This is a genomic window from Mesorhizobium sp. M1423 (genome assembly GCF_040317575.1).
GTDB lineage: Bacteria > Pseudomonadota > Alphaproteobacteria > Rhizobiales > Rhizobiaceae > Mesorhizobium.
Genome location: NZ_JAMYKU010000002.1, coordinates 336975 through 392881 on the forward strand (window position 1 = coordinate 336975; position 55907 = coordinate 392881).

At 63.3% G+C, this 55907-nt stretch carries 58 protein-coding genes; 17 read left to right on the forward strand and 41 right to left on the reverse strand.

The window, feature by feature from the left end:
- Positions 1-97: 97 nt before the first annotated feature.
- From NKG95_RS04440 to NKG95_RS04490, 11 genes are all read left to right on the forward strand, one after another.
- Entirely contained in the window at positions 98-838 is a 741-nt protein-coding gene (locus NKG95_RS04440; protein ID WP_023675804.1) for an ATP-binding cassette domain-containing protein, read from the forward strand.
- 34 nt (positions 839-872) lie between these two features.
- Positions 873-1871 (forward strand): ABC transporter permease, encoded by a 999-nt coding sequence (locus NKG95_RS04445; protein WP_023721258.1) that lies wholly within the window; start codon positions 873-875, stop codon positions 1869-1871.
- Between the two features lie 269 nt (positions 1872-2140).
- Positions 2141-2968, forward strand: a complete 828-nt coding sequence (locus NKG95_RS04450; protein ID WP_353040040.1) for an AraC family transcriptional regulator — start codon at positions 2141-2143, stop codon at positions 2966-2968.
- A gap of 107 nt (positions 2969-3075) precedes the next feature.
- Positions 3076-3528, forward strand: coding sequence for an SRPBCC family protein (locus tag NKG95_RS04455; protein ID WP_352481579.1), 453 nt, complete (start codon positions 3076-3078; stop codon positions 3526-3528).
- Between the two features lie 21 nt (positions 3529-3549).
- On the forward strand, positions 3550-4344 hold the full coding sequence (locus NKG95_RS04460; RefSeq protein WP_353040041.1) for an FAD binding domain-containing protein: 795 nt from the start codon (positions 3550-3552) through the stop codon (positions 4342-4344).
- A 32-nt stretch (positions 4345-4376) separates the two neighbouring features.
- Positions 4377-4859: a (2Fe-2S)-binding protein gene (locus tag NKG95_RS04465; protein WP_352481581.1), complete on the forward strand. Its 483-nt coding sequence runs from the start codon at positions 4377-4379 to the stop codon at positions 4857-4859.
- 13 nt (positions 4860-4872) lie between these two features.
- Positions 4873-6240, forward strand: coding sequence for a xanthine dehydrogenase family protein molybdopterin-binding subunit (locus NKG95_RS04470; protein ID WP_023721263.1), 1368 nt, complete (start codon positions 4873-4875; stop codon positions 6238-6240).
- Between the two features lies 1 nt (position 6241).
- Positions 6242-7246 (forward strand): xanthine dehydrogenase family protein molybdopterin-binding subunit, encoded by a 1005-nt coding sequence (locus tag NKG95_RS04475; RefSeq protein ID WP_023721264.1) that lies wholly within the window; start codon positions 6242-6244, stop codon positions 7244-7246.
- A 9-nt stretch (positions 7247-7255) separates the two neighbouring features.
- Complete coding sequence (locus tag NKG95_RS04480) at positions 7256-8137, forward strand: AAA family ATPase (protein WP_353040042.1); 882 nt, start codon at positions 7256-7258, stop codon at positions 8135-8137.
- Positions 8134-9267, forward strand: a complete 1134-nt coding sequence (locus NKG95_RS04485; protein ID WP_352495770.1) for a vWA domain-containing protein — start codon at positions 8134-8136, stop codon at positions 9265-9267. Before NKG95_RS04480 ends, NKG95_RS04485 begins: the two co-directional genes overlap by 4 nt.
- Positions 9267-10154: an amidohydrolase family protein gene (locus NKG95_RS04490; protein WP_353040079.1), complete on the forward strand. Its 888-nt coding sequence runs from the start codon at positions 9267-9269 to the stop codon at positions 10152-10154. Before NKG95_RS04485 ends, NKG95_RS04490 begins: the two co-directional genes overlap by 1 nt.
- Before the next feature lie 209 nt (positions 10155-10363).
- On the opposite strand, the gene NKG95_RS04495 is transcribed toward NKG95_RS04490, so the two are convergent.
- From NKG95_RS04495 to NKG95_RS04595, 21 genes are all read right to left on the reverse strand, one after another.
- Positions 10364-10771, reverse strand: coding sequence for a carboxymuconolactone decarboxylase family protein (locus NKG95_RS04495; RefSeq protein WP_352481584.1), 408 nt, complete (start codon positions 10769-10771; stop codon positions 10364-10366).
- A gap of 240 nt (positions 10772-11011) precedes the next feature.
- Positions 11012-12508 carry a sugar ABC transporter ATP-binding protein gene (locus tag NKG95_RS04500; protein ID WP_353040043.1) on the reverse strand — a complete coding sequence of 499 codons (1497 nt, stop codon included), beginning with the start codon at positions 12506-12508 and terminating at the stop codon, positions 11012-11014.
- Positions 12508-13566: a hypothetical protein gene (locus tag NKG95_RS04505; protein WP_353040044.1), complete on the reverse strand. Its 1059-nt coding sequence runs from the start codon at positions 13564-13566 to the stop codon at positions 12508-12510. Before NKG95_RS04505 ends, NKG95_RS04500 begins: the two co-directional genes overlap by 1 nt.
- On the reverse strand, positions 13563-15686 hold the full coding sequence (locus NKG95_RS04510) for an ABC transporter permease (RefSeq protein ID WP_353040045.1): 2124 nt from the start codon (positions 15684-15686) through the stop codon (positions 13563-13565). Before NKG95_RS04510 ends, NKG95_RS04505 begins: the two co-directional genes overlap by 4 nt.
- Positions 15687-15769: 83 nt before the next feature.
- Positions 15770-16795, reverse strand: a complete 1026-nt coding sequence (locus tag NKG95_RS04515) for a sugar ABC transporter substrate-binding protein (protein ID WP_353021110.1) — start codon at positions 16793-16795, stop codon at positions 15770-15772.
- A 59-nt stretch (positions 16796-16854) separates the two neighbouring features.
- Positions 16855-17841 carry an ABC transporter permease gene (locus NKG95_RS04520; protein WP_352589799.1) on the reverse strand — a complete coding sequence of 329 codons (987 nt, stop codon included), beginning with the start codon at positions 17839-17841 and terminating at the stop codon, positions 16855-16857.
- Positions 17842-18120: 279 nt separating this feature from the next.
- Positions 18121-19563: a DHA2 family efflux MFS transporter permease subunit gene (locus NKG95_RS04525; RefSeq protein WP_353040046.1), complete on the reverse strand. Its 1443-nt coding sequence runs from the start codon at positions 19561-19563 to the stop codon at positions 18121-18123.
- 227 nt (positions 19564-19790) lie between these two features.
- The gene (locus tag NKG95_RS04530) at positions 19791-20591 is read right to left on the reverse strand and encodes a 3-methyl-2-oxobutanoate hydroxymethyltransferase (protein WP_023675787.1); all 801 of its coding nucleotides are present in this window, start codon (positions 20589-20591) and stop codon (positions 19791-19793) included.
- Between the two features lie 37 nt (positions 20592-20628).
- Positions 20629-20943, reverse strand: coding sequence for a MocE family 2Fe-2S type ferredoxin (locus NKG95_RS04535; protein ID WP_353040047.1), 315 nt, complete (start codon positions 20941-20943; stop codon positions 20629-20631).
- Positions 20944-20985: 42 nt separating this feature from the next.
- Positions 20986-22074 (reverse strand): fatty acid desaturase family protein, encoded by a 1089-nt coding sequence (locus NKG95_RS04540; protein ID WP_353040048.1) that lies wholly within the window; start codon positions 22072-22074, stop codon positions 20986-20988.
- A gap of 91 nt (positions 22075-22165) precedes the next feature.
- Entirely contained in the window at positions 22166-23347 is a 1182-nt protein-coding gene (locus tag NKG95_RS04545) for an aldose 1-epimerase family protein (RefSeq protein ID WP_353040049.1), read from the reverse strand.
- Between the two features lie 34 nt (positions 23348-23381).
- The gene (locus NKG95_RS04550; RefSeq protein WP_353040080.1) at positions 23382-24164 is read right to left on the reverse strand and encodes an ATP-binding cassette domain-containing protein; all 783 of its coding nucleotides are present in this window, start codon (positions 24162-24164) and stop codon (positions 23382-23384) included.
- Positions 24161-25165: an ABC transporter permease gene (locus NKG95_RS04555; RefSeq protein WP_353040050.1), complete on the reverse strand. Its 1005-nt coding sequence runs from the start codon at positions 25163-25165 to the stop codon at positions 24161-24163. Before NKG95_RS04555 ends, NKG95_RS04550 begins: the two co-directional genes overlap by 4 nt.
- 61 nt (positions 25166-25226) lie before the next feature.
- A complete protein-coding gene (locus tag NKG95_RS04560) occupies positions 25227-26168 on the reverse strand; it encodes a sugar ABC transporter substrate-binding protein (RefSeq protein WP_353040051.1) in 942 nt (313 codons plus the stop codon).
- Between the two features lie 37 nt (positions 26169-26205).
- Positions 26206-27120 (reverse strand): sugar phosphate isomerase/epimerase family protein, encoded by a 915-nt coding sequence (locus NKG95_RS04565; protein ID WP_353040052.1) that lies wholly within the window; start codon positions 27118-27120, stop codon positions 26206-26208.
- 26 nt (positions 27121-27146) lie between these two features.
- Positions 27147-28250, reverse strand: coding sequence for a Gfo/Idh/MocA family protein (locus NKG95_RS04570; RefSeq protein WP_353040053.1), 1104 nt, complete (start codon positions 28248-28250; stop codon positions 27147-27149).
- A gap of 35 nt (positions 28251-28285) precedes the next feature.
- A complete protein-coding gene (locus NKG95_RS04575) occupies positions 28286-29359 on the reverse strand; it encodes an ABC transporter ATP-binding protein (RefSeq protein WP_353040054.1) in 1074 nt (357 codons plus the stop codon).
- 1 nt (position 29360) lies between these two features.
- Positions 29361-30452 carry an ABC transporter ATP-binding protein gene (locus NKG95_RS04580; protein ID WP_353040055.1) on the reverse strand — a complete coding sequence of 364 codons (1092 nt, stop codon included), beginning with the start codon at positions 30450-30452 and terminating at the stop codon, positions 29361-29363.
- On the reverse strand, positions 30449-31408 hold the full coding sequence (locus NKG95_RS04585; RefSeq protein WP_023721284.1) for a carbohydrate ABC transporter permease: 960 nt from the start codon (positions 31406-31408) through the stop codon (positions 30449-30451). The genes NKG95_RS04580 and NKG95_RS04585 overlap by 4 nt, the downstream gene beginning before the upstream one ends.
- Positions 31405-32265, reverse strand: coding sequence for a carbohydrate ABC transporter permease (locus NKG95_RS04590; protein ID WP_023721285.1), 861 nt, complete (start codon positions 32263-32265; stop codon positions 31405-31407). Before NKG95_RS04590 ends, NKG95_RS04585 begins: the two co-directional genes overlap by 4 nt.
- A 76-nt stretch (positions 32266-32341) precedes the next feature.
- Entirely contained in the window at positions 32342-33955 is a 1614-nt protein-coding gene (locus NKG95_RS04595) for an extracellular solute-binding protein (protein WP_353040056.1), read from the reverse strand.
- Between the two features lie 373 nt (positions 33956-34328).
- Here NKG95_RS04595 and NKG95_RS04600 point away from each other — a divergent pair, with 373 nt between their 5' ends.
- Positions 34329-35360, forward strand: coding sequence for a LacI family DNA-binding transcriptional regulator (locus NKG95_RS04600; protein ID WP_353040057.1), 1032 nt, complete (start codon positions 34329-34331; stop codon positions 35358-35360).
- A 63-nt stretch (positions 35361-35423) separates the two neighbouring features.
- On the opposite strand, the gene NKG95_RS04605 is transcribed toward NKG95_RS04600, so the two are convergent.
- The gene (locus NKG95_RS04605; RefSeq protein WP_353040058.1) at positions 35424-36308 is read right to left on the reverse strand and encodes a heme/hemin ABC transporter substrate-binding protein; all 885 of its coding nucleotides are present in this window, start codon (positions 36306-36308) and stop codon (positions 35424-35426) included.
- Positions 36309-36559: 251 nt separating this feature from the next.
- Between NKG95_RS04605 and NKG95_RS04610 the strand changes: the two genes are divergently transcribed.
- Together NKG95_RS04610 and NKG95_RS04615 are read left to right on the forward strand one after the other, a co-directional pair.
- Complete coding sequence (locus NKG95_RS04610; RefSeq protein WP_353040059.1) at positions 36560-38695, forward strand: TonB-dependent hemoglobin/transferrin/lactoferrin family receptor; 2136 nt, start codon at positions 36560-36562, stop codon at positions 38693-38695.
- A 2-nt stretch (positions 38696-38697) separates the two neighbouring features.
- On the forward strand, positions 38698-39780 hold the full coding sequence (locus tag NKG95_RS04615; RefSeq protein WP_353040060.1) for an SIP domain-containing protein: 1083 nt from the start codon (positions 38698-38700) through the stop codon (positions 39778-39780).
- Here the strand turns inward: NKG95_RS04615 and NKG95_RS04620 are convergent.
- The 10 genes from NKG95_RS04620 to NKG95_RS04665 all read right to left on the reverse strand — a co-directional run bounded on the left by NKG95_RS04620 (position 39777) and on the right by NKG95_RS04665 (position 48594).
- Positions 39777-40199 carry an aconitase X swivel domain-containing protein gene (locus NKG95_RS04620; RefSeq protein WP_023721289.1) on the reverse strand — a complete coding sequence of 141 codons (423 nt, stop codon included), beginning with the start codon at positions 40197-40199 and terminating at the stop codon, positions 39777-39779. The genes NKG95_RS04615 and NKG95_RS04620 overlap by 4 nt on opposite strands.
- Positions 40196-41443: an aconitase X gene (locus tag NKG95_RS04625; protein WP_353040061.1), complete on the reverse strand. Its 1248-nt coding sequence runs from the start codon at positions 41441-41443 to the stop codon at positions 40196-40198. Before NKG95_RS04625 ends, NKG95_RS04620 begins: the two co-directional genes overlap by 4 nt.
- An 80-nt stretch (positions 41444-41523) precedes the next feature.
- Complete coding sequence (locus tag NKG95_RS04630) at positions 41524-42591, reverse strand: ABC transporter ATP-binding protein (RefSeq protein ID WP_352481610.1); 1068 nt, start codon at positions 42589-42591, stop codon at positions 41524-41526.
- Positions 42591-43379: an ABC transporter permease gene (locus tag NKG95_RS04635; protein WP_353040062.1), complete on the reverse strand. Its 789-nt coding sequence runs from the start codon at positions 43377-43379 to the stop codon at positions 42591-42593. Before NKG95_RS04635 ends, NKG95_RS04630 begins: the two co-directional genes overlap by 1 nt.
- Positions 43379-44248: an ABC transporter permease gene (locus NKG95_RS04640; protein ID WP_353040063.1), complete on the reverse strand. Its 870-nt coding sequence runs from the start codon at positions 44246-44248 to the stop codon at positions 43379-43381. Before NKG95_RS04640 ends, NKG95_RS04635 begins: the two co-directional genes overlap by 1 nt.
- Before the next feature lie 66 nt (positions 44249-44314).
- Entirely contained in the window at positions 44315-45376 is a 1062-nt protein-coding gene (locus tag NKG95_RS04645) for an ABC transporter substrate-binding protein (RefSeq protein ID WP_353040064.1), read from the reverse strand.
- Between the two features lie 37 nt (positions 45377-45413).
- Positions 45414-46406, reverse strand: coding sequence for a PfkB family carbohydrate kinase (locus NKG95_RS04650; RefSeq protein ID WP_353040065.1), 993 nt, complete (start codon positions 46404-46406; stop codon positions 45414-45416).
- Complete coding sequence (locus NKG95_RS04655) at positions 46403-47443, reverse strand: ADP-ribosylglycohydrolase family protein (RefSeq protein WP_023721296.1); 1041 nt, start codon at positions 47441-47443, stop codon at positions 46403-46405. Before NKG95_RS04655 ends, NKG95_RS04650 begins: the two co-directional genes overlap by 4 nt.
- A gap of 3 nt (positions 47444-47446) precedes the next feature.
- Positions 47447-48172 (reverse strand): GntR family transcriptional regulator, encoded by a 726-nt coding sequence (locus NKG95_RS04660; RefSeq protein WP_023721297.1) that lies wholly within the window; start codon positions 48170-48172, stop codon positions 47447-47449.
- A gap of 167 nt (positions 48173-48339) precedes the next feature.
- Positions 48340-48594 (reverse strand): hypothetical protein, encoded by a 255-nt coding sequence (locus tag NKG95_RS04665; RefSeq protein WP_023721298.1) that lies wholly within the window; start codon positions 48592-48594, stop codon positions 48340-48342.
- Between the two features lie 273 nt (positions 48595-48867).
- Here NKG95_RS04665 and NKG95_RS04670 point away from each other — a divergent pair, with 273 nt between their 5' ends.
- Positions 48868-49200 (forward strand): hypothetical protein, encoded by a 333-nt coding sequence (locus tag NKG95_RS04670; protein WP_023721299.1) that lies wholly within the window; start codon positions 48868-48870, stop codon positions 49198-49200.
- Positions 49201-49343: 143 nt separating this feature from the next.
- Here the strand turns inward: NKG95_RS04670 and NKG95_RS04675 are convergent, their stop codons facing one another.
- The 6 genes from NKG95_RS04675 to NKG95_RS04700 form a co-directional block, all read right to left on the reverse strand.
- Positions 49344-50036, reverse strand: coding sequence for a hypothetical protein (locus NKG95_RS04675; protein ID WP_353040066.1), 693 nt, complete (start codon positions 50034-50036; stop codon positions 49344-49346).
- A 251-nt stretch (positions 50037-50287) separates the two neighbouring features.
- Entirely contained in the window at positions 50288-50671 is a 384-nt protein-coding gene (locus tag NKG95_RS04680; RefSeq protein WP_353040067.1) for a hypothetical protein, read from the reverse strand.
- A gap of 246 nt (positions 50672-50917) precedes the next feature.
- On the reverse strand, positions 50918-51148 hold the full coding sequence (locus NKG95_RS04685; protein ID WP_352546988.1) for a DUF2934 domain-containing protein: 231 nt from the start codon (positions 51146-51148) through the stop codon (positions 50918-50920).
- Positions 51149-51231: 83 nt separating this feature from the next.
- Positions 51232-51489 carry a hypothetical protein gene (locus NKG95_RS04690; RefSeq protein ID WP_353040068.1) on the reverse strand — a complete coding sequence of 86 codons (258 nt, stop codon included), beginning with the start codon at positions 51487-51489 and terminating at the stop codon, positions 51232-51234.
- A gap of 77 nt (positions 51490-51566) precedes the next feature.
- On the reverse strand, positions 51567-51872 hold the full coding sequence (locus tag NKG95_RS04695; protein ID WP_353040069.1) for a DUF1236 domain-containing protein: 306 nt from the start codon (positions 51870-51872) through the stop codon (positions 51567-51569).
- Positions 51873-52249: 377 nt separating this feature from the next.
- Positions 52250-52546, reverse strand: a complete 297-nt coding sequence (locus tag NKG95_RS04700; RefSeq protein WP_353040070.1) for a hypothetical protein — start codon at positions 52544-52546, stop codon at positions 52250-52252.
- Positions 52547-52716: 170 nt separating this feature from the next.
- Between NKG95_RS04700 and NKG95_RS04705 the strand changes: the two genes are divergently transcribed.
- On the forward strand, positions 52717-52992 hold the full coding sequence (locus tag NKG95_RS04705) for a hypothetical protein (RefSeq protein ID WP_353040071.1): 276 nt from the start codon (positions 52717-52719) through the stop codon (positions 52990-52992).
- A 62-nt stretch (positions 52993-53054) separates the two neighbouring features.
- Here NKG95_RS04705 and NKG95_RS04710 read toward each other — a convergent pair whose 3' ends face one another.
- From NKG95_RS04710 to NKG95_RS04720, 3 genes are all read right to left on the reverse strand, one after another.
- A complete protein-coding gene (locus tag NKG95_RS04710; RefSeq protein WP_353040072.1) occupies positions 53055-53354 on the reverse strand; it encodes a hypothetical protein in 300 nt (99 codons plus the stop codon).
- A gap of 255 nt (positions 53355-53609) precedes the next feature.
- Positions 53610-54008 carry a hypothetical protein gene (locus tag NKG95_RS04715; RefSeq protein ID WP_023718144.1) on the reverse strand — a complete coding sequence of 133 codons (399 nt, stop codon included), beginning with the start codon at positions 54006-54008 and terminating at the stop codon, positions 53610-53612.
- Between the two features lie 3 nt (positions 54009-54011).
- Positions 54012-54419 (reverse strand): hypothetical protein, encoded by a 408-nt coding sequence (locus tag NKG95_RS04720; protein WP_353040073.1) that lies wholly within the window; start codon positions 54417-54419, stop codon positions 54012-54014.
- Between the two features lie 539 nt (positions 54420-54958).
- Here NKG95_RS04720 and NKG95_RS04725 point away from each other — a divergent pair.
- Positions 54959-55777, forward strand: coding sequence for a class I SAM-dependent methyltransferase (locus tag NKG95_RS04725; protein ID WP_353040074.1), 819 nt, complete (start codon positions 54959-54961; stop codon positions 55775-55777).
- Positions 55778-55907: the final 130 nt, after the last annotated feature.

The window sequence follows — 55907 nt, forward strand, 5'->3', positions numbered from 1 at the left end:
GTAAATGGGCAAAATCGCTGCTTCCGGGAGGAACTGGGGAGAGCGAAAGGCCGCGGCAGAACCGCAGGCCGCAAAGCACGGGGAGGCAAGAAGGCTGGTGGCGGTTCTCGAACTCACCAACATCTCGAAGCATTTTGGCGCCATCCAGGCGGTCAACGACGTTTCGTTGTCGATCGAGGCCGGACAGGTTGTCGGCCTGATGGGCGACAACGGCGCCGGCAAGTCGACGCTGGTCAAGATGATCGCCGGCAATTTCCCACCGAGCCATGGCACGATGCAGATGGACGGCAAGGAGCTGATCCTGCACAAGCCGGTCGAGGCGCGCCAGCACGGCATCGAAATCGTCCATCAGGACCTGGCACTGTGCAACAATCTGACGGCCGCCGCCAACGTCTATCTCGGCCGTGAATTGCGCCGCGGCCTCGGGCCGCTTCGCATCCTCGACTATGCCGCAATGTACAAGCGTGCCGGCCAGATCTTCGCCGAGCTGAAATCCGAAACCCGCCCGCGCGACCTGGTCAAACAGATGTCGGGCGGCCAGCGGCAAGCGGTGGCGATCGCCCGCACCATGCTTTCGCAGGCCAAGATCGTGCTGATGGACGAGCCGACGGCGGCGATCTCGGTCCGCCAGGTCGCCGAGGTATTGAACCTGATCCGCCATTTGCGCGACCAGGGCATCGCCGTCGTGCTGATCAGCCACCGCATGCCCGACGTCTTTGACGTCGCCGACCGCGTCATCGTCATGCGTCGCGGCCGCAAGGTCGCCGACAAGACGATCGCATCGAGTTCGCCGGAAGAAGTCACCGGGCTCATCACCGGCGCTATCGAACAGGTATGATTGACGCCTCAACCATGAGTAAAAAAGGTCGATAATGGCAGTCACCCTTGATCAGACGATCGCGCACAAGCAGCACACCTTGCTGAGCAAGGTGTTTGCCAGCCAGACCTTCTGGGTGGTGATCGCGGTCATCCTCGCCTGCCTGTTCCTGTCCGTGGCCACGGATTCCTTCGCCACGACCAAGAACCTCTACAACATCACCCGCAACATCACCTTCGTCGCCATCGTGGCGCTCGGCATGACCTTCGTCATCATCACCGGCGGTATCGACCTGTCGGTCGGCTCGGTGCTTTGCCTGTGCTCGATGGTGCTGGCCGTGACCATGCATGCCGGCTACGGCATCGAGACCGGCATTGCCGCAGCGATCGCGACGGCGCTGATCATCGGCGCCTTCAACGGGGTTCTGATCGCTTATCTCGGCTTTCCGCCCTTCGTGGTGACGCTTGGCATGCTCTCGATCGCACGCAGCCTTGCCATGGTCGCCTCCAACAACACCGTCGTCTTCCAGTTCGGGCCGGACCACGACAAGCTGCTGGCGCTTGGCGGCGGCGCCTGGGTGTTCGGCATCGCCAATCCGGTGCTCTATATGATCGTACTGGCGATGATCACCGGCTTCGTGCTGCGCTGGACGAAATTCGGCCGGCACATCTTCGCCATCGGCGGCAACGAGCATGCGGCGACGCTGACCGGCGTTCCGGTGCGCCAGATCAAGGTTGTCGTCTACATGATCTCGGCACTGGCGGCGGGCCTTGCCGGCATCATCCAGACCGGCTGGCTGGGCGCGGTCACCACAAATCTCGGCAACGGCATGGAGCTTCAGGTGATCGCCGCCACCGTCATCGGTGGCGCCAACCTGGCCGGCGGCATGGGCACAGCCTTCGGCGCAGTCGTTGGCGCGGCGCTGATCGAGGTCATCCGCAACAGCCTCGGCCTGCTCGGCATCAATGCCTTCTGGCAAGGCGTGTTCATCGGCGGCGCCATCCTGCTCGCCGTGCTGTTCGACCGCATCCGCAATTTCAGGCGTAACGACTGAACTTTTCCGCCGTCGGGGCAAAGTTGCTTCGCTGGCAAAAGTCCTTGCTCAGCCTCGAAGGGAGTGCCGGTTGCCGTCGACCGCACCGGTCTTGCCATACCGGCCTGGAAACGCTCGCCTTCTTCCTATCGCCGAGTCTGAAAATCCGCCGCTGCGGCGCATGGCCGGCGCCCGGGCGTGCACATCCGTCTTGACGCAAGCCCGAACTGAGCCGCACAATCGCTCGCAGCAGGCGAAGGGAGGCCAGTCGCCTGCGGGAGGATATACCCATGACGGAAGCGATCAGGCTCTACTGGGGCCGGTTCGGACATGTTTCTGTCCTGAACGTCGCCAGCGACTTCGTCACCCATGCCCATGTCGAGGCGCATATCATCATCTGGCTGGAAGGCACGGCCGGCGAGATGACCATCGGCCGCGAGACGGTGCGGCTTGGACCGGGCACCGCCGCCGGCATCAATTCCTTCCAGCCGCACAGCCACGCTCTGTCCCGCGACGGCACGCCCGGCCTGTTCCTCGCCTTTTACATCGATCCGGACTGGGCTCGAAGGCGCCGCGAGCTGCCTTCCTCGGCGCCGCTGTTCTCCGCCCCGGCAATCACGCTCGAGCCTTGGCTGCACAAGGCAGCGGCCAACCTTCTCGACCATCTCAGCGACAATGAGAGCATCGACGACATCGCCAATTACGAGATCGAGCGCTTCATCGACAGCGTGCTCGATGCCGCCCACGCCTGCGCACCGCAGACGGTGCGCGCCCGCGTCAACACCATGCAGGATTTTCGCGTCCGCAAGGCGATCCAGCTGATGAAAGCCAATGTCTGCGAGCGCATCTGCTTCGACGACGTGGCGCGCAGCGTCGGCCTGTCGCGGCCGCATTTCTTCGCCCTGTTCAAGGAACAGACCAATCTGACGCCCAACGTCTATTGGAACACGCTGCGCATGGAGGAAGCGGTGCGGCAATTGCAGTGGTCGCAGGAGCCGCTGATCTCGGTCGCCTGCAATCTCGGCTTCACCACCCAGGGCAATTTCTCGCGCTTCTTCCGCGACCATGTCGGCGTTCCGCCGACGCTTTACCGCGAGGCGGCGCGGGCGATCAGCTGAGCGCCCGTTTTTCAGACTAATTGATAGGCGTTCAAGACGCATTGATAAGCGCCGCCGAGTCTGCCGCCCTACCCTCCCAAGCAGCTGATTTGCAAGGGAACGATCATATGGCGAAAGTCACCATCTCCAGCGTCATCGACGCGCCGGTCGAAAAGGTCTGGGCACGCATACGCGACTTCAACGGTCTGCCGACCTGGCATCCGCGCATGGTCGAAAGCCACATTGAGGACGGCAAGGACGCCGGCACGATCGGCTGCGTACGCAATTTCCAGCTCGCCAGCGGCGCCCGCCTCCGCGAAAAGCTGCTCGATTTCTCCGACGAGAATTTCCTCGTCAGCTACTCCATCCTGGAGACGCCGCAACCGCTTACCAACCACAAGGCGACGCTGCAGTTGCGGCGGGTGACCGACGGCGACCGCACCTATGCCGAATGGACCGCCAGCTTCGACGCCCCTCCCGAAGAAGCCGACAAGTTGGCCGAAGGCATGGGCGCCAACGTCTTCCAGGGCGGCTTCAACGCCCTGAAGGCCCATTTCGCCGGCAAGGTTGAACTGAATTGAGCTGACAAACAGGAGCGTTCCATGGCGCTTGCACTGCAGACTTTCCCGACGGTGAAGGACGCTGGCGCGGCGCTGAAGGCCGCCGGCACCCGCTATCTCGGTGGCGGCACACTGGTCGTGCGCGCCGCCAACGAAGGCGACGTGTCGATTTCCGGTTTCATCCGGTCGACCGAACCGGCGCTGTCGATCATCCGCATTTCCGGCGGCGAGGTCCGCATCGGCGCTTCGGTGACCATGGCGGCGATCGCCCGTCACCCGGATCTCGCTCCACTGGCCCACGCCGCGCGCGCCGTCGGCGGACCGGCGATCCGCAACATGGCTACGGTCGGCGGCAATCTCTTCGCGCCAACGCCTTACGGCGATTTCACCGTTGCACTGCTGGCGTTGGACGCAACCGTCACCACCGACTACGGCGAGCTGCCGATCGAAACCTTTCTGGCAAAGCGCGAGAGCAATCACGCCATCGTCACTGCGGTCGGCTTCACGCTTCCGAAGGAAGGCGGTTTTCGCTTCCTGAAAGTGTCGCGGGTCAAGCCAAAGGGCGTCTCGGTGCTGAGCATCGCCACCATGCTGGAACACACGCCGGACGGCACTGTCACGTCAGCGCGGATCGCGCTCGGCTGCATGGCCGACCGGCCGATCCGTGCCAGGACGGCGGAGAAAGCCTTGATTGGCCGCAAACTCACCGCAGACGGCATCGCACCGGCACTGGCCGTTGCCCACGACGGCACTTCGCCGCCAACCGATCCGATCGCCAGTGCCTGGTATCGCAACGAAGTCCTGCCGGTCCATCTCGGCCGGCTGCTGCTCGCCTGAAAGCCCTGGCTGCGGCGCAAGGAGTAATAAAGATGGCGAAGGTCCCGGTTCAGTTCACGCTCAATGGTGCCGAAAAGGCCGAGTTCATCGACAGCGGCACGACGCTGCTTCACGCGCTGCGCGACAAGATCGGCGACACCTCGCCAAAAGGCGGCTGCCATCAAGGCACTTGCGGCGCCTGCACGGTCATCATCGATGGCGAGCTCAGGCTGTCCTGCCTGACGTTGGCCGAGACCTGCAACGGTGCGGCCGTCACCACGACGTCGGGGCTTTCGGAAGGCGGCGTGCTGCATCCGCTGCAACGCGCTTTCCTCGATGCTTTTGCCACGCAATGCGGTTTCTGCACGCCGGGCATGATCATGGCAGCCAAGGTACTGCTCGATCACACGCCGAACCCCAGCCGCGAGGACGTGGTCGAGGCGCTGTCGGGCAATATCTGCCGCTGCACCGGTTACGAGCCGATCATCCAGGCGGTGCTGACCGCCGCGCGCTCCAATTCGCAGAACGCGGTTTGAGGGAGTTAAGAAAATGGAACTCCGCAAGAGCTATTTCGCCGACCAGCGCAAGGACGATCTGCACGAGATCGGCCAGCCGCGGCCGCGTTCGGATTCACCCGGCCATGTCACTGGCAAGACCACCTATTTCGCCGACCGCAATTTTCCCGGCATGCTGCACCTGAAGATGGTGCGCAGCCCGCACCATCACGCCCGCATACGCAGCATCGATACGTCCGAGGCGGAAAAGCATCCGGGTGTCGTCAAGGTGCTGACCGCCAAGGATGTGCCGCACAATGTCTACACCATCCTGATCCTGATCCAGATCGGGCCGGAGGACGAGACGGTGCTGGCTGACGGCAAGGTGCGCTGGAAGGGCGAGGCGGTGGTGGCGGTGCTGGCCGAGACCGAGCGCGCCGCGCAGGAAGCCGCCGCCAAGGTCAAGGTCGACTACGAGGTGCTGCCGGCCGTCTTCGACATGGAGGAAGCGCTGAAGCCCGACGCGCCGATCGTCAACGAGTATCACGGCCGGAACTATTACCTCTACGACAGCGGCGAATGCCGCAAGGTGCGCTTTGGCGATGTCGAGGCAGGCTTTGCCACAGCCGACCACGTGCTCGAACAGACCTATCAGTCCTCGCCGATCGAGCATGCGCCGACCGAGACGACCGGCTGCATCGTCGCACCGGAGGGCAACGACCGCTTCACCTGCTACACCAACACGCAGGCGATGTTCTTCACGCTCGACAACGCCTCGATCATCCTGCAGATGCCCGGCAACAAGCTGCATTTCGTCGGCGGCACCGTCGGCGGCGGTTTTGGCGGCAAGGTCGACGTCATCGTCGAGCCGATCGCCATCCTCGGCGCCAAACTAACCGGACGACCGGTTTGTTTTGTCTATAGCCGCGAGGAGGAGATGCAGATTTCCTCGCCGCGCGCCGCCGAGAAGGTCGTCATCAAGGACGGCGTCATGAACGACGGCCGCATCGTGGCGCGGAAAGTGACCGGCTACACCGATGCCGGCGCCTATTCGCGCCATTCGCCCTACGGCGCGCAGAAGGGCGCCGGGCATTATCCTGGCCCGTATACGATCCCGAATGTCTGGATCGACACCTACTGCGTCTACACCAACCGTACCCCGTCCTCGGCGATGCGCGGTTTCGGCGTCACCATCGGCGACTTCGCGCTGGAGGTGCAGATGGACAAGCTCGCCCGGCTGATCGGCATGGACCCTCTCGAATTCCGCTTCATCAACGCCTACCGCGACGGCGACATGAAGGCACACCGGCAGCCGACGGAGGGGGCGGCGCTGATCGAGTGCATGCAGGAAGCCTCGCGCGCCGCCAACTGGCCAGTGGCGGAGAAGTTCATGACGATGTCGTCTTACGCGAAGGGAGCTTGAGATGGCGATCAGGCGCGGACGCGGCGTCGCCGCGATCAATTATCCGACCGGCATGAATCTCGGCGGCGACCCGACGCAGGCGCTGGTGCATTCGACGCCGACCGGCAATTTCATGGTCACGCTCTCCAGCGTCGACCTGGGCCAGGGCATGAAGCAGATCATGGCACAGATCTGCGCCGAGACGATCGGCGTACCGACCGACCGCGTCGTCGTCGACACCGCCGACACCGACACCGGCCCGCACTGCATGGGCACCTTCGCCTCGCGCGGCACGCATCGGGCCGGCAATGCGGTCATCCAGGCCGCCAGGGAAGCCCGCCAGGTGATGCTGGAAGTGGCGGCCGAGGAACTTGAGGTAAACGCCTCGGACCTCGAGACCGATGGCGAGGGCAACATCCTGGTCAAGGGCGCGCCGCAAAGATCGATCTCGATCTTCGATGTCGCGCTGTCGGCGCATTTCAAGCGCGGCCGTTCGATTTCCGGCCGCGGCATGTTTTTGATCCCCCGCTCCTATCCGGAGAAAGAGACCGGAGCGATGAAGCCGTCTACCTGCTACGCCCATGCCTGCACGGTGGCGGAGGTCGAGGTCGACGACGAGACCGGCGAGGTCACCGTGCTGACGGTAAAGAACGTGTTTGAGATCGGCCGCGCGCTGAACCCGAAAATGGTCGAGCAGCAACTCGTTGGCGGCTCGTGGATGGGCATCAGCCATGCGCTCTACGAAACGACCGAGCCCTATTATCCCAACCGCGACCATGGCGGCACCGACTTCAACCAATATCTGATGCCGGGTCCTGGCGATCTCGCGCAAACCGAGATCATCGTGCTGGAACGGCCCTCGGCGGACGGGCCGTATGGCGCCAAGGGGCCGGGCGAAATGTGCGCCAACCCGCAGATCCCGGCGGTTGCCAATGCCGTCTTCGACGCTGTCGGTGTGCGCATCGATACGCTGCCGATCACGCCGGAGCGCATCCTGCGGGCGCTGAAGGCGCAAGCCCCGAACTGAGTGCTGAAAATGCCCAAGAGAAGCGCTGAGACAGTCGCGACCTCGCCTGAGGCGGTGGCGTCGCGCCTCGCCGCCTCGCGCTATCTCGCCGATGAAAGCCTGGCCACCGCCATCTTCCTGGCGATCAGGCTGGGAAAGCCGCTGCTGCTCGAAGGCGCACCCGGCGTCGGCAAGACGGAAGCTGCGAAGGCGATTGCAGAGGTGCTCGGGCGCGACCTGGTGCGGCTGCAATGCTACGAGGGCATCGACGCCGCACATGCGCTCTACGAATGGAATTACCAGCGCCAGTTGCTCGCCATCCGCCATGCCGGTGAGCACGAGGTCGACATCTACGACGACCGCTTTCTCATCGCGCGGCCGCTGCTGCAGGTGCTGAAAGCGCCGGAAAAGCGCGTGCTGCTGGTCGACGAAATCGACCGTTCCGACCATGAATTCGAAGCGCTGCTGCTGGAGTTCCTGTCCGATTTCCAGATCAGCATTCCCGAGCGCGGCACCATTCGCGCGACGGCGCAGCCGATCGTCATCCTGACCTCGAACCGCACCCGTGAGCTTGCCGAAGCGCTGCGGCGGCGCTGCGTCTACCACTGGATCACCTATCCCGACGCCGGGCGCGAAGCCGAGATCATCATGCTGCGCACCGCCGATGTCGCCGAGGCCACGGCGCGCGCCGTGGCTGCCGCCGTGCGCGACATCCGCGCGCGTCCGCTGGCCAAGCCGCCCGGCATCGCCGAGGCGGTCGAATGGGCCAATGCCGCGACCATCCTCGAAAAGGGCGGCAGCCCATGGCCGGAAGCGTTCCGCCGTGCCATCGGCGTGCTGATCAAGGACGAGGAGGATCTATCCTGCATCGCGCCCGAGCTCGGCAAGATTGTCGAGGAGGCGCTGGCGTGAGCCCCGCGGCTCTGCCTCGAGGGGCGACGCCCTTCCTCGGCTTCGGCCGGCTGCTGCGCCGCTATGGCTTTTCAGTGGCGCCCGAGCAGGTCTCCGGCTTCATGCAAGCGGTGACGCTGCTTGGGCCGCGCTCGATGGCCGACATCCGCGAAGCGGCGCTCGCCACGCTGGCGCCGCCGCCCGACCGCCGCGACGAATTCGAGGCGCATTTTCGGAGCCATTTCTATGGCAGCACCGCGGCAGTGGTCGGAGGCGAGGCCGACGAGGAAACCCGCATCAAGGATGACGGCGAAACCAGCGAACAAGAAATCGAGGTGGTCCGCCAGGAGCAAGGCGGCGAACTGTCTTCGGCCAGCGAACAGTTGAGCGTCCGCGAATTCAGCCGCGATAGCGACGGGCTTGCCGCCTTCCGCCGCAAGCTCGCCACCGCTTTGCCCGCCCGCCGCTCCTTCCGCACGGTGCGCACGCATGCGCGCGGCAAGCTCGACCTGCGCCGCTCGCTGCGCGAAATCGTCAGTGCCGACGGCGATATCCCCTCGCCGCTGCTGCGCCGGCGGCAGACAGTGCCACGCAAGCTACTCATCCTGATCGACGTGTCGGGCTCGATGAAGCTCTACACCTCAGACTATCTCAAGCTGGCGCATGCGGCCGTGCAAGGCGCCGACCGGGCGGAGGTCTTCACTTTCGGCACACGACTGACCCGTATCACCTCGGCGCTGCGCATTCGCGACCGCGACCAGGCGCTGGCCCGCGCCGCTGCCCAGGTCGACGACTGGGACGGCGGCACCCGCATGGGACCGACACTGCTTGCCTTCCTCTCGGTGCCGCGTTTTTCGGCCTTTGCGCGCGGGGCGGCGATCGTCATCCTGTCGGATGCGCTGGAGCGCGGCGATCATGCCGAGCTGGAGACGGCGATGCGCCGGCTGAGCGCCCGCGCCTTTCGGCTTTCGCTGGCGACGCCGTTGGCCGGCGATCCACGCTTTCGGCCGGCGACGGCAGCGCTTCGCGCCATCCTGCCAGTGCTCGACGACCTGGTCGACGGTTCGTCGATCGCCGGCCTCACCGATTTCATCCTGTCGCTCGCCCGCCCAGCCCCGGCGGCCGCGGCAATCTGGAGGAGGGTTTCGTGATGCAGAAGGCGATCGACGCGCATTTCCACATCTGGCGCCAAAAGGACCAGCCCTGGCTGGTCGGGCCGATGGTGCCGCGCATCTTCGGACCGTATGAGCCGATCCGCCGCGACTATCCTATCGGGGAATTCCTCGCCGACCAGCAAGGCTCGGGCGTCGAGAAGGCGGTCTATGTCCAGACCAACTGGGCCAAGGAGGATTTCGAGAATGAGGTCGCCTTCCTGCAGAAAACCGCGGAAGAAACCGGCTGGCCGCACGCCATCGTCGGCTATGCCGACATGACCGTGGACGACGTGCGTTCCCAGATCGACCGGCTGATCAAATACCCCCTGCTGCGCGGCGTGCGCATGCAGCTGCACTGGCACGAAATGCCGGCCTTCCGCTTCGCTGGCTCGGCCGATCAGGTCATCGACCCGAAGGTGCGGGCCAATGTGGCGCGTCTGAAGGACTACGGCTTGTCCTTCGACCTGCAGCTTTTCCCCGCCCAGATGAAGGACGGGCTGACGCTTGTCGGCGAGAACCCCGAGACCAATTTCATCCTCACCCACGCCGGCATGCTGACCGACATGGAGCCAGAGACCACCGAGGCCTGGAAAGCCGGCCTGCGCACGCTGTCAGCGGCCCCCAACCTCTATGCAAAACTGTCCGGCCTCGGCACCTTCGTCCACCGCAACGACCCGGCGCTGATCAGCTATATCGTCGACGCCGCCATCGACATCCTCGGCAGCAATCATTTGATGTTCGGATCGAACTTCCCGATCGAGAAACTGTGGACCAGCCACGCCGAGCTGATCAGGGCGCACAGGGAAGCGGTGGGCAAGCACGGCGCGGCGGCAGAGGCCGACATCTTCTGGAACACGGCGGAGAAGGTTTATCGGCCGGTGTAGCGCGCATTCGCTTCTCCCCCTGTGGGAGAAGGTGGATCGGCGCGCAGCGCCGAGACGGATGAGGGGTGCTGGAAGAAACTCGGCGGTGGAAATCTAGGCAATTTGAAGCACTTACGTCTCCAGGCTAGCGATCCTTCCGGCACCCCTCATCCGACCGAGCTTCGCTCGGCCACCTTCTCCCACAAGGGGAGAAGGGAAGGCGCCGCACCTCACCTCACCTCGAACTCCGGATCGACCGGAATCTGCAGCGCTGTCACCATCTGGTTGGTCTGCCCGGCCAGCCCGATGATCGACACCAGCTCGCCATGCTGCGCTTCGGTCATGCCCTTGGCGCGGGCGGCGGCGGTGTGGGAGTGAACGCAATAGGAGCAGCCATTGGCTGTCGAGACGGCGATGTAGATCATCTCCTTGGTCAGCGGGTCGATGACGCTGTCCGCGACCATCACCGCCTTGAGCTGTTCCCACACCCGCTTCAGCGAGACCGGATCATTGGCCAGCCCGCGCCAGAAATTATTGACGAAATCGGATTTGCGCGTCGCGCGGATGTCGTCGAACACGGCCTTCACAGCGGGAATCGCCTCGACCTCGGCATCGGTCAGAAGTCTTGTGGTGGCCATGGGCAGGCTCCTTTCGGTTTGAATCGATGAGAGAGGTCGTTGAATCGGCTTGGTAGCGAATGCGGCTAACTTGCTCTGGTGATTCACGTTTTGCAGGCCGGCCCAGAACCCTGGAAATGCAGAGGCCCTCACCGTCGTCATCCTGGGGTCTGCGCCGCGTCGCTGCGCTCCTTGCTTCGCCCCTCGATGACGAATGGACTGGTGACTCCGCCAATTGTCGAAGTACGCATCGCCTGGAACCTAATGAACCGCCGCATACATGATCTTCTCCTCCGTCGCCTCGGCCGGCGAGAACTCCTCGACGATGCGGCCTTGCCGGCAGACCAGGATGCGGTCGGACAGGTTCATGATCTCCGGCAGGTAGGACGAGATGACGACGACGGCCAGGCCCTCATCGGCCAGCCGGTTGATGATCTGGTGGATCTCGGCGATGGCGCCGACATCGACGCCGCGCGTCGGCTCGTCGAAGATGACGATGCGCGGTTTCTGCACCAGCCCCTTGCCGATCACCACCTTCTGCTGGTTGCCGCCCGAGAGCTCGACCACCCGGGCATTGTCGTTGATGGCCTTGACGTTCAGCGTCTTGGTCCATTCCGCCGACAGCGCCCGCATCTCCTGCGCATTGACCACCCAGCCCTTTTCCCGCCCGGCCGCCAGGAAGCCGCCGAACAGGTTCTCGGCAACGTCCATCGTCTCGAAAATCCCCTCGCTCTTGCGGTCTTCGGTGACATAGACGATGCCGTCCGCCACCGCCTCGCTCGGCACGAGATAGCGCACCGGCTTATCGTCCAGCTCGATGGTGCCGCCGCGCAGGAAGTCGCGCTTGTAGATGCCGGAGACGATCTTGAACGTCTCGGTGCGACCCGAGCCGATCAGCCCGAAGACGCCGGTGATCTGGCCCTCGAAGATCGAGAAGGAATTGTTGCGCACGACATTGCTCATCGAGATGTCCTGCACCGACAGCACCTTCTTGCCGGCCTTGCGCAGCCTGGTCTCGTCGCGCTGGCTGTAGAGCTGTCCCGACAGCGTCCGCCCGACCATGGCGGCGACGATCCTGTCGCGATCGAAGGCGGCGGTATCGTCGGTGATCACCAGTTCGCCGTCGCGCAGGATGGTGATGCGGTCGGCGATATCGAGCGCTTCCTCGAGCGCATGGCTGATGAAGACGATCGACACACCCCTTGCCTTGAGCCGACGGATCAGGGCGAAGAAGTGCCGCTTTTCCTCCGGCGTCAGCGTCGCCGTCGGCTCGTCGAAGATGATGATCTCGGCATTGTGGTGGACGGCGCGCGCGATCTCGACCATCTGCCGTTTGGCCGCGCCCAGCGTCGCCACCATGGCGTTCGGGTCGACCGGAAAGTTCAACGACTGAAGGAACTGCTGCGCCGAGATGTAGGTGCCGCGCAGCCGGTTGAGAAAGCGCTCGGTGCCGAGATAGAGGTTCTGCGCCACCGTCATCGACGGCACCAGGCTGGTCTCCTGGAACACCATGGCGATGCCGGCTTGAAGTGCCGCGTGCGGCGAGGCGTAGGCGATCTCCTGCCCGTTGTGGAACATCTTTCCTGATGTCGCGTCGACGACGCCGGCGATGATCTTGGTCAGCGTCGATTTTCCCGCGCCATTCTCGCCGAGCAGCGCGTGGATCTCGCCCTTGCGCAGCTCGAAGCTGACATTCTTCACCGCGGGCACGCCGCGATAGGTCTTGGTCACGTTCTCCAGGCGGACGATCGGTTCCATCAGCGATGTCCTCCTGGACCCAAGTCGATGGCCAGCAGGCAATCGCCGCCTTTCGAGGCAATGAACAGGCGACCGTCTTTCTCCGCCACGCTGCAGATGCCGTGGCGCGTGCCGTTGGCGCGGCTGTGCAGGCTGAATTGCGGCCGCATCTCCCGGTCGAGCCTGACCACCAGCCCGTAGGAGCGGCTCGGCGACCATGGCTTGTGGATGCCCATGGTGCGAATGCCGCCGCATTGCAGCGGCTCGAGGAAGCTGCGGTTGGAGGCGAGCGCCGGCGCGATCCAGTGTTGGGGTGACACTTGCGCCAACATGTCGTTCCGATAGTGCGTTTCCTGCAGCACGAATTCGATCAGCCGGTTCCGGGGCGCAAACAGCGCCAGCCAGACGCCGCCATCGGCGGCAGGCGAAAGCCGAGAGGGATAGCCGGGCAGATGCGCCAGCACCGTCGAGCGGCTGCCTGTCGCGCCGTCGAAGCGGATAAGTTGGTGCCGCCAGCTCTCGCTGACCAACACATCCTTGCCGGTTGGATGCAGCCCATAGGGAAAGGCGATGTCACCGGCGAGCTTGCGGAATTCGCTGCCTGCCGGTTCGCGCTTCCACAGCGAACCAGAAGCGCCCTTCTTCATCAGATCGGCGGCCCATTGCGACGGCCCGTGTTCGGCCGAGCCATTGGTCAGCCAAAGCGTGCCATCTTCTGCGTAGGCGAGCGCTGTGATGCAGCGGATTTCGGCCGGTAGCGGAGCGTCCTTACCCGCGATCAACAGCCTGCCGTTTTCGAGCCCGACCGTCAGTTCCCCGGCGGGCGAGCGCGCGAGCGCTGTGACCGGGGACGGAAATGTCTCGACTATCGTCGGCGCGGCACCGGCGGCGAGCGCATAGACGGCATTGCCGCTGGCCGCCAGCAACCGGTCCTTATCGATCAGCAGATTGTCAGGCTCCGGCAGTTCAACAAAAGCCGGAGCATCGTCCAGCAGCGTATTCGGCCTGAAGGCGCCATCGAGCGGCGGGATTGTCACCGCCTTGCCGCGAAAGATGTCAAGGATCGGGTCCAGCATCATGGCTTCGCTCCCCAATAGGAAGCGGGGCTGGTCCAGTTCGGGTCGGCACCGGCAATCCGGTAGCGGCCGATCCGATTGTTGAGGATGCCGCCGACGAACAGATTGCCTTTGTGCTCGCGCATCGAGGTGACCATCGGATGCGCGGCGCCCGACAGGTCGCCCATCGCTTCGACGATGCCGCCCTTCTCGTTGAATTTGACCACACCGCCGGTGTTGATGTTGGGGAACAGCCATTCGTCCTGCGGCAGCCGGCGCGTCATGCGCTTGCGCATGTCGGGATGGCGCAGCGACAGGTCGAAGCTCGGCGTGCGCATGCCGAGCCAGGCCATCCAGTAGTTGCCGTCGGAGGCGCGGTTGATGTTGTCGGGGTAGCCCGGCATGTCGCGGATGACGCATTCGGCGGTGCCTGCTTTCGGCCCTTCCAGCCAGTAGCGGTGCACGCGGCAGGCCCAGCTTTCGGCAAAGAACAGCGACTTGCCATCATGCGCCATGCACACGCCGTTGGTGTAGCGGTAGCCGTCGAGCAATGTCTTCGTCGAACCGTTCTTCGGGTCATAGACGAGCAGCCGTCCGGTGGCGCGGTTCTCGATCGAGTCCAGCGCCCAGTCGTGCGCGTCATAGCGCTTGGTGGAATCGGTGAAGTAGATGCGGCCGTCCGGCGCGATATCGCAGTCATTGGGGTCGCGCAGCCGCGCATCGTCGACGATCGAAGTCCAGGAGCGCGACGTTTCCGCCGATAGCCGCTTTACCTCCCGCTCCGGCGAGACCGAATAAAGGCCCATCGCGCCGACGCAGCTGATCAGATTGCCTGTTTTGTCAAAGGCCAGGCCCAGTGGAAAGCCGCCAATATGCGCAAAGACCTCCGAGCGTTTGTAGTCCGGCGCAAAGAAACGGACGATCTCGCCATGCCTGGTGCCGCAATAGAGATGGTCGTCGCGGTCGAGGATGACGTCTTCCGGCCCTTCCAGCTCGCCGAGCCCGATATGGTCAGCCTCCGACAGCCGGTTGTCGAGCTCGTAAGGCGTGCCCGAGCCCGGTGCGGCCGACTGCGTTGCCCCCATCTTCAAATAGACCGGTGCGACATAGACCTCGTCCAGCACCTTGTGGCGGTTCTTCAGCCAGCGGATGTCGATGGTGACCGCCACGGCCAGCATGATGCCCAGCACCATCTGGTTGGTGCCGGTGCCATAGCCCAGCCGGATCAGCCCGTTGGTCATCGTCAGCACGATGATCGCGCCCATCAGCCCCTTGATCACCGAACCGCGGCCGCCGCCCAGGCTGACGCCGCCGACGACCGCCGCTGTCAGTGCCATGACCTCGAGGTTGAGGCCTGTGCCCGGCCCTGCCCCGCTCAGCCGGCAGGCGATGAGGAAGCCGCCGAGCGAGGCGCAAAAGCCGGAGAAGACATAGGTCATGAACACGGTGCGACGCACGCGGATGCCGGCATTGTGAGCCGATCGCCGCGACCCGCCCACCGCCTGCACATGCCAGCCGGGCCGCGAGCGTGTCAGCGCGACATGGGTGATGATGGCCAGGATAATCGCCGCCCACACCGCAACCGAAAGGCCCCAGAAGGTGTCGTCGCCGATAAAGTCCAGCACATCCGATGTGGCATCGGAAAGCTGGACGTCGGCGGCATAGGTGGTGACCAGTATGTCGAACAGCGCCCGCCCGAAGATGAAGGTGACCAGTGTCGTCAGGAAAGCGCGCAGCCTGAAATAGCCGATCAGATAGCCATTGATCGCGCCGAACAGCAGCCCGGTGGCGATCGAGGCGGCCAGCGCCAGCCATACCGATTGTTCGAGGATGAAAAAGACGAACACGGCGGAAAAGCAGGACAGCGCGAAGATCGAGCCGACCGAAAGGTCGATGCCGCCGCCGAGCATGACCACCGTCATGCCGGTGACGACCAGCGAGAACTCGCCGAGCTGGCGGGTCGATTCCTGCAGCGACATCGGCTTGAAGAAGCCGGGGATGATCGAACCGAACGTCGCCAGCGTCGCCACCAGCGCCAGGAACGGAATGGCGTTATCAGTCCAGCGTTTGCTTAGGATCTCGCCGACAAGGTGGTCGGGCACGAGATTGTAGCGCCAGGATTGAAGGCGTTCGCGAAAGGACATCGGTTGCTGCTGCCACTCAAGAGAGAAAGAGGCGGCCGAACAAGGTCCGGCCACCTCGTCGATGCTTGCAACGGACCCGCGGTTTACTTGGCCGCAGCTTGAGCTTGCAGTGCTTTCAAGTCCCAGCAGCTGTCCGGCTTGAGGTCGGCCTTGGTTGTCGCTTTCTCCAGCGTGTAGATGTAGGTGTGCGAGGTGCCGGCCGGCTGGCCACTCTGCAACAGGAATTTGATGACGGCGTTCATGTCGCCCGACTGGCGGGCAAGGTCGGTCATCACCACCGCGCCATAGGTGCCGTCCTGCAGCTTGTCGCAGTCGGCAGTCTTTTCGCCACCGCCGGTGGTGACCAGAAAGACTTTGCCCTCGAGCTTGGCATCGCGGATCGCAGCAGATGCGCCCGTCGCGTCGCCATCCCAGAAATCGATGATGGCGCAGATGTCCGGGTTCTGCTGCAGCATCGTCGTCGTCACGTTGCGCGAGGTCGTCGCATCCCAGTTCGAGTCAGGCTTGGCCACGACCTTGAAGTCCGGGTTCTTGTCCAGCACCTTCATGATGCCGGCATACTGGTACAAGCTCGACGAGTTGGCTTGGTCGCCCTGCACCAGCCCGATCTTCTTGGAGGAGTTCGGCCCACAACCCTTGATCGCCGCTTCGGCTTCCAGCTGGCCGAGCCGATCCCAGTCGCTGCCGACAAAGGCATCGGCCGGGAAGTTCGCCGGATTGTCGACCAGCAGGACATAGGTGCCGGCGGCCTGCGCCTTCTTCATCAGCTTGGCATAGGAGTTGAGGTCGGGCGAGTGGATGATCAGCACGTCCGGCCTGGTGTCCGACGAGATCGCGTCGGTTATCGCCTGCGCGCCGGCATCGACCACCCAGTTCGGGTCACGCGTCTCGAACACGCCGCCCCAGGCCTCGACCTCCGTCTTCAGGTAATGCGCCCAGCCCTGTGCCAGGTCGAAGCCCATCGCCATCGGCACCAGCATCACGCGCTTGCCCTTGAGCGCTTGCGAATAGGCGCCCGGACCCGGATCTTCGGCGGCAAAGCTTGGCGCCAGGAATGCGGAGACGGCAAGCGCTGCCGCGGCGGCCATAAATGTCCTGATGATTTTCATGTCACATCCTCTGGTTTGGTCGTTGTCGTTCGCGGTCGGCCCCAACCGTACGCGTCAGTCTAGATGTCGCCTTGCTGCGCGGTCTGCTCGTCGCGCGGATTGATGAACCCATCGACGATGATCGCCGCCAGCAGGATCGCCGCCTTGATCAGGTTCTGATAGAGCAGCGGAATGTCGATGATGGTCATGGCGTTGAGCAGGATGCCGATCAGCGCGGCCCCCACCAGCACGTTGCGCACCCCGCCCCGCCCGCCCGATAGGCCGATGCCGCCGATCACCGCCACCAGCACGATGTCGTAGAGCAGCGTGGAATTGACGATGCGGGTGTTGATCGAATGCAGGCTGGCGGCGGTGAGCAAGCCGGCAATCAGCGAGACCAAGGCCGACAACACGTAGCGCAGCACCAGCATCGGGCGCACTGGAATGCCGATATTGCGCGCCGCAACCGGGTTGTCGCCGGCGAAATAGACGTAGCGGCCCCATTTGGTGTAGCGCAGGAACAGGAAAAAGGCGAAAGCCAGCCCGGCGAAGACAAAAACCTCGACCGGGATGTCGAGGAACCGAAGCCCGCCCAGAAGCTCGACCCAATGGCCGGGCGGCACCGGCACGGCGTCCTGTGTGATCAATTGTGAGCGCACATAGCCGAAGACCAAGGACGCGGTCGCCAGCGTCACGAAGATCGCCGGAACCTCGGCGTAGGCGACCAAAATGCCGTTCAAAAGCCCGATGGCGAGAACGCCGGCTAGCACATAGGCGAAGGCCAGCCCGTCGGACATCCCCGAATTCAGCAATTGCAGATACCAGGCGACCGACATCGCCATGATCGCCACCGCCGACAGGTCGATGCCCCTGCCGATAATGACGACCGCCATGCCGAGCGCCAATATGCCCAGCACCGAGACCGAGCGCACGATGGCAACGAGATTGTTCGAATTGATAAACCCGGGCAGTCCGATCGCGGCGGCAATGAACAGCACGACCGCGATGGCAAAGACAATGCCCTCCTGGTTCAGGCTTCTCCAGTTTAGCCAGCCGGTCGCGTTCATTGCCCGCTTTCACCCGCGATGGCTACGCCCTGCTCCCTCTGCGGCCATCGGAACGAAAGCTAATCGGCTCAAGACCAATTCGTCAAATGAATCCGCGCATTGCAGGCCGGCTTGCGAGGAAATTCCGCGGTTGGACGCACCGATTGCGAGGCTGGCGCAATGCCTGGAACTCAAGCACTTTTGCAATTGATCGCGCTGATCGAACCGCTGGCGAAGGTTCGCTCCAGGACGAGCGGAGCAGGCAGAATTTATGTCCGCGCTCGCCGCGCAGCTTCTGCGTCAAATCCGCAAAACATGGCCCGAGACCTCGGCGCCGGCGGCCTTCGGCAACGCCAGAAAGCGGAACGAGGCGACGAGCCCGATTGCGCCGATCGCCAGGAAGGCAAGTCGGAAGTCGACGAGATCGAGCGCCGCAGCGCCTTTGGCGATCTGCGACAGGTTGAGCAGCGCCGCCGCGACCGCCACGCCGAACAGCATCGCCACCTGCTGCAGCATGCTGGACAACGTCGCCGCCGAGCTACGCTGCGGTGAGGCCACATCGGCGAAGGCCAGTGTGTTGAGCGCGGTGAACTGCATCGAACGCGACAGTCCGGCGATCAGCATCAGCACCACCACCAACGCTTGCGGCGTCTGCGGCGTAAGCGCCGCGCAGGCCATGATCGACAAAGAGGCGATCACTCCGTTGACGATCAGCACCGAACGGAAGCCGAACCGCCTCAGCGTCGGCGTCGTCACCGCCTTCATACCGAGATTGCCGAGGAAATAGGCCAGGACCATCATGCCAGCATCGACCGGGCTCAGGCCGAAGCCAACCTGGAACCAAAGCGGCAGCAGGAACGGCGTGGCGTTGATGGCGATGCGGAAAATCGTGCCGGCCGACAGCGTCGAGATGGCAAAGGTCTGCACCTTGAAAGCTGTGAGATCGAGCAGCGGATGGTTGGCGCGTCGCAGATGCCGCACCGCCAGCCAGCCGACCAAAATGCCCGTGGCGAGCAGTGCCACGGTCGGCAAGGCACCCTCTTCCGGATGCGCGATGCGCTCGAGGCCATAGAGCATCGCGGCGAGCCCCACCGAGGTCAGCAGGAAGCCCGGCCAGTCGAGCGGCTTGGCCCCGGCTTCGCGGTCGCCGGGAATGAAGCGGGCGACCAGCGCCAAACCGACGACCCCAAGGGGAATGTTGATGAAGAAATTCCAGTGCCAGGAGACATAGGTGGTGATGAAGCCGCCAAGCACCGGCCCGACCACCGGCGCAAACAGCGCCGGCCAGGTGATCAGCGCCGTAGCATTGAGAAGCTCGGACTTCGGCGCATTGCGCAGCACCAGGATGCGGCCGACCGGCGTCATCAGCGCACTACCCAGGCCCTGCACCGCGCGCGCGGCAACGAACTCGGCCAGGTTCTGCGAGACGCCGCAAATGATTGAGGCCAGCGTGAACAGGGCGATCGCCACGAGGAAGATGTTGCGCGCGCCGAAGCGGTCCGCGAGCCAGCCGGACAGTGGCACGAACACCGCCATGGTCAGCATATAGACGGTTATGCCGATGCTCATCGCCACCGCCGGCACGCCGAAGGATTCTCCCATCTGCGGCAGCGAGGTCGAGATGATGGTCGAATCCAGAAGCTGCATGAAGAAGGCGACGGCGACGATCAGCGCCACCCGCCGGGCTTGCCGCGCCGCCGGCGCGGTTTCGGGTAAGGCTTTGTCTTCGGGAATGGCGGTCATGCGTAGAACTGTCCGAAGGGGAATCTTCTCCCGCCCCATCGGCAGCCGCACAAATGTCCGGCAAACCGATGACGCACCGGTTTCAACAGCATTTGGCCGGTGCCGTCCAGACATGGACCAACAAACTTTCGTGTGGCATCGCAGCCGGCTATGCGATGACCTGGCCCTGCCGCCGAACCGGCGTTTTTACGATCCGCGATGGCGCTTCGCGCCACTGCCGGCGTGTCTCATGCGGCTTCGATCTTCTCCAGGAACAGGCTGAGCTGGTCCGGGTCCATGTGCACGACGTGCCTGTCTTCGGGATACGCCAGGCTGTTCACATCGGCGACATATTCGGAAAAGGCAGCGATGCGTTCGGCCTGCAGCCGATCGTATTCGGCGGCGAAATTGCGATAGACCTTGGAATGGCGCGGCATGTGGCCACGGTTCTGGCCGAGGATATCGTCTGCGAACAGGTATTGCGCATCGCAGCCGGTGCCCGCCCCCATAGACAACATGATCAGCGATGTGCGTTCCGAAATCGCCTTGGCCACCTCGACTGGCACCACCTCGATCTCGGCGCCGATCGCGCCGGCGGCCTCCAGTTGCTTCACCGCCTCGAACACCTGCATGGCGGTATCGGCGGTCTTGCCGACGGCCTTGAAGCCGCCGGTCCAGGTGGCGCGTGACGGGATGAGGCCGACATGCCCGATCACCGGAATTGCATCGTCGGCCATCCGTTTGATGGTGGCGTAGCCGGCGCTGCAATAGACCGCATCGGCGCTGGCCTTGTAGAGCCGGAACGCCCAGCGGACGAAATCATCGGCGGTGCCGATCTCGAAGAAATTCTCGCCCGGCATGGTGAACAGGCTGGGTGCCGCATCGCGATATTGCGGATTGAGCACCAGCTCCGGCGGCACCGAGACGATATCGACGCCGGCGCGTTCGGCGGCCTCGGCCTCGTCCATCGTCAGCACGCGCAGCATGGTCAGCTGCCGCTTGCCCTTCATGGCGCGCAGGTCGGCGACGGTCGGTCTTTTCCGGCTCATGGATTTTGGTCCCCTTTGCTACGTGACAGAAGGCCGGTCAGGCGATCTGGATCATCACCTTGCCAGCTTCCACCTTGACTGGATAGATCGCGAGATTGACACAGACGGGAGCCCCTTTGGCCTGGCCGGTCTTGTAATTGAAGCGGCCATTGTGCTTGGGGCATTCGATGATGTCGTCCATGACAAGCCCGTCGGCGAGATGCGCCTTCTCATGCGTGCAAAACCCGTCGGTGGCGAAAAACTCGTCGTCCGGCGAACGGTAGATCGCGAAGGTGCGGCCGGCATGGTCGAAGCGGATAACATCTTCCTCTTCGACATCGTCCACGGCGCACGCCTCGACCCAATCGGCCATTTCTGCTTCTCCTGAAATTTCTGCGTTGCGCCGGTGCGGTGCCTACTCAGCCGCTGCCGACATGTTCACTTCGTGGAACTCGCCACGATAGGGCCGTGCCGTCGGCGGCAATTCGCGCTTGAGGAAATAGTCCTCGTATTTGAGCTGCCTGAGCAGGACCGGCCAGACCTCGCGATAGGCATGCCATATCGACGGGTTCGGCTCCGGCAGATCGTGCTTGATCAATTCATGCAGCCTGGGCAGCGCGTGATAGGGTACCATCGGGAACATGTGATGCTCGACATGGTAGTTCATGTTCCAGTAGATGAACCGGCTGATCGGGTTCATGTAGACGGTCCTGGTGTTGAGCCGGTGGTCGACGACATTGTCGGCCAGACCGATATGCTGCAGCAGGCCGGTCAGCACCATGTGCCAGGTGCCGTAGAGGCGCGGCACGCCGATGAGCACCACCGGTATCCACGACCGCATGAAAACGGCGAGCGCGATCGTCGCGATGTAGATCGCCATATGCCAGCGCGCTGCGATGACGACCTTGTGCTGTTCCATCTCGGGAACGTAGCTTTTCTCGTCGGGCGTCAGCTTGCCGAACGCCTGGCGTACCAGCGCCGGAAGCGAATAGCGAAAATCGAGGATGCCGGTGAAAGCCAGCGCGGCACGCAGCAGGTCCGGCGGGCGCATCACGGCGATCTCGGCGTCGCGGCCGACGATGATCGTGTCTGTATGGTGCCGGGCATGGCTCCAGCGCCAGGTCACCGGATTACGCATCAGCATGAAGCTGGCGATCTGGTAGACGACATCGTTCATCCAGCGCGTGCGGAAAGCCGTGCCGTGGCCGCATTCGTGCCAACGCGAGTCGCTGGACGAGCCGTAGAGCACGCCGTAGACGAAGAAGAACGGCACGCACCACCAGGTGCCCCAGAAATAGATGGCGCCGGCGGCGGAGCCGAGGATGGCGACGATCCAGATGATCGTGTCGCGGATCGCCGGGCCATCTGAGCGCTGCATCAACTCCTTAATCGCCTTGCGGGGGACATCCGTGTGGTACCACTCCGCCGAGGCCAGTCCCGTCTCGATCGCCCTGCGCGTGCTTTCGCCGACCAGGCTGTAATCGCGCTTTACCGTGCCAGCCATTGTGACCTCCAATTCCCGATCGGCCGCGAACCCTCCCCGCTCCGGCCGGGACCAGCCTCCCAACTGGTGTCTCGTATCCTCTTCGCCATTATCACGACCTGCCTCCAAGAACAGGAAAACGGCCCGACGGCCGCGGATAATCCTGCTGCGGCTGTCTGGCAATCGCCGCGATCCGGCTCTCCGCATCGGCGATCTCGCCGGCGCCGTCGAGAACTCGGAACACTGCATCGTAGGCGCGGCTTTCGCCATGCTCCAGCCAGATCATCTCGCCGCGTTCGCGCGCGGCAAGATTTCCCAGCACATGATGCGTCGACGGCTCGATGCCAAGCGCGTACTGCCCAGCCTGGAAATTCTGCCATTGGTAGGCGCAGGGCAATTGGTCCTTGCGCGTGACCACCTCGAAGCCGAGGCCGAGCCTATCGTTGACCACCGCCACCGGGACTTCGCCGGTGCTGCCAGCGCCGAGCTCGTGCTGCCAGACCTGTTCGCTGAAACGCGGCTGCGGCGCCGGGACCGTGCGATAGCCGACCTTTTGCGCCTCATAACGCTCGCCGGCATGCCCGGCCCAAACGACATCCCTTATCGGCGCCAGATAGCGCGCGCCCTCGTCAAGCACCGGATGGCTGACATTGATGTGGTAGAAAAACATATGCGGTGTTCGGTTGAAACCGTGATTGACGACACGGTCCGAAAGCCGGATCTCGTTGCCGCCGACATCGGCCTCGATCCGCCGCAATAGATGCAGATCCTCGCCGAATACAGTCGATTGCTGGACGATGCCTTCGGCCCACAACACGCAGCGGTCGCCGTCCCAGGTCTCGCCGTAGCCACTCAGCCGCGCCGGGATGGTGCTGATGCGGCCGTGCAGCGAATGGCGCACCGTCTTCTTCGGCGGATAGTTGTAGGTGTCGGCGGGTACCTCGTTCATGAACAATATATGGTCGAGGCCGCAGGTCAGTAGAAGGCCGGAAAACGACCGCGCCCAGGCCAGCCCGTCCTCGCCTTCATACTCGTGCAGGCCGGGATTGCGAAAGCCGCTCGGCGAATGCCAGCCGATCGCCTGGCCCTTGAAGTCGCAATCGGCGATATCGAGCGCCCGGTCGACCAGCGCGGTGAAGCGCAGGCCCGAGCCGGTGCGGAATTCGAGCATGCGGATGCCGCGCTCGACGCCGTCGCCAAGCGTCATCAGTCGCACGCCGGCGAACTGCGACAGCATGCCCGAGCGTTCCGAGACCTGCCGGCGCGACAGCGTCTTGCCGTAAAGCTCTACCATGTGACGGCCAGTTCCTTCACTTTGCTCCCGTCCTTCACTTGGCTCTCGTCTCCTTGAGCAGGGCCGACATGTCGGCGCCGGTGATGATACTTTCCACGGTCAGCAGGTCGGTGTCGGCGACCGTCTGCTCGGCGACGATCTCGCCGCGCCGCATGACGATGATGCGGTCGGCGACCTGGAAGACGTGATGGATGTTGTGGGTGATCAAAAGCACCGAGTGACCGGCGTCGCGCACTTCCTTGACGAAGCGCAGCACGCCGTGCGTTTCCTCGACGCCGAGATTGTTGGTCGGCTCGTCGAGGATGATGACCTTGGCGGCGAATTGCATGGCGCGGGAAATGGCGATCGACTGGCGCTCGCCGCCCGACAGCGTGCTGACCAGCGCATCGGCGTCGAGCTTCTTCGAGATGCCGACGCGCTTCAAAAGTGCCGAGGCAGCATCGCGCAATTGGGCGAGATTGAGCGGCGCGAACACACCCAGCCATTTGAGGTTGACTGGCTCGCGGCCGAGGAAAAGATTGCGCGCGATGCTGAGGTCCGGTGCCAGCGAGGTATCCTGGTGGATGGTCTCGATGCCGAGATCCATCGCATCGCGCGTCGAGCGGATGGAGACCTTCTGGCCGCGCACATAGATGTCACCACGATCGACCGGAAAGACCCCGGAGATCGCCTTGATCAATGTCGATTTGCCGGCGCCGTTGTCGCCGAGCAAGGCCACCACTTCGCCCTCGTTGAGCGTGAACGACGCGCTCTTCAGGGCGCGGACGCTGCCGAAGGACTTTTGCAGGTTCTGCAGCCGAAGCACTTCCATGGTCAGCTCCTGGCGGCGTTCTTCTGCAGCAAAGCGTGCAGGATGAGCATGGCAAGGATGATGACGCCGACGAAGATGTTGTAGGCGAGCCCAGGCACGCCGATCAGCACGATGCCGTTGCGGATGCTGCGCAGCATCAGCGCGCCGACGATGGTGCCGAAAATGGTGCCTCGCCCACCGGTCAGCGCGGTGCCGCCGACCACCACCATGGCGATCACTTCGAGCTCGTAGCCGGTGCCTGCCACCGGCGAGGCGGCAGAAATGCGGAAGGCGCTGATCATGCCGGCGAGACCGGCCAGCACCGAGGTCAGGATGAGCAGCCAGATCTTGACCGCATCGGCCGGCACACCACGCGCCACGGCGGCGTTACGGTTCGAGCCGATGGCGCTGATCCAGTTGCCGAGCTTGGCGTAGCGCAGCACATAGATTGCCAGCAGCGACAGGCCGATGAACCACCACAGCGAGGTATAGAAACGGAACGTTCCGATATTGAAGCTGCCGGCCAGCAGCGTCACGAAGAACCCTGGCTGGTCCCAGGACTTCAGCGGAAAGCCTTGGGTGATGTAGAGGGCCGCGCCTCGCACCACCAGCAGCATCGACAGCGTCACCAGGAAGGAGGAGATGCCGATCTTGGTGACGATCAGCCCGTTGATCGCACCGATCGCTATGCAGAGCAGCAGGCCGGCCAGCAGCGCCACGCCAATATCCACCCCGCCGTTCTGCACCAGCAGCATGACGACAACCGGCGCCAGTCCGAACACAGCACCGACCGAAAGGTCGAACTCGCCCGCCGTCAGAAGCAGCGTCATGCCGAGCGCGATGATGCCGAGCTCGGGCAGGAACGCCATCATGTTGGAGATGTTGAGCGGCGACAGGAAGTTCGCATCGGCGATCGCGAACACCGCCAGCAGGACGATCAGGATGACGAGCGACGAGAACTGCGGCGAGCGGATCAGGCTCGACCTGCGTTTGGCACGCGGCATTTCCTCTTCTGCGGCAATTGTCATGACAGCTCGAACCATACGCCAGGGTGAGGCCCGCCGCCTGCGCGGCGAGCGTCAGTTCCAATCACTTGTTGTAGAGTTTCAGGATCGGTTCGACGCTCGAGGCGTCGTAGAGGCTGAAAGTGTGGATGTCGTAGCCGATCGGTTCGCCGGCGGCGGCCAACCCGAGCAGCGCCACCGGCATGAAGCCCTGCGCCGACGGGAACTGCCAGGCAGCCGCGTTGACGAAACCGGCCTTGACGGACTCGGCCGTTTCCTTCGAATTGCCCCAGCCGACGACCGGAATCTTGCCGGCCGGCACGCCGGCGCCATCGAACACCCGCTTGACGCTGGCCGCGACGGAATCGCCGAGCGCGATGATTGCCGGCGGATTGTTGGCCACCATGTAGTCCGTCATCTTGGCGATGATGCCGGCCGGATCGGTGCCGCAATCGACCACGTCATATTTGATGCCGAGCGGATCGAAGACGCTGGCAATGCCTTCGGTCTCGAGCTGCTGGTAGCTGGCACCCGGCACTTCGACCGGCAGGAACACCTTGTCGCCCTGCTTCACCATTTTGTGGTCGACCAGATATTTCGCCCAGATGACACCGGCTTCCCTAAGGTCGGCGCCGACATAGGCTTGCCGGCCGGTTGCCGGATCGTCGGTGTTGAAGAACACGATCGGGATGCCGGCCGCCTTCGCTGCCTTGACCTCCTCGGTCCACAGGCCGGGCTGCGCCGAGGTGGTGGCGATGCCGTCCGGCTTAGCGGCAAGGGCCGAATTGAAGGCCTCCTTCTGCGCCGCCATGTCGCCGCCGCTGAACGAGATCTTGCAGGTCACCTTGAGCTGGTCGCAGGCCTTGGTCGCGCCGGCATTCCAGTCGATCCAGAAGGCGTCCGACGGGCCGCCATGCGACAACAGGTAAAACGTCTTCTGAGCGTCCTGCGCCAGCGCCGGCGTACCCAGCGCCACACCGGCAAGAACCGTCGCCGCAGCCGCGATTTTCAACGCGAGTTTCAACATTTCTCTTCCTCCCTTGTTTCTTAACCGAACCGCGCCATCACAGTCCGTTGGCGCGGAATTTCCCATCGAGGAATTTCTTGGCGCGCGGCACGTCGTCTTCCGAAAGATGCTCGATGATGACCGGGATGTTCGGGTGCTTTTCGGCCAGCCGCTTGAGATAAAGGTCGTAATTCAGCGAACCGAGGCCGGGCGCCGGCAGCTCGATCTCACCGACGCCGCGGAAAGTGTGGCTCTCCAGCGCGTCCTCGTCGCCAATGTCGGCGTGCTTCTCCGACTTGTCGCCGCCGGAACGCTTGACGTCCTTGGCGTGGGCGATCTTGATCTTGTCGGTCAGCGTGTCGAACACCTGGTTCAGGATCTGATCCATCCGGTCGATATTGTGGGTTTCGAAATAGTTGGTCGGGTCCATCAACAGGCCGAGGCCTGGGTGGTCGACCTGCGCGAACATCCTCACCGTCTCCTCGACCGAGCCGACGACATTGTTGACATAGGTTTCGAGCAGGAAGACCGCGCCGTGGTCATAGGCCGTCTGGGCAAGGTCGGCGATGACCTTGCGGCATTCCTCGAACCCTTCCTCGGTCTTGTTCTTCGGGTGATGCACCCAGTCGGATTCGGTGTTGTAGGTACCGGTTTCCGAGATCACGTAAGGGGTGCCGAAATGGCGCGCGTTGCGGATGATCTCCTTCAAATAGCCGACGCGCCTCTCGCGCTCGCCCAGGTCCGGATGGATGATGTTGGTGTAGCCCGACACGCAGCAGATCGGCAGATTGTGGTCGCGGAACGTGTCGCGGACGGTCTTGGCCTTGTCCTTGGTGATCTGCCCGGACGATAGGTCGATATCCCTAAAATGCAGGTCGAGCTGCACGGTGTTGAAATCGAGCGCACGGATCTTCTGCGCGGTTTCCTTGAGGCCATACGGGAAATAACCCGTGAAAATACCTGCCTGCATCATGGTGTGAATTCCTCCCTGTAAGTGATTCAGTCAGTTGATATTTCAGAAAGTTTGACCGTCCGGCCCTTGTCGATCGAGCGGTAACCGGCTTCGACCAGCGCCATGGTCTTGACATTGTCCGCGACGGACAGCGCTGGCGGCTCGCCCGTCTTAACCGCGTGCTGAAGCTGCTCCATGACGCCGATGAAAGCATGCGGGAACCACATCGTGTCCCAGCTGGGTGTCACCCATTGACCATCGGTGGTCTCGGTCGAGGCGTAGGTCAGCGTCGACGCAGCGCCCGTCGGCCAGCCGATGGTGCCTTTGGCGACACCCTTGGTGCCGTCGACGCGCCAGTTGATGTGCTGGTCGTCCTGGTAGCCCTCCTGGCGCGGACCGGACCAGACATCCTCCAGCGATACGGCGAGCACGCCGGACGGGAACCGCAGCGTCGACACGATGATGCCGTCCGAATGATCAAAGCGGGTGCGCGGATCCTTGCGGGTCAGGGTGGTGATCTCCAGGGGATCGCCGAACAGGAAGCGCAGTACGTCGAGATGGTGGACGCTCATATTGGCGAGCGTCAGCCGGTCATAGTCCTCGAGGAAGGTCTGCCAGTGCGGGATCGCATGCATGTCGATCTGGGCGAAGACGATGTCGCCGAGCGCGCCGCTGTCGATGATCTGCTTCAAGACGCGCATCGACTGGTCGTAACGCATGTTCTGGTTGACCGAGAGGATCTTGCCGGCCTTGGCCGCCTCGTCGCGCAGTTTGACGGCTTCATCGAGCGACAGCGCCAGTGGCTTCTGCGCCAGGATCGCCTTGATATGTGCTTGGTTCAGCGCATGGCGGATCAGCGCCGGCTGCTGGTCCGGCGGAAAGGCAAGATCGATGATCTCGACGTTCTTGTCCTCGATGAGTTGTTCCGGCGTGTTATGGACGGTCGGGATATCCCAGCGCTTGGCGACCTTCTCGGCGCTGGCCTTGGTGCGCGAGGCGATCGCCACCACCGGAAAACCGGCTTCCTTGTAGGCGGCAAGGTGACATTCGGCCATGATCATACCGGCGCCGACGCAGCCGATCCTGTATTCCCTGGTGCGGACTTTAGCGTCCGGCTCGAAGCCGTTGCCCGCTATTTCTTCGCTTGCCATATGTTCCTCCCGAAGCTCGTTTCTTGCAGCCGCCGTCATCTTGCCAGCGCTTCCCCGCTTTGCCCGAAATAATGCACCCTGCCCGGCTCGCAGGATATCGCCACCATCGCGTCCGGCCTGATGTCCGGCTGGCCGCGCAACAGCGCCCGCAGGCGCGCCTGCCCGGCGGCGAGCGTCACCACGGTGTAGCCGCCGAGCGGCTCGACCTCGAACACTCGCGCCGGGCGGCCCGCGCCCCCCTCCGAGATTCCATCCGACCAGGCCTTGACCTTGATGTCTTCCGGCCTGAGCCCGATCTCGACGGCATCGGCCGGTGCCGCCTTGTCCGCGATGCGGATCGTGCCTTCGGCCGCCTCCACGCCTTCCGCGCCGTGCACCGACTTCAATATGTTCATCATCGGCGACCCGAGCAGCCGCGCCACATAGGTGCTGGCCGGCCGGTCATAGATCTCGGCCGGCGCGCCGATCTGCCTGATCTTGCCGCTCTCCAGTATGGCCATGCGGTCGGCGACCGACATCGCCTCTTCCTGGTCGTGCGTGACATAGATCAGCGTCTTGCCGAGCTCGCGCTGGATGCGCTTGAGCTCGACGCGCGTCTCCTCGCGCAGCCGGGCGTCGAGCGCCGAGATCGGATCGTCCATCAAATAGGCAGCCGGATCACGCACCAGCGCGCGGGCGATCGCGACGCGCTGCCGCTCACCGCCGGAAAGCTGCGCCGGCGGTTTGTGCAGGATATGTCTGATATGCAGCTTGGCCGCGACATCGGCGACGCGTTTTTCGATCTCGGCTTCTGCCACCTTCCGCTCGACCAAAGGAAAACGGATGTTGTCGCGCGCGCTCATATGCGGGAACAGCGCCAGATTCTGGAACACCATGGCGACATTGCGCTCCGCCGGCGACACCGTGTTGACCGGCTTGCCGCCAATCAGGATCTCGCCCGTGTCCGGGGTTTCCAGCCCGAGCACCAGACGGAGTATCGTCGACTTGCCCGACAGCGGCGGCCCGAAGAAGCAGAAGAACTCGTTGTCGTTGACCGCGAACGAGGCATCGTCGACAGCCAGCGTGCCGCCATAGCGTTTTGTCACATTACGGAAAACGATATCGGCCATCTCAACCTGCTCTCAACGCAAGGCCGGTAGCGGCGTCGAAGACGCGCACCGCCTCCGCCGCAGGCGCGACGACGGCTGTCTGCCCGATCGCCAGCCCGACATCATTGTCGAACACCGCCTTCACCGCGGTCTCTCCCTCGCCAAGATGGATGATGGTGCGCGCGCCGATCCGCTCGACGAAACTCACCGGCATGCAGAGGCCACGGCCGCTTTCGGCCAGCGTCACCTGCTCCGGTCGAAAGCCATAAAACACCTCGCCGCGCATCCGGCTGGCGGCATCGGCGATCTCGACCGGCAGCGGCGGCGTCGCCCCGAGTGGGCCAAGATCGACGACCAGGCCACGGTCACTTTCCGCCAACCAGCCCTTGAGCAGGTTCATGCCCGGCGCACCGATGAAGCGGGCGACGAAGACGTTGGCCGGGTTGTTGTAGACTTCCAGTGGCGTGCCGACCTGCTGCAGCACGCCGTGGTCCATCACCGCGATGCGGTCGGCCATGGTCATCGCTTCGAGCTGATCGTGGGTGACGTAGACCATGGTCTGCCGGAACTGCCGCTGCAGTTGCTTCAATTCGGTCCGCATCACCGCCCGGAAGGCGGCGTCGACATTGGACAGTGGCTCGTCGAGCAGGAAGATCGCCGGTTCCATGATCGCCGAACGGCCAATCGCCACCCGCTGCAATATGTTGACCGAAAGCCGGTCGGCCTTGCGGTCGAGCAGCGGCGTCAGCTGCAGCATCTCGGCAATGGCGCCGACGCGGCGGTCGATCTCGGCCTTTGGTGCGCCGCGCATTTTCGGGCCGTAGGCGAGGTTCTGCCACACGCTCATATGAGTGAAGATCGCATAGTTCTGGAAGACGAAGCCGACGCCGCGCCGCCCCATCGGCACGCCGGCCATGTCGCGTTCGCCGAACAGGATCTTGCCGCCGGTCGGCTCTTCCATGCCGGCGATCATGTTCATCGTCGTCGACTTGCCGCAGCCGGACGGCCCGAGCAGCGCCATGAACTCGCCGTCGGCAATGGCCAGATCCATCGTCTGCAGCGCAGTGAAGTCGCCAAATTTCTTGACAAGGTTTTGCAGATGGATCGTGCTCATGCCGCCACCTCGCGTACCCGGGCCATGCGTTTCATGGCAAACACAGCGGCGATGGACAGCACGATCAATATGGCCAGCGCGATTGCCGCCACATAGCCCCAGATCAGGTCCTGCGTGGTGAGCTTGTAGATGTAAACGGAGATGGTTTCGGTAGCGACCCCGGGACCGCCGCCGGTCATGATGTAGAGGGTGTCGAATATTTTGAAGTTCTCGATCACCCGGATCGCCAGCGCAATGATGATGATCGTCTTCATCTTCGGCAGCACGATGGTGACGAAGCGCTGCCAGGGGTTGGCGCCGAGCAGCGTCGCCGCCTTGATCTGGTCCTCCGGCACGCCGACCAGGCCGGCAAGCAGGATCAGGAACATCAGCGGCGTCCACTGCCAGATGTCGGCGACCATCACCGCGATCAGCGCCAGCGTCGGATCCGAGAGCCAGGCGATGGTGACGGGAAAGCCTGACATCGCCGACAGGATGTCGTTGACCGGGCCGCCCGACTGAAACAGCATGAAGAACATGTAGCCGGCCACCGCCGGCACCACCATCATCGGCATCAAGAGGATCGAATAGAAGATCCGCTTGCCGGGAAACTCGTCGGCAAACAGCGTCGCCAGCGCGAGGCCGAGCAGGAACTCCGCCGGCACGCAGACGATCATGACGATGGCCGTGCGCTTCAGCGCGCTCCAGAAGCGCGCGTCCGCGGCAAGGTCGGTGTAATTGGCGAAACTGTTCCACATCGACCAGGCATTCCACCAGCCGGTGCCCGACAGCGGCGACCAGTCGGTCAGGCTGATGTAGAGCTGCATCAGCAGCGGGAAGACGGCGATGAACAGCACCAGGATCTGCGCCGGCAGGGTCAGCCGGAATCCGAGCCGCGCGCCCTCGTCCGGCAACACCGACGCCGCCTTGGAGGCTTGCATGTCGCCCTCCGAAATTGTGGCTGTCACCGAGCTCATTGCTTGAGCGCCCCGAAGGTCAGCCCGCGCACCAGATGACGCTGGATGGCGATGCCCATGATCACCGGCGGCACCGCGGCGATCAGGCCGAGAGCTGCCTTGGCGCCGTAGAGCTGTCCGGTCATCGAGGAGGACAGCGAGGCCATGTAGACCGGGACCGTGACCCATTCGCGCGTCGTCAGAAGCAGCGCAATCAGATAGTCCGACCAGTTGAGGATGAAGACGAACAGCGCGGCACTGGCCAGCGGCGCCCGCATCATCGGCAGCGTGATGCGGGTGAAGACGCGCCACCGCGAACAGCCCTCGACCAGTGCCGCCTCCTCGATCTCGCGCGGCATGTCGTCGAAGAAGGTCTTCATCAGCCAGAAGGCGAAAGGCAGCGTGACGATGCCGTAGATCAGCGACAGCCCCCACCAGCTGTCGGTGAAGTTGAGGAAGGCCCACATGATCATCACCGGGGTCATGACCGCCATCGGCGGAAACAGGCGAAGCTGGATCAGCGCCAGCGGCAGGTTCTGGCCCGAGTTGAAGCGCGACAGCCCGTAGGCCGCCGCTGTGCCCGCCGACATGGCGATCGCCGTGCCGAACGTGGCCGACAGCAGCGACGACAGGATCGGCTTCAAAGCTGTGCGGTCGAGCGCGACGATAAGATTGTTGGTCGATTCACCGAAGACGAAGCGGAAATTGCTGAGTGTCGGGTTCTTCGGCCACCAGGTCAGGTCGGCGCCGGTCGCCGACCATTCGGCGATCGGCTTGAACGCCATCGACATCATCCACAGGATCGGCACCAGCGTCACCGCCATTGCCGCAAAGATCGCGGCATAGCGGAATATCTCGAAAGGAACTGAACGCTTCATCTTGCGGCTTTGCTGGTCCTTCGTTATCGAGGGGAAGAGCAATCACTCCTGCCCTCTTTGGTAAGATCCGGGAGGATCAGGCGATCGGATCGAGAACGGTGGGCCAGGCCTCCTTGTTGGTCTTGATGGCTTCGAGAAGCTTCTCCTCGCCGGTGCGGCGGGCAATCTTCTTCCACTCGGCCTCGGTGTCGGCCATCGCCTGCTCTGCTGTCTTGGCCTTGGTCAGCGCGGCGACGAGGTTCTCGTCCAGCGCATTGTGGAAGGCGGTGGCGCCGGGATAGTTGATGGTGGGCACGGTGCGGGCGACCGTCTCGCGCACCACGTCCATGTGGTAGGCGTGATAGGTCTGGCGAACCAGCGGATCGGAGAAATCCGACAGCCGGAACGGATCGAAGTAGCCGCCCGGATTGGCGGTCATCCAGGCGTAGATGCGGCTTGAACCCAGCCACTGCAGGAACAGGTAGCAGGCCTCCGGATTCTTGGCTTGCGAGGAAACCGACGCCGACAAATTGAGCCACAGCACCGACCTGCTGACCAGCTTGCCGTCGATCTCGCGGCCGGGCGGCAGCATCGAGCCGATCTTGCCGGTGACGGCTGAATCCTTGTTGCCGGCATTGTCGAGGAATTTCGGCAAATTGGAGAAGGCGCAGGTCATGGCCGCGCCGCCCTTGGCGAAATTGCCGTACTGCTCCGGCCAGCCCCAGGAGATCGCATCCGGCGAATGGTGCGCAAGCGACGCGATGTACTCGCTGGTCGCCGCAATACCTTGCTCGGAATTGATCAGCGGCTTGCCGGTATCGTCGAACAGGAACTGATTGGGCGAAGCCATTGAGACATAACGCTGATACCAGTTGGTATAGCCCCAGCCCTGGTTGCGCAGATCGGTCGAGCCGAACAGGCCCTTGTCCGGGCGCTGGAAGAAGGCTGCGATCTCGTCATGCTGCTTCCAGGTCTTCGGCGCCGCCAGTTCATAGTCGTATTTGTCGGAGAAGGCCTTCTTCTCGGCTGCGTCGCCGAACAGATCGGTGCGGTAGACCCAGGTCTGGAAGTCGCCATCCAGCGACACGCCATAGGTCGAGCCGCGATACTGATTGAGCAGCGAGACGCCCTTGGCGCCATTGACATAGCCGCGCTCGGGATCGTCCCATTCCGGCTTGTACTGCGCGACGAAGTCGTCGAGCTTGAGGATGCCGCCGGTCTCGGCGAGGTCGCCAAGACGGTTCCATTCGACCGTGTAGATGTCATACGCTCCACCCTTGGTGGAGATGTCCTGCATCGTCTTGGTGAATTCCTGGCCGTTCGGCACACCGACGATCTCGAGCGGAATACCGGTTTCCTTCTCCCAGAGATCCTTGATCGACGGCGCACCGGCCGGAAACGGCTGCGTCAACTGGCCGATCGAACCATCGGACAGGCCAAGCACGATCTTGGCCGGCGCCTTGCCGGCGCCCTTCATCGCCTTGGCCGCCTCAATGGCGCGGCCCTCGGGCGTGTCGGCGCCATATTGATAGCGCTCCGAGCCGTCGAAGCCCGTCGGGCCACCGATCATGCCGGGCGCCAGGGCATCGGCCGCATAGGCACGGCTTGGGCGAATGAATTTCGGTGCGATACCTGCGGCAGCAACAAGGACTGCCGCCTTTCCACCGGACGCCAGCAAACGGCGCCGCGACACGCGGATCAAATTCGACATTGGAACTCCTCCCTCAGGGCCTTGTTCCTCCACGGCCCTTATGATGGATATTGACGGCACTATACGAAGCCTGTCAACATCATAAATAATCAAGACACCTCATAATATCTCATGAGAGGGGACGAATGGCGTGTATCAAGGCACTCACACTGAAGCCGGTGCTTGAATTTGAGGGAGCCGGGCTGCCCACCTCCCCGCTTTGGTCCGTTTCGGCATTTTGGTGTAGCGCGGCAGCTTGCGCATTGGCCAAGGCTGGTTACATCATTTCCCATCAGAATCGCGGCTGGCGATGAAGCCGCCGCTTCGACAGCGGACCCATGAAATGCGTAATCTCGATGCGCCCTTGGCGCATTTTGGAATGAGGTGATCGACAGTGCGGTCCACCCTGACAGACATAGCCCGGGAAGCCGGCGTTTCCGCCGCCACGGTCGACCGTGTGCTCAACAACCGCGCCGGGGTCAGGGCGCGCACCCGCGAGGTCGTGCTCGAAACGGCGCAACGGCTTGGCTATATCGCTGAAAATTCGAATAATCCGAGCTCGCGCAACGCGGTACCTGGTGAGGTTATACGGCTCGATTTCGCCCTGCCCGCCGGCACCAATTCCTTCATCAAGATGCTGCACCGCCAGATCGAGGCGCAGGCGCAGTCGCGGCCGGACCTCGACGTCCGCGTCGCCACCATCGAAGGCTTCAATCCGGACCGGCTTGCCCGTCTGCTGCAGGAACTGCACGGGCAGACGCAAGGCGTCGGTGTGATCGCGCTCGACCATCCGACGGTCCGCGAGGCGATCCGCTCGCTTTCGGCCAGCGGCGTCAAGGTCGTCACCATCGCTTCCGACATCCTGCATGTGCCGAGGGTTGCCTATATCGGCATCGACAACCGCGCCGCCGGCCGGCTCGCCGGCTACCTGCTCAACCGCTTCATGGGCGCCGGACGTCCGGGCAAGGTCGCGCTGTTCGCCGGTTCGCTCTCCTACCGCGGCCACGAAGAGCGCGAGATGGGCTTCCGCCACATACTGACGGAAGAATCGCCCAATCTGCAGATCGTCGAGATGCGCGAAATGCTCGATGATCGGGAAAAGGCCTATTCGGAGGCTTCCGCCCTGCTGGATCGGCACCCGGACCTGGCCGCCATCTACAATGTCGGCGCCGGCAACACCGGCATCGCCCGCGCGCTACGGGAACGCGGGCGGGCACTGTCGACGGTCTTTCTCGGCCATGAGGTAACGGAAGGCACCAAGGAGCTTTTGCTCGACGGCACGCTCGACGCGGTCATCGACCAGAACCCGCGCGTCGAGGCCCGTGAAGCGCTCAACACCTTGACCCATGCGGTTCGCGGATTGCCCTACGAGCTGCACCAACCGAGGCTGCAAGTGATCTTCAGGGAGAGCATCCCGGAGATCTGAGCGGAAGCTTGGGGCAGATGGGGCGCGAGTACCCACTGAACATGACGTCATAAAGTTCATGACTTAGTCGGCGCCTGCTGTCTCCGGATACAGCGCCTGCGCCAGGTCGCGGACCGCATCGGCGGTGCGCGGGCCAAAGCCGACCATATAGGCGCCGTCCAATACGATCAGCGCCTTTGCCTTCGCCGCCGGCGTGGCGCTCAGCGCGCGCGTGGCGAACACGTGCTCGGCGGTGGGTCCGCCCTTGCCGTCGCTCATCATCAGGATGACGTCGGGCGCCATTTCGATCAGCTTCTCCTCCGACGCTGCCTTGTAGCCCTGCATTACGGCCATCGGATTGATGCCGCCGGCATAGCGGATGATCGCGTCGGCCGCAGTGCCCGCACCGGCAGCACTCAGCCGCACGAGGCCGTGGAAGAACACCACCTTCTTGCGTCGCTCGGCCGGCATTTTCGCGGCGAGGTCGGTAGCGGCCTGGAAGGCGTCGAGCACTTGCCTTGAAACCTTCCTGCCATTGTCCTCGAGGTGGAGCGAGGCGGCAATCAACGTAATCTTGTGGTCGATGCCTTGAGGACTGTTGTCTTCCGGGACAAGGACAAGCGGGATCGCCAGCGATTTGAGCACTTCGATCGCCTCCGGCGGCCCGCTGTCTTCGGCCGCCAGGATCAGGTCCGGGCGAAGCGCGACCAAGCCTTCGGCGGACAACTGGCGCCGGTAGCCGACATTGGGCTTTTGCGCGGCGGAAGCGGGATATTTGCTGCCGCGATCGACGGCGATGATCCGCTCGCCGGCACCCAGCGCATCGACGATCTCGGTAACATCGGAACCGAGTGTCAGGATCCTGGTTCCCGGACCGGTCGCGACGGTGCGCCCCGATGCATCGACAACCGTCTCGGCGGCGAGCGCCTTGAAGCCGCAAGACGGCGCAAGAGCAGAAAGCGCCAGCATCAGCACCGTCACCATCCCGCCCAATTGAAACCAGCGCGTCTGCCTCCACCGTCTACCGCTGCAGAGCCCGCCGTTTCGCTGCTCCATTTGAGATAATTCGGTCATGGTCGCGGCCTGTAAAATTAAGTTGACTATTCTAATCATGTTTTAATAAATAGCCCTGCCCGGCCCGCGTGTCGAGGCTTCTCCATCATGCCAGCCAGGGCCAACGGCCGCCGCCAGCAATCTTTGCTTTTCCGGGGGCTGCACGCATGAAACTGACAAGCAACAAGACCTTGATGGCGAGCACCGCGCTCGCCTTCGCGCTCGGCCTGTGTGCCGCGCCGCCGCTGGCCGCCGCGCAGGAGCCGGAGAAGAAAGGCGCCGCCGCCAAGGCCGACCGGCCGGTCAAGGTCGCCCAGCAGGCTAAAACTGGGCAGAACGAGCCGACCGTGCTCGACCTGATCACCATCTCGGCGACGATGATCAAGACGGCGATCATCGAATCGATGGCCGCCATCAGCGCCGTCGATCAGGAAGAACTCGAACGCATCCAGCCAGACACCGCCGCCGACATGTTCCGCACCACGCCCGGCGTTGCCGCCTCGATGAACGGCGACGATCCGGCGACCGCCATCAACATTCGCGGCCTCGAACAATATGGCCGCGTGGTGGTGACGCTCGACGGCGCCCGCCAGGATTACTGGCGCGTCGGCCACGGCTCGGGCTCATTCTATGTCGAGCCGGAACTGATCAAGGAAGCGACCGTCATTCGCGGCCCGGTCTCGAATGCCTATGGTTCGGGCGGCATCGGCGGCGTCGTCTCCTTCGAAACCAGGGATGCCGGCGATTTCCTCAAGCAGGAGGAACGCTGGGCGCTGAGCGAGAAGCTGGGCTATGAGGATAATGGCGACGGCTTCACCACCAGCACCACCGGCGCCTACCGTTTCAGCGATGACGCCGACATCATCGGCAACCTCATTTACCGCGACCGCGACAGCTACACCGATGGCAATGGCGACACCGTGCCATGGACCGGAGAGAGCATCACCAGCGGCTATGTGAAGGCGACCCTGCGGCCCGCCGACGGCCACGAGCTCAAGCTCGGCGCGATCCTGCAGCGCTACAGCGACCAGATCACCGGATCGAGCGGCTCGACCTCGCCGACGCTGAGCCGCTACGACACCGACACGACCAACCAGACCTACACGGCTGGCTATACGTGGAGGCCGGACGACAACGAGCTGGTCGACCTCAGTGTCAACGCCTACCACAACCGCACGCGCGCCGAGCAGACGCAGGTCTGGCCGGCAACGGCGATCGGCAACTTCCGCTACTACGACGTCGCCACGAGCGGCTTCAACCTGAAGAACTCCTCACGCTTCGATGCCTGGGAGATCGCTCACGCCCTCACCTACGGCCTCGATTACTACTATCTGGAGGCTTCGTCGGACGCCGCGCATTTCGGCGCCGGCGAACAGCAGGGCTATGGTGGCTTCCTGCAATGGCAGGGCGACTATGAGAACTGGCTGCAGCTCATCGCCGCCATGCGCTATGACGGCTATCAACTCGACGGTGAGACAAAGACCGTGCCGCCGGCGGAAGCCTCGATTTCCGGCGACCGCTGGTCGCCGCGCCTCACCGTCGGGTTAACGCCATTGGAAGGTTTCCAGCTTTACGGCACCTATTCGGAAGGCTACCGGGCGCCGGGCCTGCAGGACGTCTACCGCGGCGGCGGCGCGCATGGCGGCGGCGACAGCTACCAGCCCAACCTGCTTCTGCAGCCCGAAACGGCGAAGAACTGGGAAGCCGGGATCAATCTTAGATATGACGATGTGCTGGCCGCGGGTGACCTGTTTCGTGCCAAGGTCAACGTCTTCCACACCGCCGTCGAAGATTATATCGACGTCGACCTCACTGTGTTGCCGCGCACGGCGATCAACATCGGCGACGCACGGCTGAAGGGCATCGAGGCCGAGGCCGTCTACGACTATGGCTGGGGTTTCGTGAACCTCGCCGGCGCCCTGATCGACGCCAAGGTCGTCAGCGGCGTTTACTCCGGCCAGGCGCTGAACAACACGCCGCTCGACCGCTTCTCGGCGACCGTCGGTTTCCGCATGCTGGAGGACCAGTTCACCGTCGGTGCGCAATATCTCAGCGTCGGCAAGATCACCCGGACAAGCCGCACCAACCCCGACGCGCCGCCCGTGGTCGATGAAGGCTTCGACCTGGTCAACGTCTTTGCCAACTGGCGCATCAACGACCATGCCGAACTCGATTTCGGCGTCGATAACGTCTTAAACACCGCCTACACCGACCCGCAAAGCGCCTGGTCGACGACGGCGGCGACGGAACAGGGCAAGGGCCGCACCTTCAAGGTGGCGCTCACTGGCAGGATCGGAGGTTGAGAATGAGGGAAGCATCCGCGAGCGGACTGGCCTGCGAAGCGCGCTTGAAGCTGCGTAACCTGCCGCATTACATCGACCGCATCAGCGACAGGCTGCAAAGCTTCGATGCCGATGCCTCGCGCGAGGGGCAGCGGCTCGACTTCCGCTTCGCCTTCGGCGACGCGTCCCTTGACATGGAGCGGCTGGTGATGCGGGCCAACGCCGCCGACCGCGATGGGCTGGCCCGCATCAAGGACCTGCTGGCTACCGCTGTCGAAGTCTATGCCAAGGAAGAAAAACCCGAGATCGTCTGGACCGGCGATCTCGCCGAAGAAACCCGCCTTGCGCAGTTCCGTGAGATGGTCGTCACCCAGGTCGGCGACCTGACTCCGCATATGCGCCGCATCCGCTTCGCCGGCGACGATCTGGCGCGCTTTGCGAAATTCGGCGCCATGCATATCCGCGTGCTGTTTCCGACCCGCGACGTGCCCGATCCGCTCTGGCCCGTGCTCGGCAGCAATGGCCTCCCGGTCTGGCCCTCGGACGACAGGCGCCCAGTAGCGCGCGTCTATACCATCCGAGCCCTCGACGTCGAAAACGGCATCATGGACGTGGACTTCCTCATCCATCCCGGCGACAGCGTCGGCGCCCGCTGGGCCATGCAGGCGGCGCCTGGCATGAAGATCGGCATCATGGGGCCGGTCGGCCGTCCGGTACGACCGGCGTCATGGTATCTCATGGGCGCCGACGAAACCGGCCTGCCGGCGCTGGCCCGCATGCTGGAGACGCTGCCCGCCGAGACCAAAGGCGTGGCCTTCATAGAGATCGCCGACGACGGCGAACGGCAGGCCATCGACAACGAGACCGGTATCGAGCTGCATTGGCTGCCGAGAAATAGCGTGCCGGCCGGGCTCGACGACAGGCTGGCGCGCGCCATCCAGTCGGTCGCATGGCCGACCGGTTCGGCATTCGGCTGGTTCGCGGCCGAAGCAGCCGCCGCCAGGACGGTGCGCGAACACTGGCGCGGCACGCTGACGCTCGACCGCAACGAAACACTGGCGGCGGCCTATTGGCGGCGGGGCGCGGCGGGACTAATGGCCGGCTAGATCTTGCTCACCATTGCTTGGGCATCTTCGCCCAGATCGATTGCGATCCGGTCGCCGGAGACAATGCCTGATATCTCGCAGACGACCAGCGGCATGCTGATTTCATAGAGGAATTCGGCAACGATGGCGCCGACGGCAAGGATCGGATCCGGCCGCTCCAGGATAATGCCGGCCGGCGCCGTGCCCCTGCGGATCGCTTCGGCCAGAACCGAAGACGAGGACGACGACCCCCGCCCGCTCGGCATCACCAGGATCTTGCCGGCGATGTTGCCGCCGAGGTTCGGGTGCGAATGGTCGATGATGTCGCCCGTTTCGACGTCGATCCCGCCCCAGAAGCTGAGCGCCTGCGAAAGCACCAGCGCCGGGCCTTGCGCCGAGCCGGCAAGGTGGAATGTACCTGTTCTGTCCGGCCCCCTCATGGCGCGCCTCGCACGACGCGGCCGGCAGCAGCCGAGCGGATGCAGTCCTCCATGTCACCGAAGGCCACCGAGACACCGATATTGCCAGGTGCGTAATGCGCCCATTTGCCCGAATTGGTCATCACCACACCGTCGAGGCGCTCGATGATCGTGGTGACGTAAGTGCAGGTGTCGGCGACCGGAACGAGGCCGAATGCTTCCATGCCGGCCAGTGCGCCTTCGTCCTGCAGCCGCGCCAGGGTGGCACGCCCTGTGTTGACATAGATCGGAACGCCTCTGCCCGGCGCGACCTCGCGCAGCAACGGCAACAGGCGCATCCATTCCTCATGGGAGAAATGCGGCGTGCCTAACGAAACGGCGGCAAGCAGCACACCGTCGGGGACGCTCGACAGCCTGGCCAGAGCATGGTCGATGTCGGCGCGGCTGATGCGGATTTTTTCCTCCGGCACCAGGCCGTGCAACGCCTCATCGAGGGTCTTCGCCTCCGGTGTGATGCCGACGGCATGAAATAGCGCCACCGCGCCCATCGTTGCCGCCGCCGCCCCCAGTGCCTTCAGTTGGTCCTCGTCGCGCGGCGGCGGCAGGCCCGATATCACCGGAATGCGGTCGCCACTCCTTTGCCCGACGATCAGCCCGACGCCGACAAACAGGGCGTCGGTAGGCTCGAGACCGCCAGTCAGCTCGAACAGAACCTGGCCACGCCGGTTTTCGATCAGGTGCAACCCCCAGGCTGGCGCGCGCCCGGTGATTGCGCAGCACAAATCGATAAAATCGCCATAGCGGTTGGTCCGTGCCCCGATCACCGAATTGGCGAAGACGATGGCGTTGGATTCACCCCAGGCGATCTGCTCGCCAAACCCTGGCCGAAACCGCGTCTGATAGGGCGCGCAGGTGAAGGTCGCCTGGCAGCCGAGTTCCAGATGCGCCTTCATCAGACGGCGCGCCGGCACTTCTTCCGCGGCTGTCATCTTCACCAGTCCGGGATGGATCAGATCGAACGAGCCGACATTCAGCGTCGTTGGCACCCGAACGCGGCCGCCACCCTCGATCAGCCTTTCGACGAAATCGAGGCTGGCCTGACCGTGATAGAGGCAGCCGTCGATATGGGCACCGGCAATGTCCAGCAATTTGCGCGCGTCGACCGCCTTCGCGAAGGCGACCAGGATCTCCATGGCGGCAGCCGCTGCCGAGCCTTGCTCGCCATGCACCATCGACTGGTCGCCCGCATTCAATTCAAGCGACATCGAGTATTCCGCTTCACACTTTGCCCGACCATGCTTTCCCCGATTGCGGACCGCCTGGCAAGACTGAAGGATTGGATCTGCTAGCTCGCGTCGATCAGCACCGTACTCTCCGACGACCAGCGCAGCACCACCTGTTGTCCTTCCGCCAGCTTTTCGATGCCGGTGTTCTGCACGATGACCTTGATTGTCTGGCCATCGCGATCGACAAAATATGTGCTGTTGTTGCCGGCGAAGATACGCTTGGAGACCCGCCCCGTGAGCATGTTGGCATGGGCTCGGTCCGGAACGCCGGCATTGGTGGCGATGCGGATTCGTTCGGGCCGCACGGCGCAGCTCGCCTTCATGCCGGCGACAAGCGTAGCCCCCGCGCCTGCGGCAATCCCCGTTCCGTCAGGCAGCCGGATGCCCGTACCAGTGGCGTTGCCGCGAAGGATGTTGGCGTCGCCCAGGAAGGTGGCGGCAAACTCACTCTTCGGCCGATCGTAGATCTCCTCGGGCGGGCCTTCCTGCACCAGCTTGCCATCGCGCAGAATGCCGATGCGGTCGCTCATCGTCAGCGCTTCTTCCTGGTCGTGGGTGACGAAGATCGTGGTGATGCCGATCTCGCGCTGAATACGCTTCAATTCGATTTGCATGTCCACGCGCAGCGCCTTGTCGAGCGCGCCGAGCGGCTCGTCGAGCAGAAGCACGCGCGGCGTGGTGACGATCGCGCGAGCGAGCGCCACCCGTTGGCGCTGGCCGCCGGAGAGCTGGTGCGGCCGGCGACCACCGAGCGTGCCGAGTTGCACGAGGTCGAGTGCGCGCTGCACCTCGCTGGCAATCACCGCCTTGGGCTCGCCGCGCACCGACAGTCCGAAGGCGACATTGTCGGAGACGCTCATATTGGGAAAGAGCGCGTAGTTCTGGAACACCATGCCGATGCGCCGCTTCTCCACCGGCACCCGCTCAACACTTTCGCCGCCTATGGAGATGCGACCAGAGTCGGGAAAGTCGAAGCCTGCGATCTGGCGCAGCAGCGTGGTCTTGCCGCTGCCGGAGGGACCGAGCAGGGCGTAGAAGCCGCCGTCGGCGAAATCGATCGAGACATCGTCCAGCGCCTTGTGCGCGCCAAAACTGCGCGACACATTCGATACCTGCACGCCCGCCATTATTTCTCTCCGCCGAATTTGAAGAAGCGCGCCGTCAGCAGCATCAGCGCCATCGACACAACAATGATGATCGTCGAGACAGCATTGATCTCGGGCGTGAAACCCTTGCGGATCGCGGCGTAGATTTCGACCGGCAGCGTCGTCTGACCGGGCGTCGACAGGAAGTAGGATACGACGAACTGGTCGAAGGACACGGCGAAGGCGAACAGCCCTCCGGCGATGACGCCCGGCATGATCCAGGGCAGCGTGACGCGGTTCGTCACCTGCCATTGATTGGCGCCGAGCGAGCGCGCCGCCTCTTCCAACTCGGGCGCGAAGGTCTGCAGTCGCGCCGACACCACGACGATGACATAGGGCAGCGCAAGCGCGACATGGCCGAGCAGGATGGCGAACAGGCCGCGCCCGATGCCGACGCCGAAGAAGAAGATCAACATCGCCGTGCCGGTGATCAGCCACGGAATGGCGATTGGCGGAAACAGCAGCGCCTGCAGGAATTTCTTGCCGCGAAACTCATAACGGTAGAGCGCCAGTGACGCCGCCGAGCCAAGCACCACGCAAATGATGGTGGTGATGACCGCGATCTCGAGGCTGTTCCAGGTGGCTGAGATGAGCTGGTCGTTCTGCCACAGCGAGGCATACCATTCCGTCGTCCATTCGAACGGCAGCTGGTAGAAGGGCGAAACGTTGAAAGACATCAGCGCCATGATGATGATGGGCACATAGAGGAAGGCGAGCAATAGCCAGACGTACAGGCGGCCGAGCCATTCGAGGATCCGTGTCGCCGCCATCACGTAGCCCTCCTCAGCACCGGCGAGGCTACCGCCAGGATGACGAGCACGACAGCCAGCAGGATGAAGGAGAGCGCAGCACCCAGCGGCCAGTTGAACACGGCGACGAACTGGTCCTCGATGACAGTGCCATAAAAGGTGCCGGTACGGCCGCCAAGGATGCGCGGCTCCATGAACGAGCCAACGACCGGGACGAAGATGAGGGCTGCGCCAGCCACCAGCCCCGGCATCGACAGCGGAATGATGACCCGCTTCAGCACCTGCAGCCGCGAGGCGCCGAGCGAGCGCCCAGCCTCGATCAGCGAGTCATCGATGGCCTGCAGGGTCAGATAGCAGGTCAGCACCATGTAAGGCACGTAGGAGTGCACCAGCCCGATAATGACGGCCGGATAGGAATACATGAGATCAATGTTGATCTTGAACGGCAGCACGGCGTTGAGCGCTGTGTCGAGAATGCCCCCTTCACGCAGCACCATCGCCCACGAGAAGATGCGCACCAGCCCGTTCGACCAGAACGGCAGGATGACGAGCAGGAAAATCGCCTCGCGGCTGCGGCCTTTCAGCACCTTGGCCAGCACGTAAGCGGCGGGATAACCGATGACGATGCACCACAGCGTCACCTCGAGGCCGAGGCGCAGCGAGGCCACCAGCAATGTCAGGTAAAGGCTTTGTGAAAAGAAGGCGGCATAGTGTTCGAGCGTGAATGCCCACGGCTTTCCCGATAGCGGCAGATCGATCATGAAGGAGAAGAAGACCATGGCCGAGAGCGGCAGGAAAATTGCAACCGTCAGCCAGAGATAGGCAGGCGCCAGTAGCGGCAAGGCCGATCTCAGCCCGCTGCGCGACGCGGCTGCGATCTGTACTGCCATGACATCTCCTCCCAGGATAGGAAGGATCAGCCGACGTTGATGGTCGGCTGATCGCGGCTTCTGCTGTTACTTCACGTCGACCTTGAGCTGCTGCCAGAGCGCCAGATAGGTCTCGCGCTGCGCGTCAGTAATCGGCGCCTGGAACTGGATGCGCTTGGCGACAGCCGGGTCGCCCATCACCTTGCGGTTGAAGGAACTCTCTGGCAGCGCTTCGACCGCCTTGGTGTTGGCCGACACCGGCGCGCCGACCTTGGTGACCCATTCGACATAGAACTTCGGGTCGATCATGTAGTTGATGAAGGCTTGCGCCCCGGCGACGTTCTTGGAACCGACCGGAATGGAAAAGGCGTCAAGCCAGGCGACGGCACCCTCCTGGGGAATGACCAGCGAGACCGGCAGCTTGAAATGCGTCTTGGCGCGGTCGGCCGAGCCGCTCCAATAGGTGCCGATGTCGATCTGGTTGGAGGCAACCATCTGGTTCCAGTCGTTCTCCGAGCTCCAGAACGTCTTGATCTGCGGCATCAGCGAGGTCAGCTTCGCCTTGACCGCCTCCATGTCCTTGACGTCGTTGATGTTCTGGCCGGTAGCGATGGCGCCGAACTGCACGGCCTCGACGGCATCGTCACGGATGGTAACGCGGCCCTTGTGGGCGGGATCCCACATTTCGGCGATGCTGGTCGGCGGCTTGTCGAATGACTTGTCGTTGATGGCGAGCGCCGTCAGCCCCCAAACCCACGGCACCCCATAGACCTTGCCGTCATGGACAAGCATCGATGATCCGGCCTTGTCCTTGCTGATGTCGGCATAGTTCGGCAGCTTGGACGTGTCGATCGGCTGAATGAGCTTTTCCGCCATCGCCTGATCGTTGAAGGCGGCATTGATCATGACGACATCGTAAAGGCCGGGATTGGTCCTGAGCTTGGTCAGCATTTCCTGTTCGGAATTGAAGAAGTCGTTGACGACCTTGTTGCCGGTTGCCTTTTCGAAGGCGGCTATGGCCCAGGGCTCGTCGGCGCCATAGCCCTTCCAGTTGAGTACGTGCACCTCGTCGGCCCTGGCGGCCAGCGTAAGCGCCGAAGCGAAGACAGCGGTTGCCGTCAGAAAAGCAGTCAGTTTGGGCATGCGCATGTTCGTTCCTCTCATTATTGCCCGGTTGGCGGGCTTGTTATCCCATTAGGCTGTCAGAAATGGGCCTCTTGCTTCCGGCCATGCACGGTCGTCGGTCGATATCGTCATGGCTGAGGAATCGCTGGATCTCCTGGTCGTTCGGCGCCGACGACCCGCCATGGCGGGTGACCGAGAGCGCCGCCGCCGCATTGGCGTAACGCGCCGCTTCGAACGGCGACACGCCGTGCGACAGCGCGCTGACGAAGGCGCCGATATGAGTGTCGCCGGCGCCGTTGGTGTCTACCGCCGCGACCTTGAACCCGGGCACATCTTGGGCGGTGCCGTCGGCCAGCCGCACGAAGCAGCCTTTTGCGCCAGCGCGGACGACCACGCCTGCCGCGTTGGGGCAGTGGCTGGCCAGCAGCCGGGCAGCAATAGCCTCGACATCGCCGGTGCCGGCGATCTCAGCCGCTTCGGCGGCGTTGCAGCTCAGCCAGCTCGTGCGCGCCAGCACCCGGTCGAGAATGGTGCGCGGAATGTCTGAGATGATCGGCGTCGGATCGAAGACTAAAGGAATTTCCGCCGGCAGCACCTCGATCCAGTCGACAAGCGCCTCTCGGCTTCCCGGATAGCTAAGCGTATAGCCGGAGGTGAACACCCAGTCGCCCGGTGCGACCGAGATGAGCGCCATCATGTCAAGGCTGAGCAAACTCTCTGCACCAGGCCACGAGACGAAGGTGCGCTCGGCATCGCTCGAGACCATGGCGACGCAATTGCCACTGTCCAAAACCGGCGATGCCGGCGTCAGTGTCTCGATCCCCTCCGTGGCTAAGGCCGCGCGCAGGAAGTCGCCATTGGGTCCGCTGCCGAGCTGGCCGCCGAACACCACCTTCATGCCGGTGCGGCTGGCTGCGACCATCATGTTGAAGCCGCCGCCGGCGACTTGTGCAAAGCTCGATGCGGTCTTCTCCGTGCCCGGTGCCGGCAAGGCATCGATGCGGTAGACATAGTCGACCACCGCGCTGCCGATATGGACGAGACGCCCGCTCATGCTGCCGCATCCTTGCCGGACCTGCTCTTCGCCGTCCGCAGGGCGACCAAGTCGGCGGCGAGCGCGCGCACCCGCCCAATGTCTAGGCCTTTGATCCGGGCGATGTGTTTCTGTGGCAATCGGGAAAAGCCGGTGCAGGCACCGGCCATGCCGGCCGCGATGGCGCCGATCGTGTCGGTGTCGCCACCGAGATTGGCGCTGATGACTGCCGCTTGCCAGGGATCGCCGCCGGCGACTTCCAGCACCGCGAATGCAGCCGGAACGGACTCCTGACTGGCGACGCCGGTGCCGACCAAATCGGTGATCAGCCGGATCGCGTCGCTCGTCTCCTTGCCGCGTACGAGCTTCTGCGCCCACCCAATGCGCGCGGCGATGTCACCGCCGGTCACCCAATAGCCGAGCGTTGCCCCGTGCCTCGCCCCGGCGATGGCTCTGTCGGAAGCGGCGCGCCAGTCACCGCCAGCGATGCCGCGACTGATGGCGGCAGCGACCGCTGCGGCCGAAGCGATTGCGATTGACGTGTTGTGCGTCGCCCTGCAAGTTTCGGCCACTTTGCCGACCAGTGCGTCAAGCGGCTCTGGCGGCATCATGATGCCGACTGGCGCGATGCGCATGGCTGCACCATTTGTGTCGCCGCTGCGTCCCGCTTCCTCGGCTGGCATACCGTTATTGATGGCGTCGATGGCGCGTTTGGTTGATGGTCCCAGCAGATCGTAGCTGCCGCGCGCCTTGACATCGCGTTCCCAGTCGAGCAGCGCGTTGACCCACCGCGCATGGTCGAACCGGTTACCGGATTCGACCAGGATACGGCCAAGCAGAAGCGCCTGTTCTGTGTCGTCGGTGATCGTCCCGGCCGGGAGTCCCTTCGACACCGGATGGTCGGCGAAAGGAGCAATGAAGTCCTCGACATGACCGTAGAGTTCGGCAATCCGCGCCGGCGACAAAAGCTGCGTCGGCATTCCCAGCGCATCTCCCAGTGCCCCGCCCACAAGCGCTCCCATGGCCCGATCGGTTATGTTCCCGGTGTCGTCCGGCATCACTCAGAACCTCATATGCAGCGCAAAATGCGCCGGGTTGAGCAGGCTGGTCACATATTCGATCGGCCGGTCATCGGCGGCGCGGGTCAAGCGGCAACCGCGCAGGAACGGCGTGCCTTGCGGGCAGCCGAGGATTGCGGCGTCCTCAGGGTTGAGCATTTCGATGCCGACCCATTCCTCGCCATGGTCTGGAATGAGACCGGCGCCGCGGAGCGTCTGGTGGAGCGAGCCTTCGCGCAGACCGCGTAACGGCACGTCCTCCAGTTCGGGTGACAATGGCAGGCGGCTGCGCTCAATGGAGATAGCGTGGCCGTCGCTGGCATTGGTGCGCACCCGATCGACAGCGATGAAAAACGGGTTTTCTATACCAAGCAGTGCGGCAAGATCAGGGTCCTCGATCACCTCGAGCCGCAGCGTCCGCGTCTCGGCATTTGCGCCGGCGTTGGCGAGCGCCCGCGACCAACCGATTGAGTCATCGACGGGCTTGCCATCGAAGGTGACGAAAGAGCCGATGCCGACCTTGGTGGTGATCAGCCCGCGGCTGGACAGTTCCTCGAGGCCCTTGCGAACGGTGTTGCGGCTGACGGAGAAACGCTGGACGAGCTCGTTCTCGCTTTGCAACCGGTCGCCGAAGCCCAGAACACCGGAGCGGATTTCATGTTCGAGAACCGTGGCGATCTGTTCGGGCTTGCCCGTACCGGGAGACGATGGGACCACGCGGCGGACCATAGGCATACCTGTTCATTGCACCTGTATAGTCCTGTGCAATGTATCTGCAACGCCAGCTCTGTCAACCGACGGCGGAGGGGCCACACAGATAAACCAAGCTGCTTGATGATACCCAGCGGCCGTGAAGGCCATGCGAGGTGCGGCGGGCGAACGGGGTCGCTGGAGATTCACTGTTCGCTGCTGGAAGACCCCTCGGCTGCCCCGTCACCATCGGCAGAATGCGGCAGAATGCCGAAGTCGCGCGACTTGGTCCCATGCGCCGCCGTCAGGAAGCCATCGGCTGTGAGGCCTCGCCTCAAAAGTTCGCGTACCGCAGCCGACCGGCTCGGCATGCGCTTGTCGAAGCGCCAGTTCTCCAATGCCGCCAGTTCATCGACGGTCAGCATGATCTGCAATCGTTCCGGGCGTTCCAGTTCGGACATCTCGGCCTCCAGCCATACCAGGCTAAAATTAGCTGAGTTAGTATGTTCCTAATTCTTTGTAGAGTTAGGTATATTGGCAGAGTACGTCAAGACCTCCAGATGCATGATCCGTGCAGAAGTCCGATGAAGCGGATCAAGCATCAAATGGGCAATCAACAAAATACGCTAACTATTTGGCACAACACGATTTTTGATGATTTCGCTTGCTAATCGCGGACCCTGGGCGCATGGTAGAACACGAGGGACAAACCGCTCCCGAAAGGAAGGTTTTCCATGCGCTACGGATTTTCGGTTCGCCTGCACGAAGACGTCAGTTCCCGAGTCCGAGCTACATTGCGGTCCGGGATTGCCATCAATCTGACTGCTGTCGCCGAAGCCGCGCGACTGCAGAACCTTGCCGAGAATGTTGCGCGCGAAGACATCGAATGGCTCGTCATGCAAGCAGCCCAGCTCCAAGGCGCAGCTATCGAGTTCGACGGCTTCGCGGAAACCGATCTGGCGGAGTTCGCGTGCCCCGAACCGATGCAAAGCAGTCCCGCGCTGGGTCGGGACGCCTTGGAGGGCGGGGTGACCGTTTCGCCGGATTTTGGCCGTCAAACGCATTGAGGCGCGTGCTCTTGTGAGCCCCCGTCATGCTGCCGCCACGTGCTCGGCAAAAAGCCCGCCATTATGGCGGGCTTTGGACTGATGGAGGTTTGGTGGACGAAGGCCTCTCGGCCGGTCCGACATTTCATTCCGATGTATTCGCCCTAGCGGCGCGCGATCAGCAGGCACAACTGGCGCAAATCGCTGTCATAAGTGCCTTCGCTGCTGAGCACGTCGACGCAGCGCCTCTTCATCCTGGCCAACTTGTCGCTCGACATGTCGGCGACGACCTGGGGTAAGTTGGGATTGCTGGGATTGTTGGGATTGGACGGGCTGCCCGGGTTGGACGGATTGCTCGAATTGGTACCACCGCCGATCCCGACACCGGCGCCGACATTGATGCCGCTGCCGATCCCGACCCCCGCGCCGGCCCTGACGCCGCTGCCGATACCTACCCCGGCGCCGGCGGCAATGCCACCGGAACCGCCGATCGTGGCGCCGGCACCGGCGTTGATGCCGCTTCTGCCCGCGACCGACGCGCCGGCGCCCGCGGCAATGCCGCTGGAACCGCCAACCGTTGCGCCGGCGCCGGCGTTGATGCCGCGACTGCCGCCCAGCGACGCACCGAGGCCGGCCTTGATGCCGCCGCTGCCCCCAACCGTTGCGCCGGCACCAGCGTTGATGCCTTGGCGGCCACCAACCGTCGCGCCGAGGCCGGCTTTGATGCCGCCGTTGCCGCCAATGGAAGTGCCAACACCAACGGCAATTCCGTCCGCGGCATTCACGGGCATCGAGAGCATGAAAACAACTGCGCTGCCCGCCACCGCATCGGTGATTGTTTTGATTATGATGGTCATAACACTCTCCTTGCTGTAGTTGCGCTGAACAGCCCGCGACATCGCCGGTTGCATACCTACTAATTTGCAAGAAGATTATCGGTTTCTTTGCCGATCAACTTACTGGCCTCATGGTATCTGTTCACACAACAGCCGAGTGAAGTTTGTAGTGAAATTTTCCGAAAGTTTTACTTCGGGAAGGTCCTCTGCCGGGTGAAGCAATGCGAGCGTCAACTGATGGGCGCCGCGATAGACGAACGTCGCCGCAACGGTCAGCGATCGAAATAAGGCGAATTCTTAAATCTGAAAACGACTACATCAATCCGACACGAGGCAATAGAAAACGGGCCGAGAAGGTCCGCCATGCGCGTGTTTGCTTCGCCGTGCTGCGCCATTTTTGCCAGAACCTTTCCGTCGCCCGCATTGTTTTCTCTGTAGTCGCCATGCGACGACAACCGAATGATGGAGATCAACATGCTTACGAAAATCGTGACAGCCTCCATACTTGCAGCCGGTCTGGCGACCGCGGTGATGGCCCAGAATGCCAGCTCGGACAACAATGCGCCTGGCAGTGAGAAGAGCGTCGTCGTCCAGCCCAAGCCGAATGGCATCGACCCTGGCACGACCCGCAGCACGATGGGCACGACGGGTGCCATGAACTCCAATGCGGATCAAAACTGCGCTGCAACCCCGCAAGGTGCCCAACCCGATGCGTCCAACAAGCCTGCCGGGACGGTTTCCCCGACTGTCAACGACAACAATTGGGTAAGTAGTAAGCCACGACAATCCGGCTTGCCATCGCAGGTGGGCTTACGGCAGCGGGACCGGTTAGGACTGGTCCCGCTTTACGATGGGCCCAACCGAACCGCGAGATCCAGCGATGCAATCAAATCCGCTCGAGTTCACGCTTTGCGCGGTCGCGCCTTGGGTTTGGTTCCCTCTTTGGCGGCCGGCGTCGGCTTAGGCTGGCGTGCTTTCGGCTTCGGCCGGCTGGCGGTCTCCTGCGCGGCGGTTTCTGCGTCGATCTCGGCGGTAGCCTGATCCCAATGCTGCTGATGCGATCCGTCGGGCCTGCCTGCCTGTTCCCAGATCGCGTGTGCCCGCTGGCGAATCCGTTCCTGCCTGTCCGTCACTGTTGCCTCCGTCGGCTCGGTTCATGCGTAAGCAACTTTGTTCTAGCCGAAATTTCGACCCGCGTCTTGAGCGGCAGGCACCGTTATTGAGCCTCTCTGTCACACAGGACAGCAACGCCGAGGAGCGCCGCCTTCTTGATGATCAGCCCTTCAAGATCGGCGTCCGAGCGCTCCGTTCCGGTGCGTTCGCGCAACAGCGCAATCGCTGCCTTCATCGACAGCAGGCCATCGCCTCGGTCAGCAAGCAGTTTGTCGACGGCTGCGGCCACGTTGGTCGGCTCGACATGCGGCAGCATGGGAATGGCTCCTTCCTTATTCCGAGACGACAGCGGCAGCTCCATCCCGATCGCTCGGGATGGAACTCGATTTCATAAGACCGTGACCTTTCCAAATCCGGTTCGCGGTTTGGGAACGCCGATCACTCGATGACCTGCACGATCTTGCGGGTGCCTGGGTCGACGAGCACGGTGCGATTGCCGACGACGACGTATCTGTACTGCACGTCGGGAACATCGATCGGTTGCAGCTCGACCGTATCGGGCATCGTGGAACCGATATTGAGCTCCACCCCCAGAAGATTGATCGACGCCAACGGGTGCTTGTGGACGTATTCGCGGATGACCGTCTGCTGTTCGGGCGTGACAATCACCTGGTCTGCGGTGGCCACGCCGACGCCGGCGAGCAACACCAACCCCGCCGCAGCAGGAACAAGGTGGATTTTCATCGTCTACTCCTGTTGTTACGGGCCTCGCCTTTACGGTTGCGACGCGGCATTCCGGTCGAAGCGGCGAACCCTCTAGGCAAACGCCCAGGCCACCTTGTTGTTCCGTAAGTGGCGGCTAATCGAATAGCGGTGAAGTGCCCGTTCGGTGCGGCGAATGGACTGCGGATGAACTGCGGTGGCCCGCGTCGCAAGACGCGGGCCGATCGGTTTCCCGATCAGCAGCGATACCGGAGGGGGTGATATCGGCTGCGTCTAAAACAACATTTAGGACAAGCTAATGTTCCTAGGCGACTGCAACAAACCTGCCGGCTCGAACGGCGCGGCGTTACCGCCCGTCGCAGCCCCATGGGCAGCCCCTGTGGCAGCAAATGAAGCGGCTACTGCTTGGGCGGCTGTGGCGGCACATCGCCGGGCTTGATCACCGGGGTCCTGCCCTCATCCGGCGGCGGCGCCGCCATGCCCTGATCGCCCGTTGGCGGCGGCTTCAGCACGCCACCGCACGGCTCGAGCGTATCGGACAAATTGTTGCCGGCCGGCTGCTGCTGCTGGCTGTTCTTGTCCGGCGGCTCGACCTTGCAGCGGTCGGATTGCGACTGTTCGCCCGGCTGCGCGGACGCTGGCACCGCCAGCACCAGCGCGCCTAGCATGTACGGCAAGAAAATGAGCGGTCTCATGTCGAGCTCCTTTCGCGCCAGGATCGTCTGACTTGTGAAGCCAGGCAGGCGCGATTGGTTCCGTCGTGCGGCAATGCGCCCGGACCGCAGTGTCCCGGGAACCGGCCGCCAGACTTATGAGTTCAACCACTGAGCCAGTTCAGGGCCGCCGACATTATGGAGAACCAGCGATGGAACCGCGCAGGAAAGAACGAACCGACGACGAGACGGAGAGCCCGTCCATCCAGCAACAGGACTGGGATGCCATCCGGAGCGGGAGAATCCTCCCAGACGGCGTGCCGCAAAACGGCGACATCCGTTACGATGTCGAGAAAGACGGCGAACTGCCGGAGGAGGACGACGATAACGCTTACCAGGAAAGCGACGAGGCCTTGCCGGACGATACCGATGAACGCGTTATTTCACGCGATCTCGCACGCGAAGGTGGTCCTTTCGACGAGGAATGAGCGACTGCCTTTCGCACTGCCCTCGCTGTCCGCGTCGGCGGCCGGATGAAAAAACCCTGCTTTCAATTCGGGAGGTCGAAGACCGGCTCCTGGCAGCGATAGACCAGACATTGACCGTCACGCGTCTTGATATAAGCGGCGCGCGGCAGCTGCGGCCAGTCGCATTCATTGCCGAATCGGCGGACGTATCGGTCGTAGGTGTTCCGTCCGGTGGTGAGCACCACCGAGCGATGCCTCTGGATCAGAAGCTGTGTCTGTTCGCACGTCATCGCGCGGCTGTCCGGCCGGGCGTAGGCCGTCGCGGCAAACAGAAGCGCCCCGGCTGTCAGGACTGCCGCTTGTGTCAGGACTCTGGCAAGCATGACACCATCTCCCGTGAAGCCTAACGCGCATCTTGGTCTGGCAGGCGTCGGATCGAGCCGCCCTGTCGCGAAGGAAAGATCGTACAGAATGCTAGGGAAAATGCAAAAAGCCCGCCGCACCTTTCGACGCGGCGGGCTCAAATGAACATCACTCTTTTGTCAGGCTTGGGCGGCTTACTCCTCCTTCACCGGCCCGAACCGGCGCACGATCACCTCGAAGACGATATCCGATAGGGCCGATAGGCGGCAAGCTGGTTAGTGCGGCGCCTCCGGTCCAGCTCCGCCAGCAGGCTGAGATATTCCTTCCTTGCCGCCCGGCTGGGCGAAGCCTTTTGCGAAGTCCGGCTTCTCGAGGAACGGCCTAAGGACGGCTTCGAGGCCGCGGATGCGCTGCCTGATTTCGTCATCGCTCAATGCATCCAGATTGTTGATGTTGACACTAAGATCCTTGGGCAGCACCGAGAGCACGAGCTTCAGATACTGATCGGGCTTTTCGGCGCGCACCTCGGCGATGACGCCGGCGCCATGGGCGCGGAAATCGGCGCGGATCGCTTCGAGGAAGCCGTCGGCCAGCGTCTTCTTCGCCCGCTTGGTTCGCTTGCCGGGTGCTTGATCGTGCGGCTGGGGATCGCCGGTGGAAGGAGCCTTGGCCATGCCCTACTCTGCCGCCCCGGCGGAGATCGCCGGCTTCTTGTTGGCTGGCCGCACAATGCGCTTGCGCGGCTTGGCCTTCTTGCCGGCGCGTGCCGACTTCGGCTTGTGCGGCTGGCTCGCCGGCTTCGCATCAGTCAGCGTGCCGGGCTTCATCGCACCGGCGTCAGGCAAGGCATTCAGCCGTGCCCTGAGAATTGCCACCGCCTTGCCGTCGAGTGCTTCCGACGGGAAGCCGAAGCCGCCGACCGCATCGACGGTACCGCCACGCAGCATACCGATCCGCACGCCGGCGGCGACCAGTTCGAAGCGGCCGATGCGTGCATAGGGTGCGGCGCCGGCGAACTCGCCAATGGCGCTGACGACCTCGTGGCCGTCATCGTCGGTGATGATGGTGGCGTAACGGTTGGACATGGTGCGTTTCCTAGGATGGGCGCACGCGGGCGCGTTAATCTGAGGATCGTCGAGGTCGCGTTCCTTCGCGCCCCCCTCTGTCCTGCCGGACATCTCCCCACAAGGAGGGAGATTGGCTGTCATCACCGCTTTCGCCAATTTTGTAGGATGCAAAAAAGGTGCTGTCGCCAAAGCTGCCGATCTCCCCCCTCGTGGGGGAGATGCCAAGTGGTGGGAAGAGGGCAGGACAGAGGGGGGCGCTGTCCCGCCGACTTACAGCCGGCAGCACGCACACCATTCGATCGAAAAGGAAGCCTGAAACAAAAAACCCGCCTCGGCGGGCGGGTCGTTGGAGCCAATTGGCACCATACCCAAATTAGTAGCATAGCTGCCGGCACAAAGCAAGAACAAAATGTGGCACCAGCGGAAAAAAATGCACTGACGACCTCGCACCCTTCATCGGTGGACGGCTGGAAAGAGGGGTTCTTTGGCGAGAAAGGCGGGGCATTGCGTGAGACTTGCGTTGATGGGATGGTGTTTGCGCTTGAGGGGAACGCGTCATGGGCAATGTCACCGGTCACTACGGCAGCGACGGCATCGTCGATCGCATATTGGCCGCGATCCCGGACGCCGACCCGGCCGGCAAACTCGCCGCCGCGCAACTCTATCCATTCGATCAGCTCCATGGCCGCGAACTGATCGCCACGCGGGAGCATGCTGCCCGTCTTGCGCCTTCGCCGACAGATCGGATCTTGGATATCGGCAGCGGCATTGGCGGGCCGGCAAGATTTCTGGCCTCGACCTATGGCTGCCAGGTCGACGGCATCGACCTGACGCCGGCCTTTGTCGCCGCGTCGAGCCGACTGACCGCACTCAGCGGATTGTCCGACAAGGTTCGCTTCCATCAGGCCGACGCGACGAAATTGCCTTTTGGCGACAGCACGTTCAATGCGGCGATCTGCTTCTATGTCGGCATGAACATCGAGAATAAGGCCGCGGTCATCGACGAGGCCTGGCGCGTGCTGAAACCGCGAGGCAGGCTGATCTGGACCGAGGCCGTGCTCGCCGGCGGCGAGCCGTACTACCCCATGCCCTGGGCGGTTTCGCCGGCGACCAGTCACCTCGCCGATCGGGAAAAATTGAAAACCCTGTTTGCAGATGCCGGGTTTCGCATCGACGAGATCGTCGACGAAACCGGCGAACATGTTGAGCTGGCGCTGCAGAGAGCCAATTCCGGCATCGTGCCCTCGCCGGCGCAGCAGCAGGCAAATGAAATCGTCATGGGCGCGGAATTCCTGCAGCGCCGCCGCAACTACATCCGAAGCCTGAGCGACGGAAAGCTCGCCTCGCTCGCCGTAATCGTCTCCAAACCGGCCTGAAACAAAAAACCCGCCTCGGCGGGCGGGTCGTTGGAGCCAATTAGCACCATACCCAGATTAGTAGCATAGCTGCCGGCACAAAGCAAGAACAAAATACGTTGCGGCGGCAAAAAATGCGAGGTGGTGGGCG

Coding starts and splice junctions, on each gene's coding strand:
- NKG95_RS04520 (WP_352589799.1), bottom strand. CDS start 17,841: ATGAACGCGACCGGCTGGCTAAACTGGAGAAGCCTGAACCAGGAGGGC.
- NKG95_RS04480 (WP_353040042.1), top strand. CDS start 7,256: ATGCCCAAGAGAAGCGCTGAGACAGTCGCGACCTCGCCTGAGGCGGTG.
- NKG95_RS04655 (WP_023721296.1), bottom strand. CDS start 47,443: ATGCCGGACGACACCGGGAACATAACCGATCGGGCCATGGGAGCGCTT.
- NKG95_RS04630 (WP_352481610.1), bottom strand. CDS start 42,591: ATGGCGGGCGTGCAGGTATCGAATGTGTCGCGCAGTTTTGGCGCGCAC.
- NKG95_RS04510 (WP_353040045.1), bottom strand. CDS start 15,686: ATGTCCTTTCGCGAACGCCTTCAATCCTGGCGCTACAATCTCGTGCCC.
- NKG95_RS04705 (WP_353040071.1), top strand. CDS start 52,717: ATGGAACCGCGCAGGAAAGAACGAACCGACGACGAGACGGAGAGCCCG.
- NKG95_RS04620 (WP_023721289.1), bottom strand. CDS start 40,199: ATGAGGGGGCCGGACAGAACAGGTACATTCCACCTTGCCGGCTCGGCG.
- NKG95_RS04475 (WP_023721264.1), top strand. CDS start 6,242: ATGGCGATCAGGCGCGGACGCGGCGTCGCCGCGATCAATTATCCGACC.
- NKG95_RS04670 (WP_023721299.1), top strand. CDS start 48,868: ATGCGCTACGGATTTTCGGTTCGCCTGCACGAAGACGTCAGTTCCCGA.
- NKG95_RS04450 (WP_353040040.1), top strand. CDS start 2,141: ATGACGGAAGCGATCAGGCTCTACTGGGGCCGGTTCGGACATGTTTCT.
- NKG95_RS04470 (WP_023721263.1), top strand. CDS start 4,873: ATGGAACTCCGCAAGAGCTATTTCGCCGACCAGCGCAAGGACGATCTG.
- NKG95_RS04645 (WP_353040064.1), bottom strand. CDS start 45,376: ATGCGCATGCCCAAACTGACTGCTTTTCTGACGGCAACCGCTGTCTTC.
- NKG95_RS04580 (WP_353040055.1), bottom strand. CDS start 30,452: ATGAGCACGATCCATCTGCAAAACCTTGTCAAGAAATTTGGCGACTTC.
- NKG95_RS04650 (WP_353040065.1), bottom strand. CDS start 46,406: ATGAGCGGGCGTCTCGTCCATATCGGCAGCGCGGTGGTCGACTATGTC.
- NKG95_RS04585 (WP_023721284.1), bottom strand. CDS start 31,408: ATGAGCTCGGTGACAGCCACAATTTCGGAGGGCGACATGCAAGCCTCC.
- NKG95_RS04530 (WP_023675787.1), bottom strand. CDS start 20,591: ATGAGCCGGAAAAGACCGACCGTCGCCGACCTGCGCGCCATGAAGGGC.
- NKG95_RS04525 (WP_353040046.1), bottom strand. CDS start 19,563: ATGACCGCCATTCCCGAAGACAAAGCCTTACCCGAAACCGCGCCGGCG.
- NKG95_RS04625 (WP_353040061.1), bottom strand. CDS start 41,443: ATGTCGCTTGAATTGAATGCGGGCGACCAGTCGATGGTGCATGGCGAG.
- NKG95_RS04665 (WP_023721298.1), bottom strand. CDS start 48,594: ATGTCCGAACTGGAACGCCCGGAACGATTGCAGATCATGCTGACCGTC.
- NKG95_RS04455 (WP_352481579.1), top strand. CDS start 3,076: ATGGCGAAAGTCACCATCTCCAGCGTCATCGACGCGCCGGTCGAAAAG.
- NKG95_RS04560 (WP_353040051.1), bottom strand. CDS start 26,168: ATGTTGAAACTCGCGTTGAAAATCGCGGCTGCGGCGACGGTTCTTGCC.
- NKG95_RS04615 (WP_353040060.1), top strand. CDS start 38,698: ATGAGGGAAGCATCCGCGAGCGGACTGGCCTGCGAAGCGCGCTTGAAG.
- NKG95_RS04720 (WP_353040073.1), bottom strand. CDS start 54,419: ATGTCCAACCGTTACGCCACCATCATCACCGACGATGACGGCCACGAG.
- NKG95_RS04500 (WP_353040043.1), bottom strand. CDS start 12,508: ATGGAACCGATCGTCCGCCTGGAGAACGTGACCAAGACCTATCGCGGC.
- NKG95_RS04490 (WP_353040079.1), top strand. CDS start 9,267: ATGCAGAAGGCGATCGACGCGCATTTCCACATCTGGCGCCAAAAGGAC.
- NKG95_RS04710 (WP_353040072.1), bottom strand. CDS start 53,354: ATGCTTGCCAGAGTCCTGACACAAGCGGCAGTCCTGACAGCCGGGGCG.
- NKG95_RS04535 (WP_353040047.1), bottom strand. CDS start 20,943: ATGGCCGATTGGGTCGAGGCGTGCGCCGTGGACGATGTCGAAGAGGAA.
- NKG95_RS04495 (WP_352481584.1), bottom strand. CDS start 10,771: ATGGCCACCACAAGACTTCTGACCGATGCCGAGGTCGAGGCGATTCCC.
- NKG95_RS04695 (WP_353040069.1), bottom strand. CDS start 51,872: ATGAAAATCCACCTTGTTCCTGCTGCGGCGGGGTTGGTGTTGCTCGCC.
- NKG95_RS04610 (WP_353040059.1), top strand. CDS start 36,560: ATGAAACTGACAAGCAACAAGACCTTGATGGCGAGCACCGCGCTCGCC.
- NKG95_RS04640 (WP_353040063.1), bottom strand. CDS start 44,248: ATGGCAGTACAGATCGCAGCCGCGTCGCGCAGCGGGCTGAGATCGGCC.
- NKG95_RS04660 (WP_023721297.1), bottom strand. CDS start 48,172: ATGGTCCGCCGCGTGGTCCCATCGTCTCCCGGTACGGGCAAGCCCGAA.
- NKG95_RS04680 (WP_353040067.1), bottom strand. CDS start 50,671: ATGGCACCCGTCGTGCCCATCGTGCTGCGGGTCGTGCCAGGGTCGATG.
- NKG95_RS04515 (WP_353021110.1), bottom strand. CDS start 16,795: ATGAAAATCATCAGGACATTTATGGCCGCCGCGGCAGCGCTTGCCGTC.
- NKG95_RS04460 (WP_353040041.1), top strand. CDS start 3,550: ATGGCGCTTGCACTGCAGACTTTCCCGACGGTGAAGGACGCTGGCGCG.
- NKG95_RS04590 (WP_023721285.1), bottom strand. CDS start 32,265: ATGAAGCGTTCAGTTCCTTTCGAGATATTCCGCTATGCCGCGATCTTT.
- NKG95_RS04465 (WP_352481581.1), top strand. CDS start 4,377: ATGGCGAAGGTCCCGGTTCAGTTCACGCTCAATGGTGCCGAAAAGGCC.
- NKG95_RS04570 (WP_353040053.1), bottom strand. CDS start 28,250: ATGGCAAGCGAAGAAATAGCGGGCAACGGCTTCGAGCCGGACGCTAAA.
- NKG95_RS04635 (WP_353040062.1), bottom strand. CDS start 43,379: ATGGCGGCGACACGGATCCTCGAATGGCTCGGCCGCCTGTACGTCTGG.
- NKG95_RS04540 (WP_353040048.1), bottom strand. CDS start 22,074: ATGGCTGGCACGGTAAAGCGCGATTACAGCCTGGTCGGCGAAAGCACG.
- NKG95_RS04715 (WP_023718144.1), bottom strand. CDS start 54,008: ATGGCCAAGGCTCCTTCCACCGGCGATCCCCAGCCGCACGATCAAGCA.
- NKG95_RS04725 (WP_353040074.1), top strand. CDS start 54,959: ATGGGCAATGTCACCGGTCACTACGGCAGCGACGGCATCGTCGATCGC.
- NKG95_RS04675 (WP_353040066.1), bottom strand. CDS start 50,036: ATGACCATCATAATCAAAACAATCACCGATGCGGTGGCGGGCAGCGCA.
- NKG95_RS04575 (WP_353040054.1), bottom strand. CDS start 29,359: ATGGCCGATATCGTTTTCCGTAATGTGACAAAACGCTATGGCGGCACG.
- NKG95_RS04545 (WP_353040049.1), bottom strand. CDS start 23,347: ATGGTAGAGCTTTACGGCAAGACGCTGTCGCGCCGGCAGGTCTCGGAA.
- NKG95_RS04690 (WP_353040068.1), bottom strand. CDS start 51,489: ATGGAGCTGCCGCTGTCGTCTCGGAATAAGGAAGGAGCCATTCCCATG.
- NKG95_RS04700 (WP_353040070.1), bottom strand. CDS start 52,546: ATGAGACCGCTCATTTTCTTGCCGTACATGCTAGGCGCGCTGGTGCTG.
- NKG95_RS04605 (WP_353040058.1), bottom strand. CDS start 36,308: ATGCTGGCGCTTTCTGCTCTTGCGCCGTCTTGCGGCTTCAAGGCGCTC.
- NKG95_RS04555 (WP_353040050.1), bottom strand. CDS start 25,165: ATGACAATTGCCGCAGAAGAGGAAATGCCGCGTGCCAAACGCAGGTCG.
- NKG95_RS04565 (WP_353040052.1), bottom strand. CDS start 27,120: ATGATGCAGGCAGGTATTTTCACGGGTTATTTCCCGTATGGCCTCAAG.
- NKG95_RS04595 (WP_353040056.1), bottom strand. CDS start 33,955: ATGTCGAATTTGATCCGCGTGTCGCGGCGCCGTTTGCTGGCGTCCGGT.
- NKG95_RS04445 (WP_023721258.1), top strand. CDS start 873: ATGGCAGTCACCCTTGATCAGACGATCGCGCACAAGCAGCACACCTTG.
- NKG95_RS04505 (WP_353040044.1), bottom strand. CDS start 13,566: ATGATGCTGGACCCGATCCTTGACATCTTTCGCGGCAAGGCGGTGACA.